The sequence below is a fragment of the Hymenobacter caeli genome (assembly GCF_013294115.1).
GTDB lineage: Bacteria > Bacteroidota > Bacteroidia > Cytophagales > Hymenobacteraceae > Hymenobacter > Hymenobacter caeli.
Genome location: NZ_JABSNP010000021.1, coordinates 1 through 56,233, shown reverse-complemented (window position 1 = coordinate 56,233; position 56,233 = coordinate 1). Strand labels below are relative to the sequence as shown.

Here is a 56,233-nt window from a genome sequence, read left to right as displayed (position 1 = left end):
GCCCTCGTGCTGCATGAACTGCTGGTAGAACTCATCCACCCGCGCCACGCCTTCGGTGGTGAGGCGGAACTGCTCGCCGGCCCCCTGGTTCAGCACCTCGCACAGCACGTACACCTCAATGGGCAGGCTGGTTGCGAGGGCGGTGCTGCGCAAGTCGAGGCCCGCGGCCAAGGCGTCGAGGATGATGCGCAGGTTGCGCTCAAATTGCTGGTAGTAGGCTTGGTCTTCCATTTTTTTAGCAAGGAAAAAGGCGGTCATGCTGAGCGCAACGAAGTGGAGCCGAAGCATCTCTACGGCGCAAGTAGTCCAATCGATTGGGTTAGCCACGCGGGAGAGATGCTTCGACTACGCTCAGCATGACGGCCTGATGGACTACAATAACTCCTTAATAATTTGCTCCACCGTCACGCCTTCGGCTTCGGCTTTGAAGTTGCGCACCAGGCGGTGGCGTAGAATGGGCAGGGCCACGGCCCGCACGTCTTCGATGTCGGGCGAGTACTTGCCGCTGATGAGGGCGTTGCACTTGGCAGCCACCACCAGGTACTGCGAGGCGCGGGGCCCCGCGCCCCACTCCAGCAGCTGCTGGGCGCGGGGCGCGGCCCGCTCGCCCTGGGGGCGCGTTTTGTGCACGAGGCCCACGGCGTACTCCACCACGTTGTCGGCCACGGGTACGCGGCGCACCAGGGCCTGGTAGGCCTGGATTTCGGGGGCCGTGAGCACCTTGCCCACGGTGGTCTGGCGGTCGGTGGTGGTGTTCTTGACGATGTTCAGCTCCTCGGCGTAGCTGGGGTAGCCCAGCTGCACGTTGAACATGAAGCGGTCGAGCTGGGCCTCGGGCAGCGGGTAGGTGCCTTCCTGCTCGATGGGGTTTTGGGTGGCCAGCACGAAGAACGGGCGGGCCAGCGGGTAGCGCTGCCCGGCCACGGTCACGGCGTATTCCTGCATGCTTTCGAGCAGGGCGGCCTGGGTTTTGGGCGGCGTGCGGTTGATTTCGTCGGCCAGCACGAGGTTGGCGAAGATGGGGCCCTTCACGAACTGAAACTCGCGCTGCTGGGTCAGCGTCTCCGAGCCCACGATGTCGCTCGGCATCAGGTCGGGCGTGAACTGGATGCGGTTGAAGGAGAGGTCCAGCGCGTCGGCAATGGTCTGGATGAGCAGGGTTTTGGCCAGGCCGGGCACGCCCACCAGCAGGCAGTGGCCCTGGGCAAACACGGCCGTGAGCACCAGCCGCACCACCTCGTCCTGCCCCACGATGACCTTACCGATTTCGCGGCGCAGCGCCTGGTAGTGGGCCGCGAGGGCATCGGCGGCTTCTTTGTCGTCCATTTGTCTTTAGCTTTTAGCTTTTAGCTGCTAGCTATTAGCTTTTTTACGGCCAATAGATAGGCCGCTGAATAGATTACGTGCCCCGCAAAAAAGCTAATAGCTAACGGCTAAAAGCTAACAGCTAAGTTCAAAGCTGTACGTCCAGCACCTTGCACTGCGCGTACTCCGGGGCCACTTCCAGGTACACCGTGCCGCGGTTTTTCACGAACCACTCGTCCAGCACCTTGCTCTTCTTCTCGCCGAGGGCGGCGGCGGCAATCTTCTGGTAGTCGTCGTTGAGGTTGGCCTGGTGGGGCGGGGTGTTCGATTTCAGGTAGAGGATGCGCATGGCGTCCTTGCCGTCGTCGGTGCGGTAGGGCAGGGGCGGGGTGATGTGGCCCACCTTCATGGTGTCGATGGTGAAGAACACGGCCGGGTCGAGCTTGTCGAGGGGAATGCGCGAGCCGCCGTCCTGGCGGTTGGCCAGCAGGCCGCCGTTGGTGCTGGAGGCCTTGTCGCTGGAGTTGTCCTTGGCGGCTTTCGCGAAGCTGATGCTGTCCGACAAAATCTGGGTGCGCAGGCGGGCCAGCTTCTTGGCCGAGGCGCTGGCATCGGCCGTGCCCGTGGCGGGCTTCAGCAGGATGTGGCGCGTGGAGTAGCTGTCGCCTTTGCGCTCAATGAACTGAATAAGGTGGAAGCCGAACTGCGACTGCACCACCGGCGACATCTGCCCCGGCTCCAGCTTGCGCGCCGCGGCCTCGTACTCCGGCACCAGCTCGCCGCGCTTGAAGAAGCCCAGCAGGCCCCCTTGCACGGCCGAGCCCGGGTCTTCCGAGTACTTCTTGGCCAGCTCCTCAAACGAGGCCCCGGCCAGTACCTGGGCCCGCAGGTCGTTGAGCTTGGCAATCGCGGCCTGCTTGGCGGCCTCGTTCACTTGGGCAGGCATCACAATCTGGCCCACTTCCACCTCGGTGGAGTAATAGGGCAGGCTGTCTTTAGGAATCTTGTTGAAGTACGTGTTCACCTCGCGGGGCGTGACGGCCAGCTTGCCGGTGATTTTTTCCTGCATCTCCTGCTGCACCAGCTGCTCCTTCACCTGGGGCCGCAGGTCGTCTTTCAGCGATTTCGCCGACTTGTTGTACAGTTCTTCGAGCTTCTTTTCCGAGCCCACCTGCTGCACGAAGTAGGCCATGCGGCGGTCCAGCTCGCCGTTCACCCGGGCGTCGGTCACGGTCACGGAGTCCACGTCGGCGCGGGCCAGCATGAGCTTGTTCAGCACCAAGCTCTGCAAAATCTTGCAGCGCAGGTCGGGCGGCAGGGCCTTGCCTTCGGCGCGGGCCACCTCCTGGGCGTAAATGGTTTCCACGTCGGAGCGCAGCACAATCTGGTTGTCCACCTTCACGATGATGCCGTCGATCAGCTCCTGGCCCTTGGGGCGGCCCACGCCCAGCTGGGCCTGCGCCGCGGGCGCGGCTCCCAGCAGCAAGGCCAGGGCGCACACGCCCGCCGCCAATGCCCGATTTAATTGCTTGCGCATAATCACTTATCTATTTTCAGAATAACGGTTGACACCGGACCACAAAGCTACCGCCGCCCGCGTTGCCCGAGCCCGCAACGCCAGTACCGGCCCGTAAATTTCGCCACAAATCGGCCCGCGGCAACAAAAGGAGCCCGCCGCCGCCGCCGGGGTTGCAACCCACCCGCCAGCAGAAAGCCCCGGCCCGCGGGCCAGGGCTCAAAGAAGCACCGCAGCCACCCTGGCTAACCCGCTCGCGCTAAAGCTGTTACTTGGTAATTAGCTTGTCCACCTCGGCTTGGTTTACCTGCACGGGGTTTTGCTGGCGGAGCTGGGCAATCCATTCTTTTTCCAGGAAATTCTGGTAGTCGCTGGTGGCCTGGCCCCGGGCGTCGGCCAGCGCCTTGGGGCCGGCGGGCAGCGTGCGGGCCACGGTGATGGCGTAGTAGCGGCCGTCTTTCTGCACGGGGTAGGTACCGGGGCCCCGGCCCAGCACGTCGTCTACGGCCTTGTTGTCGCCTTTCTGGAACACGCGCTGCGTGATTTGCACGCCCAGCGGGTTGCCTTCGTTCAGGGCCGTTTCCACGGCGGCGGGGTTGGTGGTGGCCAGGGCCAGCAGGGCGTCGCCGCCGCCGCTGGCGGCCGGGCGCGAAATTATTTTCACCCGGCCGGCGGGCAGGCCCTTGCCGCGCAGGTAGGCCAGCAGCGCGGCGGTGCGCTGGGCGCTCAGCCTGGCGGACTCGCCCTTGCGGGGCCGGAGCGTGGCGGTGGCCGTAGCGGCCGTATCGGCGGCCGCGGCGCGGGCCAGCTTGTCGAGGGCCAGGGCCCCGGCCTTGGTGGGCGTGGCCGTGCCGGGGGCGAAGGCCACGGGCCCGAAGGGGCCCTTCACCGGGTAGTGGCCGGTTTTCAGCGCGGCCTGGGCGCGGGCCAGCAGCGCCGGCGTGGCGGCGCTCACCACCGTGGCCTGCACGCGGGGGCCCCACTGGTAATTGGCCTGGTTGGCGGCGAAGAACTTCTTCAGGCCCGCGGTGTCCTCAATGGCCTTGCTCCACACCTTTTCGTCCATCAGCTGGAACAGCAGGATGCCGTCGCGGTACTCCTTGGCCAGCATCCGGTAGTCCTCGTACTTGGCGTCGAGCGAGTTCTTCTCGAAGTCGGTCAGGCGCTGGTCGGCGTACTGGTCGTAGAGCTGCTCCATCACGAAGGCCGGCTGGGCCCCCGGGCGCGGGCGCTGGTTCTGGGCCACGTATTGCAGGAAATCCTTCACGTAGTACGGCTGCTGTTTGATGGTGAACAGCACCGTATTGTCCGACGCAGCGGTGGCCTTGCCCTTCTTCGGGCCGGCCTTTTGGCCGGCGGCGGCGGTCGCGGGGGCCTCGTAGCGGAAGCGGCCCTTCACCAACGACGTATCGGCCCGCGCCAGCACCAGCGCCTTGGCCGCCGGCATCTCCAGGAACTGGTCTTCCTGGCGGATGCGCTTGAGGAAGGCCGTGCGGTTCAGCTCGGAGCGCGAGTCTTTGGCCACCTTGCTTTTCAGCGTCGGCTCCAACGTGGCGAACGTGGGCACGGGCTGCTTCTCCAGCAGCTTGATGATGTGCCAGCCGTAGGGCGTCTGCACGGGCGGGGCAATGTCGCCGGGCTTTTGCAGCTTAAACGCCACGGCCTCGAACGAGGGAATCATGCGGCCCGTGCCGAAGGGCGGCAGCTCGCCGCCGTTGGCGGCCGAGCCGGCGTCCTCCGAGAACTGGGCCACAAGCTTGTCCCAGGCCTCGCCCTTGCGCAGGCGGGCGTACAGCTCGTCAATCTTTTTCTTGGCCGTGAGCGAGTCGGCGGCCGGGGCGTGGGCGTTCACGCGCACCATCAGGTGGGCCACCTTGATTTCGCCCTGCGCCGCCCGCCGGTCGTTCACCTTGATGAGGTGGTAGCCGAAGCGCGTGCGGACGGGCAGCGACACCTGGCCCACCGGCGTCTTGTAGGCCGCCGTCTCGAACGGGTACACCATCTGCATGGCCGTGAAGTAGCCCAGGCTGCCGCCGTTTTCCTTGGCCGAGGGGTCTTCGCTCTGCTGCCGGGCCAGGGTGCCGAAGTCGGCCCCGCCCAGCACCTGCTGGCGCAGGGCCATTATTTTTTGGTAGGCGGCCAGCGTGTCGGCCGGAGCCGCGTCGGGGGCCACCCGCACCAGGATGTGGGCGGCGCTCACCTCCTGGCCCATGCGGTCGTAGGCCTCGCGCACGAGCTGGTCGGTCACGCTTTTCTCCGTGAGGTAGGGCTGGGCCAGCTGCTGGCGGTAGCCGTCCAGCTCGCGGTGGAAGGCCTGGGTGGTGTCGAGGCCCCGGCGCTCGGCTTCCAGCACCTTTAGCCGGAAGTTGGTGTACAGGTCCAGGTACTCGGCCACGCTCGGGCGGGTGCCGTAGTCGGGGGCCGTGCCGTTGTTTTTGCGGTACACGTAGGCAAACTCGCCGGCCGGTACCGCCACGGGGCCCAGGGTTTCGATGGCCGGCCCGGCCCCGGCCGGCCCCGGCCCTACCGGGCCGGTGGCTTGGGGTTTGGTGGCCTGGCAGCCCGCCAGGAGCAGCACGGCGGCCGCGCCAACGTGCAAAAAGCGTGTGTGCATGGAAAGGGGAAAAGGAACGGGCCGGGGCCGCCCGGCCGGCGCAGCGCCGGCTGCCAGGGCGGCCCCGGCCGGCGAAATTAACTAATTTCCAGTCGATGCCGGCCCCGCGCCGGCCCCCGGGGCCCTCACGCCAGGTGCTTGCTCAGGTGGCACACGGTGTGCTGGTCGCGGGTGAAAAACTCTACCCGGTCCATCAGGCGGTTCACCAGGGCCATGCCCATGCCGCCCTTGCGGCCCTGGCGGATGTACTCGGCCAGGTTGGGGGCCACGTGGGGCGGGGGCAGGTAAATGGAGCCGCCGTGGTCGGCTATTTCCACGTTCAGGTAGTGGTTTTCCACCACCAATTGCAGCTCAATTACCTGGTGCGCATCTTCGCCGTTGGCGTGGATGATGAAGTTGGCCACCACCTCGTCCACGGCCAGCACCACCTGGTTCACCAGCAGCTCGGGCAGGTCGCGGCGGTGCAAAAAAGCCCGCACAAAGTCGCGCACCTGTTGCAGGTTGTGGCGCGAGCATTCGATGCGGAGCACGTCTTTCATGAGGGATGCCACGGCGCGGCCAGTTGTTCAGGCCCCTGCCGGATGTCGGGTGTGGGGGCCCGGCGCAACCGCCGGGCCAAAAGGGTGCCGGCCTACGCCGCCGTGGCCTCGGCCTGGGTGGGCACGATGGTCATGAGCGAGTCGAGCCCGAGGATTTCAAAGACGTTGAACACTTTTTCCTGCATGTTGAAAAATACCAGCTTCACGTTGTGGTCTTGCAGCCGCTGCAAGTGGGAAATGAAAACGCCCAGGCCCGCCGACGAAATGTAGCTGAGCTTGGCGCAGTCGATGAGCACCTTGCGGTAGTCGAGCAGCCCGGGTTTGACCAGCTCGGAATCAAGCAATACGGCCGAGCTAGCGTCCAGCTCGCCGTCGAGGACGAGCAACAGGGAATCGGCGGAGGGGTGAGCAGTTACTTTCATGATGGGGCAGATACGTCAGGCGGCCGGTTCCGGTTGAACGGCTTTGAATTTAATGACGAGCAGGGTCTGGTCGTCGTGGATGGGCTGGCCGGTGGTGAAGGCATTCAAGTCGTTCAGAATGAACTGCTTGATGGCGTCGGCCTCTTGGTAATAACATTCTTCGAGGCGCAGCTTGAGGCGGTCCTCGCCGTATTCTTCCTGCCCGGCCCCGCGGGCCTCCACGATGCCGTCGGTGTAAACCACCATTACGTCGCCGGGTCCGTAGTCGTAAAACTGGTTGTTGATGTGCTTCTCGTAGCCTTCGTTGCGGATGATGCCCAGCCCCAGGCCCGCCGATTGGAAGTAGAACACCTCCTCGCGCAGGGCGTGGTAGTAGAGCGTGTGGCAGTGCCCGGCGCGGGCAAACATGAAGCCGCCCTGCTCGTAGTCGATGATGTAGAGCGAGGACGTGATGAACGAGGAGCGCTCCAGGCAGTGGGCGAGGGCCGCATTGGCCTGCGCCATGAAGCGGCTGGGCAGCGGAAACCGGTCGCGCTCGTTTTTGGCCAGCGGGTTGCCCTGCATCAGGGCGTGGAAGATGCCCTTCATCTGGGCCATGTGGAAGGCGGCCGTCACGCCCTTGCCGCTCACGTCGCCGATGAGCACGGCCAGCCGCCGGCCCGGCAGCACCAGGAAATCGTAGAAATCGCCGCCCACCTCCTTGGCCGCCAGCGAGTGGGTGCTGATTTCGAACCAGTCGTCGGTGGGCAGGTTCTTGGGAATGAGGCTGTCCTGCACTTCGGACGCAATTTTCAGCTCTTCCTGGGTGCGCTGGTTGTGCAGGGCCAGGGTGGCCAGCGTGAGGTTTTCGAGGCTGAGCACCGTTTGGTCCGTGAAGCTGCGCAGTACGCTCACCTCTTCGGGGTCGAAGCCGTAGGGGATGCGCTTGAGCAGGTACAGGGTGCCGTAGCGGTGCTGGGTGCCGTGCAGCGGCAGCAGCACCAGCGACCGGTAGTGGGGGGCTACCGCGGCCAGGGCCGGCTTTTCCGCCAGGTTGTTGTTGACGAAGTTGACGCCGCTGAGGCGGTAGTGCGCCAAGGCGTCGCGCAGGAGCGTGGCCTCGGCCGGACTGACTTTGTAGTAGTACTCCGTGGCGGCGGTGGTTTTGCCGGCCGGGTTTTCGGCCGGTACGTCGAGCCAGGCCGCGTCGGCCTGGGCCGTGTCGGCGGCCGCGTCGAGCAGGGTTTGATAAATTTCGGCTTCCGACTGCCCGCGCTGAATGATTTGGGTGAGGCGCTGGAGGCTGAGCACTTCGGCCCGGCGCTGCTCGTGCACCCGGGCCGTGGGCAGGTTGAAAAAGGTGACGAGCAGGCCCGTCACCGAATAAAACGCCGCGAAAAAAGCCGTCAGCACCAGAAACGCGCCCTGGGGCTCGGGGGCCAGCAGCAGCGGGTCGAACCGCGTGGCGCGGAAGTACTGCACGAACACCAGCAGCCCCAGCAGCAGCAGCAGCTCGTAGGCCACGGCCTGCCACTTTTGCCGCCGCGAGAGGTACGCGACCCATTTCTGGTTGGTGCCCAGGTAGGCCCCAAACAAGGCCAGCGCCGTGAATACAACGGTGTTGACGGTGGCGGGCGGGTGCCAGCTCAGCAGCCGCAGCAGCAGCGTGGCCCCCAGCAGCACCTCAAACAAGGCCCACTCGGTGCGCAGGCGCACCGTGGACCGGAACAGGATGAGCGACCGCCAGGCGTAGTTGGTGCGGGCCAAAAACACCACGAATAGCCCCAGGTTGACGGTGTACACCACGGCCAGGAGCGCCGGGCCCCCGGCCGGCAGCCTGGCCACCGCGGCCGCGCGCTCCAGCAAGCCCAGGGCCAGCGCCACGGCGGCTATCAGGCCGGGGCCCCGCACCAGGCGCCGCAGCAGGCCCACGAAGTCGTAGCCCTGGAGCGGGTCGGGCCGGCCCCGCTGGTAGAGGAACACGAACAGCACGAAAACGGCCTGGGCCAGGATGATGCCCCAGCGCGGCCACCCGGCCAGCCCCGGCACCGCGTGGGCCCGCCCCAAGGTGCCCAGCAGCAGCAGCCCCCAGCTGAGGACGGCCAGGACAAGGGAACAAAAAGATAAGCGTTGGCGCACTGGAAAGGAAAAGATTGGAAGGGCCCGTACCGCCCGCACGAGTGCGCCCCGGGGCCCCACTGCCCGGCAAGTTACCCACAACGGCCGAATCTACTTCCCCGAACCGCGCCGGGTTTGGGGCGGGCCGGCGGGCGTAAAAGCCGAGGGCGAAGGGCCAAAAACCAACCGCTGGTTCTTGGCCCTTCACCCTCAGCTCATCCCCTGGCTACGGTGGCGCTAGCGGCTGCTGTAGTTGGGGGCCTCGCGGGTAATCTGCACGTCGTGGGGGTGGCTCTCGCGCAGGCCGGCCCCGGTGATGCGCACGAACCGGGCCGCTTGCAGCGCGGGCAGGTCGGGGGCCCCCACGTAGCCCATGCCGGCGCGCAGGCCGCCCGCCATCTGGTAGATAATCTCGCTCACGGGGCCCTTGAACGGCACGCGCCCCACGATGCCCTCGGGCACGAGCTTCTTCACGTCGTCCTCGGCGGCCTGGAAGTAGCGGTCCTTGCTGCCGTCTTCCATCGCTTCCACCGAGCCCATGCCGCGGTAGTTCTTGTACTTGCGGCCTTCGTAAATGATGAGCTGCCCGGGCGACTCCTCGGTGCCGGCCAGCAGCGAGCCCACCATCACGGCGGCCGCCCCCCCGGCCAGGGCCTTCACGATGTCGCCCGAAAACTTGATGCCCCCGTCGGCCACCAGCGGGATGCCGGTGCCTTCGAGGCCCCGGGCCGCTTCCAGCACCGCCGAGAGCTGCGGCACCCCAATGCCGGCGATGATGCGCGTGGTGCAGATGGAGCCGGGGCCCACGCCCACCTTCACGCAGTCGGCCCCGGCGTCGGCCAGGGCGCGGGCCCCTTCGGCGGTGGCCACGTTGCCGGCCATCACGTCGAGGTCGGGGTAGGCGGCCTTGATGGCGCGCACGGCGTCCATCACGCCCTTCGAGTGGCCGTGGGCGGTGTCGAGGCTCACCAGGTCCACGCCGGCCTCCACGAGGGCGGCCACGCGCTGGAGCAGGTCGGGCGTCACGCCCACGGCGGCCCCCACGCGCAGGCGGCCCTGGCCGTCTTTGCTGGCCTGGGGCGAGCGGCGGCGCTTGCGGATGTCCTTGTAGGTCATCAAGCCGGCCAGGCGGCCCTCGGTGTCCACCAGCGGCAGCTTGTCCACTTTGCTGTCCTGGAGCAGCTCCTCGGCCGCGGCCTGGTCGATGCCGGCGGGGGCCGTTACGAGGCGGGCCAGGGGCACCATCACGGTGGTCACGGGCAGGGTCAGGTCGCGCTCGAAGCGCAGGTCGCGGCTGGTGAGGATGCCTTGCAGGCGCCGCTCCCCGTCAATCACCGGGATGCCGCCGATGCTGTGGTGGCGCATCAGGTGGCGGGCGTCGGCGAGGGTGGCGGTGGGCAGCAGCGTGAACGGGTCCTGGATCAGGGCCGACTCGCTGCGCTTGACGCGCCGCACCTGCTCGGCCTGCTTGCCGATGCTCATGTTTTTGTGGATGATGCCCAGGCCGCCTTCCTGGGCCAGGGCGATGGCCATGTCGGCCTCCGTCACGGTGTCCATGGCCGCCGAAATCAGCGGAATTTGCAGGCGGATGCGGGCGGTGAGCTGGGTGCCGGGGTCGCAGTCGCGGGGCAAAACCTCGGAGTACGCCGGCAGCAGCAGTACGTCGTCGTAGGTGAGGGCCTCGAAGGCAATCTTGGTGGCGAGGGCGGCGGGGTCGGCCATGAGCAAAAGGAGTTAGGGAAAACCTATTGCCGGGCAAATTTACGTCGGGAAGTTGGGATGGGCCGGAAAAAGAAACGCCCCGCCGGGCGGGCGGGGCGGGGCGTTGGGGGCCGTTGGAATCTGGCGAGCTTACCGGCGGCCGAAGCGGTAGCGCAGGCCTATTGGGGTGCTGTACGAATAGGAAGACAAGCCGCTGTGTTCGGGCGGGTTGATATAAAAATTAACTATAAAATCGCCCGTTAAGTCCAAGCGCTGGGTTAACCGGTAGCGCACACCCGTGCCAAGGTTCAGGTACCAGCTGGTGGAGGCGTAGTGGCCATCGTAGTTGGATACGACGTTCTGAAGGCTATCAACGGAGGTGCTGGAGCCTTTGGTCATGAACCGCGCCACGGTGAAGCCGCCCAATAAATCGACTTGAAAACGTTTTTCCGGGCGGTTGGTGAGGGCGTACCGCGCCAGCACGGGCACCACCAGCCTGCGTTGCCGAATGCTGCCGTAGGTGTTGCCCTGGTGCGGCCCACCGTTGAAGTAAGCGCTTGGGTAGGCGTAAGGGCCTTCGGACTGGGCGTACAGGGCGCTGGCCTGCACCGCCAGCCGGGGTTGCAGCTGCACGCCCACCGTAAGGGAAGGCAGGGCGGGACGATCATAAAAACGAGCCGGCGACTGTAGCGAGCCGACGGACGCGCCCAGGCCCACAAAAACGTGGGGCTTGAAATCGGCGGGAGTCTTAGTCTGGGCAAAGCCTGCCAAGGGCAGGGCCCCGGCCAGCAGGCCGGGTAAAAGGAAGCGGTGCAGCTGCATGGGTAGAAAAGGAAGTGGAAAGTGGAGGTATGCCAAGTAGAGCCCCATTGCGTGTACCAAGTTGCACGTGAAAAGGCCGACCAGGATTTTCTTCTAAAAGACAACCATTTGCGGGCTAGCATCCTGCTTTTTAAACAAGGCCTTTGGGTAGGCTACCGCAAACAATTTGCCCCCACTAGCCGTCTTACGCACCTGGTATTTTCACCACTTATAGAAACGACTCATGCCCAATTCCCCTAAAAACTGGTTCATTACCGGCGCCTCGTCCGGCTTCGGCGAGGCCCTGGCCGAGCTGCTGCTGGCCAAAGGCGACAAAGTAGCCGCCACTTTCCGCCACCAAAACCAAGCCGACGAGTTCACCCAAAAAGCCGGCGCCAACGGCCGCGGCGTGGTGCTCGACGTGACCGACGCCGCCCGCGTGCCCGGGGCCGTGCAGGAAGCTATTGCCGCCCTCGGCCACCTCGACGTGGTGGTGAACAACGCCGGCTACGGCTCGCTGGGCCCCATCGAAGAAATCGACGAGGACGAAGTGCAGCGGCAGTTCGACGTGAACGTGTTCGGGGCCCTGCGGGTGCTGCGGGCCGTGCTGCCCCACCTGCGCGCGCGCAAGAGCGGCCACATCCTCAACATTACCAGCATCGGCGGGCTGCGTGCTTTTCCGGGCGTGGGCATCTACAACGGCTCCAAGTTTGCGCTGGAGGGTATTGGCGAGGCGCTTTCCAAGGAAGTGGGGCCCCTGGGCATCCGCGTCACCAACATTGAGCCCAGCGGCTTCCGCACCAAATGGGCCGGCGAGTCGGCCACGTTCACGAAGCCCAAAAACGCCGACTACGACGCCACGGCCGGCAAAAACATGGGCGACATCCAGGGCTACAGCGGCAACCAGCCCGGCGACCCGGTGCGCGCCGCCCAGGCCATGTACGACGTGGTGAACCAGGAAAACCCGCCCCTGCACCTGCCCCTGGGCGTGGCCGCCGTGAAGGGCGCCCGCGCCAAAATCAAGGAGCTGAGCGACGAGGTGGAGCAGTACGCCAGCGTGGGCGAAGGTGCGGACTTCCCGGCCGAAAAGTAGGATTATTTGCTTCGAGAAGGGGCCCCCGGCGTATTGCCGGGGGCCCCTTTTTTGTGCCGAATACCACGGGCGGGCTGCCGGCTTTTTCGCCGGCTGCCCGCTAATCGCTGCACGGTGCGGGTGGGCAAAGCGTTGCACTGTGCGGGTGGGCGGCCCCGGCCAAGCGTTGCGGACGTGCGGACTTGCCCTGGGGGCCCTGGCGATTACCGGGCAGCCGGCGAAAAGCCGGCAGCCCGGCGCAGGTGGCCCAGCGGGTCCCGGCGTACCTTCGGGCCATGCCCTATTCCGCCGCCGACCGCATCGCCACTTCCTGGGCCCACTTGCAGGAATTGCTGTTTCAGGACACCTGGGACGGGCGCATCGGGCGGTTTCGCTCGCCGTTTGTGTACCGCGGGCAGCGCTCCAAAAACTACTTGCTCACCACCAGCCTGCAGCGGCTGGGCGGCAATTACTTCGAGCTGGAGCACCACCTGCTGCGCAACTTCCGCAAGTACGCCCGCGACACGGCGGCCTCGCCCGCCGCCACGGCTTCGGTCTGGGATTGGCTGGCCTTGGCCCAGCACCACGGCCTGCCCACCCGCCTGCTCGACTGGACGTACTCGCCCTACGTGGCCCTGCACTTCGCCACCGACGACCTCCAGGCCTACCACCAAGATGGGATTATCTGGGCCCTGAACTACGTGAAGGCCGCCGAGCACCTGCCCGATGCTTTGCGCGACGCCCTGCGCCAGGAAGGTTCCAACGTCTTCACGTCCGAGTTGCTGGCCCCCGTAACGGACAGCCTGCGCAACCTCGAAAGCCTGCAAGCCGAGCCCTTCGTGCTGTTCCTGGAGCCGCCCAGCCTCGATGCGCGCATTGTGCACCAGTACGCCTTGTTTTCGCTGATGAGTAGCAGCCAGAGCGTGCTGCACGAGTGGCTGGCGCATCACCCGGAATTGTACTTTCGCGTCATCGTGCCTGCTCAACTCAAGTGGGAAGTGCGCGACAAGCTCGACCAGGCCAACATCACCGAGCGGGTGCTGCTGCCCGGCCTCGGGGGCCTCTCGCGCTGGCTGCACCGCCACTACTCGCCCCGCGACGGGGGCTCAGACAGCGGGTTCGTAGACGACAGCGACATGCGGTAACGAGCTTGTGGCGTGGGCTCTGTGAGCCCGCGCGTTTCGCTTCGTCCCAGTGGTAATCGTGGGGCTGTAGCGCGAACTACAAAGTTCGCGCTACTGGTTGTCCAACCGCCTCTTGGTCAGTTTGGTTGGGATGTGTTCCATCGGCTTGTCGGGCCAGGGGTGGCGCGGGTAGCGGCCCTTCAAATCCTTGCGCACGTCGAAGTAGCCCTTTTCCCAAAAGCTGCGCAAGTCGCGCGTGACCTGCGCCGGGCGGCCCCCGGGCGAGAGCAGGTGCAGCAGCAGCGGCACCCGGCCCCCGGCCACGGTGGGCGTTTCCGTGAGGCCGAATAGCTCCTGGAGCTTCACGGCCAGCACGGGCGCGGCGGGCTCGGCGTAGTCGAGGGTAACGTGCGAGCCGCTGGGCACCTCCAGGGCGGCGGGGGCGAGGCGGTCGAGGGCCTGGCGCTGGGCCCAGCCGCCGGGCAGGCGGGCCAGCAGCGGCTCCGTCAGGTCGAGGCGCTGCACTTGGTCGAGGCTTTTGAGGCCGGCCAGGTGGGGCCCCAGCCACTGGGGCAGCTCGCGCAGCAGCGTGGCTTCGTCGGAAGCGGGCCAGCTAGTTGTTAGTTGCTCGTTGTCAGTTGTTAGGGCTTGGTCGCCGTCAGCGGCAGTGGGCCCCGGGAAGTGGTGGCGCAGAAACTCCAGCCGCTGCTGCACCTGCCGGGCCCCGGGCGTCCAGTGCAGTTTGCTCAGACCGGCTTCCTGCAAATACGCCGCTAGGGCCCCCGCCACCAGCGCCGCGTCGGGTTGGCCAATGACGGACTCGGCCAGGCGCAGGGCCCCCAGGCGGCGCACCCGGCGGCCGGTTACGCGCTGGGTGGCGGGGTCGTAACGCACCTCGTCGGTGGCCGTAATTTGCCCGGCAAAAGCAGTTTCCAGCTCCTCACGGCTCACGGGGGCGGCCAGGGTGGCGCGGGGCGCGGCGGCCGTGCCCGCCAGGTGGGCCACAGCGAAAAACTCGGCCTGCGGGTCTACGTCCTCGGTGCGCAGCTCCACGCGCTGGCCGGTGGCCAGGCGCAGGCGGCCGTCGGTTTCGCGCTGGGCCACGCGGTCGGGGTAGGCCAGGGCCGTGAGCAGGCCAACCGGTGAATGGGTGAATGATTGAATGGGTGAATGCCCTTTGGGGCCCTGGCGGCTTTGCAGGTGGCGGGCCACGTCGCGCACGCGCTGCAAGGTGGCCGGGTGCAGGGCCAGGCCAGGCAGCGGGGCCCGGCCGCTGGCCAGCGCTTCGAGGCGCAGGCGCAGGTCGGGCGGCAGCGGGCGCGGGTCGTTGGGCGTGGCCCAGCGCAGCAGGTCGCGCTCGGCCAGCAGGGCGGCCAGGGCGGCGGCGGCGGGGCCCTGGCCCAGCTCCTGGCCGCGCACCACGAGGTGGCCCAGGCGCGGCGGCAGCCCCAGCCGGGCCAGCTGCCGGCCGTGGGCGGTAGGCTTTAATTTTAAATTAAAAATTAAAAATTGAGAATTAAGAATTGGGTTTTTCGCGACCGGCTCAACAACGAAACTGGTTGTACTTGCTGGTTCGTTTTTAATTTTTAATTCTTCATTTTTAATTTCCTCCAGGGCCCCCAGGCGCACCAGCAGCTCCTGGGCTTGGGCGTAGGCCGCCGCGGGCGGCGCGTCGAGCCAGCGCAAATCGGCCGGGTTGGCGGTGCCCCACAGGGCCAGCTCCAGGGCCAGGGCGCTGAGGTCGGCGGCCTGGATTTCGGGGGCCCGGTGGGCGGGCAGCTGGTGGTGCTCGGCTTCGGTCCAAAGGCGGTAGCAGGTGCCGGGGGCCAGGCGGCCGGCGCGGCCCCGGCGCTGGTCGGCGGCGGCGCGGGCCACGGGCACGGTTTCGAGGGTGGTGAAGCCGGTGCGCGGCACGAAGCGCGGCACCCGGGCAAAGCCGCCGTCGACCACGATGCGCACGCCCTCGATGGTGAGGCTGGTTTCGGCGATGCTGGTGGCCAGGATGACCTTGCGCCGGCCGGCCCGCGCCGGGCGCAGGGCGGCGTCCTGCACCTCCAGCGGCAGTTCGCCGTGCAGCAGGTGCAGGTCGATGGCATCGGGCAGGTCGCCCAGGGCCCGGGCAACGCGCTGCAAATCGGCCACGCCGGGCAGAAACACCAGCACGTCGCCCTCCGCGTGGGCCCCCAGCGCGGCCCGCACCTGGGCCGGCACCAAGGCCGCCAGCCGCTCGCCGGGCCGGTTGGGCAGGGCGGCGGCCCGGCGCGGGTCGAGGTAGTGCGTGTCAATCGGAAACAAAAAACCGGCCGACGACACCACCGGCGCGGGCAGCCACTGCCCCAGCCGCTGGGCCTCCAGCGTGGCGCTCATGATGAGGATGCGCAGCTCGGGCCGCAGCACGGCCTGCGCATCCAGGGCCAGGGCCAGGCCGAGGTCGGCGTTCAGGCTGCGCTCGTGGAACTCGTCGAATACCACGCAGGCCACGCCCTCCAGGGCCGGGTCGTCTTGCAGCATCCGCGTCAGAATGCCTTCGGTAATGACCTCGACGCACGTGTCTTGGCTCACCTTGCTGTCGAGCCGCACGCGGTAGCCGACGGTGCGGCCCACGGGCTCGCCCAGCAGCTGGGCCAGGCGGGCGGCGGCCCCGCGCACGGCCAGCTGGCGCGGCTCCAGCACCAGGATTTTATCCCGGGGCCCCCGCCACGCGGCGGCCAGCAGCGCCAGCGGCACCACCGTGGTTTTGCCCGCGCCGGGCGGGGCCTCCAGCACCACGCGGGCGTGGGCCGCCAGGGCCTCGCGCAGCGCGGGTAGGGCCGCTACGATGGGCAAGTCGGGCAGCGGGGGCAGGCGGAAATCGTTGGGCATTGCCCCAAAATTACGCCCGCCGCGGGTACCGTTGGCCGCCGTGCCGGGGGCGGGCGGCGGTAACGAAAGGGTCAAATGTGCAGAATTCTGCCGTTCTGCTCGCGGTGCTCCCGGGTCAGGGCGGCGGGGCCGCTGTACTCGATAACGGCCTCATTCACCGATTCGGCGTCCAGCGAGCCGGCCACTGCCAGCCGCACCGCGCTGGCGCTGGCGGCAAACGCCGTGCATTGCCCGGCCTTGAAGCCTGGACTGCGGAAGCCGCTGCCCTCCGTGGCCCGCACGTTGACCACGGCCGCCGTGCCGGTGACGCTGGCGGTGGCGCCGCCCCGCAGCTTGATGTCGAGTGTATTGACCCGTACACTGCCGGCCAGGCGGGCCCCCGAAAGCAGGCGCACGGCCAGCGTGCCGGCGCCGGCCGGGAAGCTTTCCAGCGTTACGGCGGCTCCTTTGGCGGCGGTTAGTGCTTGCAGCTCGTGGGTCGAGACGTATACCTTGAACTCCTCCCGCGAACCCACTAAGCCGTGCCAGGCCGGGTCGCCCGAAGCGTCGAAGTACACTTTCAGGACGTTGCCGGCCACGACGGTTTTTATTTTGTCGCGCAAGCCCTGGGTAGAGGCATCCACTTGCAGGCGAGCAATTTGGCCGTCGCGCACGTAAACCTGAATTCCGTCCGTGACGTCGATGGCATCGAAGGTAGCAACGCTGCGCTCCTGGACGCGAGCCGCCGCGAGGGCGTTTTGGGCCCGGCCGTTGGGGCCCGCGAGCAGCGCCGCCGCCGCGAGGAAGAAAAGCTTTGTCATGGGTTGGTTGCCAGGGTGAAAACGACGCCGCACCGGACCTGCTGGTTCGCTGCCCGGCAGTGCACCAACGGGCCCGCAAAACAGTTATTGCGAGCATCTTAACCAACTGCCTGGGGCATCCCCGCCACACCGGTCTGTCACCGGGAACGTTGCTGGCAGCACTTGCCGACCCACTCAAACGGCCCGGCCCTACTACTGGGCTTGGTACTTCGTTTTTACAAAACGCAGGAAGTCGGGCGCGGCCTCGTCGGGGCCGGTGGCCTGGCGCTTCCACAGCGTCTCGACCAGCAGCAGCAGCAGCTGGGCTTCGAGCACGGGCTCGGCGTAGCCCAGCTGCTGAAAGGCGTGTTGCAGCAGGGCCGGCAGCGGCTGCAAAAACCGCTCGTACTGCTTGCGGGCAAATTCCACGTCCAGCAGCCGCGCCTGGAGCTTCCAGAACTCGGGCTCCTCGCTCACCAGCACCTGGGGCAGGTCAATCATCTTGTGCAGAAACAGGAGCGGATCGGCCTCGGCCAGCCGGCCCTTGATGTGCTCCACCACGCGCTGGTAGCCCGCGGTGATGATGGACGTGAGCAGGTTCTCCTTGGTGCCGAAATGCTTGAAGATGAGGGCTTCTGATACCCCCGCCGCCTTGGCCAGCAGCTGCGTGGACACCTGCTCGTAGCCCTTCTCAGCAAACAGGTGCAGGGCGGTTTGCGCAATAAGCTGCTTGCGGCTAACCAAAGGAGGCGTTTTCATAAACAAAAGCGTGGCGGAGGCACAAAATTAACGCCCGGCCGCCGGGGCACCCCGCCCGGGCCCGCGTTGCGCCCATTACACCCGCTCAATGATGACGGCGTAGCCCTGCCCCACGCCGATGCACATCGTGACGAGGGCGTAGCGCTTGCGCTGGCGGTGCAGCTCCAGGGCGGCGGTGTTCAGCAGGCGGGCCCCGCTCATGCCCAGGGGGTGGCCCAGGGCAATGGCCCCGCCGTTGGGGTTGAGGCGCGGGTCGTCGTCGGCCAGGCCCAGGGCCCGGGTGCAGGCCAGCGCCTGTGCGGCAAAGGCCTCGTTCAGCTCAATCAAGTCGATTTGGTCGAGCGTGAGGCCGGCTCTTTTGAGCGCCATTTGGGTGGCCGGCACGGGCCCGATGCCCATGATGCGGGGCTCGACGCCGGCCACGCCCATGCTCACAAAGCGGGCCCGGGGCGTGAGGCCGTGCTGCTTCAGGCCCTCCTCCGACGCCAGCAGCAGGGCGGCGGCCCCGTCGTTCAGCCCCGAGGCGTTGCCGGCCGTCACGGTGCCGCCGTTTTTGCGGAAGGCGGGGCGCAGCTTGGCCAGGCCCTCCAGGGTGGTGTTGGCTTTGATGAACTCGTCGTGCGCGAACAGCACGGGCTCGCCCTTGCGCTGCGGGATGGCCACGGGCACGATTTCCTGGGCCAGGCGGCCGCTGTCGCGCGCGGCCCCGGCCCGCTGGTGCGAGGCGTAGGCAAAGCGGTCCTGGTCTTCGCGGCTGATGTGGTCGCGGTCGGCCAGGTTTTCGGCGGTTTCGCCCATGGCGTCGGTGCCGTACAGCTCCTCCATCTTCGGGTTCACGAAGCGCCAGCCGAAGCTGGAATCGGCCATCTGCGAATCGCGCCCAAAGGCGGCGCTGGCCTTGGAAATTACCAGGGGCCCCCGGGTCATGTTCTCCACGCCGCCGGAAATGAACAGGTCGCCGTCGCCGCTCTGGATACCGCGGGCGGCGGCCATGCTCGCCGAGAGGCCGCTGGCGCAGAGGCGGTTCACGGTTTCGCCGGGCACGGTGTAGGGCAGGCCGGCCAGCAGCAGGGCCATGCGGGCCACGTTGCGGTTGTCTTCGCCGGCCTGGTTGGCGCAGCCCATAACCACGTCGGCCACGGCGGCCGGGTCGGCCGAGGGGTTGCGGGCCAGCAACTCGCGCAGCACCAGGGCCGCCAGGTCGTCGGGCCGCACGGTGGCCAGGGTGCCGCCAAAGTTGCCAATCGGCGTGCGAATGCCGTCCACGATAAATGCGTCTTTCATTGGGGTCAGTTAGTTAAGTAAGCTATTAGCCATTAGCTGTTAGCCATTTAGCTTTCAGTCCGTAAATCAGGCAATCACACAGCAATGATGCATAATTGATTTCGAGCAACTATTCGAGCAACTACTTGCAAGCTAGCGCAGTTTCTGGGTCAGTGTACCGATTGGCCGCTGTCGGTCCGCCGGCTTTTTCAGCCGGCCGACCGATTGCCGTCAGCAAGCCCCTACGCAATCGGTCGGCCGGCTGAAAAAGCCGGCGGACCGGGCCATATGCGGAGCTGAAAACTGCGCTAAAGAAGGCTATTGCAGGAGCCAGCCGGGTGTGGAGGCGCATCCTTGCGTCTCCATTGCGGAACGATGTCCGGGTGGGTCGTTCGATCCTGAAAAGCAAAGATGCGTCTCTACGGCATTTACGGGGCTTCTTCAGGCGCAGGCGCCGCGGCCGCGGGTGGGGCCCCGCCTTTCAGCCGCTTCATAAACTCGCCGAAGGCGGGCCGCAGCTCCGCGAACAGCGGGTGCTCGCGGTTCTTGAGCATCACTTCGCCGAACAGCTTCAGGCCGATGGCAAACTCCGTGGCCTGGCCCGGCGCGGTGAAAAGCTGCCGTGCTTCGAGCCGGTCGGCGATGTGGAGGATGTCGTCGTGGTTGTCGAAGTCCAGCTCCACGGGCGGGTGCGTGGGCTGGTCGGGGGCGGCGGGGGCCAAATGCTCGAGGCGCAGGCGGTACCGGTGGGCGCGTTTGGCCATTGGGGTATTTTTGGTCAATTAGAAAGTTAGAACGTCATATAGGTCCTTTACTTTTAAGCCTCCACTCCAACCACCTCCCCCAGCTTCTCCACAAACGGCGCGGCCGTTTTGGCCCGCACTTCCTCCAGGGTTGCACCGGGCATCAGCTCGATGAGCGTGAGCTGGCCGCCTTCGTAATTAAATACCGCTAAGTCGGTGATAATCAAATCGACTACGCCGTGGGCGGTGAAGGGCAGGGTGCAATCGGGGACGATTTTGCTGGTGCCGTCGGGGTCGGCGTGGGTGAGGGTGATGATGAGCTTGCGGGCCCCGGCGGCCAGGTCCATGGCGCCGCCCACGCCCAGCAGGGGCTTGCCGGGCACGGCCCAGTTGGCGAGGTTGGCGTGGCTGTCCACTTCGAGGCCGCCCATGATGGCCACGTCCACGTGCCCGCCCCGAATCATGCCGAACGAGTCGGCGCTGTCGAAATACGAGCTGCCGGGCAGGGCCGTGACGGGCATTTTGCCGGCGTTCACGGGGTAGTCGAGGGCCCCGCCGCCGTCGGTGGGCGCGGGGCCCACGCCCAGCATCCCGTTTTCGGTGTGCAGGATGATGCCGTCTTCGGGCCGGATGAGGTCGGCCACCAGCGTGGGAATGCCGATACCCAGGTTCACCACGTCGCCCTTTTGCAGCTCGGCAAAGGCGCGGGCGGCCATGTGCAGGCGGCCGGGGCTGGGGGCCCTACCCCCCCCGGTGCTGGCCGAGGTGCCCAGGTCGGCGAGCGTGACGGTGGCCTGCACCAGGAAATCGACGTAGCAGCCGGGGGTGTGGATGTGGTTGGGGTCGAGGGTGCCCACGGGCACGATTTCCTCCACTTCGGCCACCACCAAATCGGCGGCCGTAGCCATGGCGCGGTTGAAGTTTTGCTCGGTGAGGCGGTAGGTGAGGTTGCCGGCCGTATCGGCCCGCCAGGCCCGCACAAACGCCACGTTGCCCCGAATGCCTTCGATGAACACCTGCTCCTGACCTTTAAGCACCATCGTGGGCCGGCCTTCGGCGATGAGCGTGCCCGCTGAAGTGGGCGTGTAGAAGCCGCCGATGCCCGCGCCGCCGGCCCGCAGGGCCTCGGCCAGGGTGCCCTGGGGCAGCAGCTCATATTCCACCTGCCCGCTTTGGGCGGCCTTCACGGCATCGGGGTTGCTGGTGAAAAACGAGCCGACCATCTTGCGCAGCTGGCCGTTGCGGAGCAGCCGGCCGCCGCCCAGGCCCGGCTCGCCCACGTTGTTGCCCACGAAGGTGAGGCCCGTGGTGCCGGTTTCGGCCAGCGCGTTGAGCAGGTGCACGGGGTTGCCGGTCATGCCGAAGCCGCCGCCGAGCAGCACGTCGCCGTCTTTTACTTTGGCCGCGGCTTCGGCGGCCGTTATCTGGGGTACTTGCTTCATACAATGTGCGAAATAGGCTGCGGTTGGGGAGCGGCGGCGGCGCGCTGGGCGGCGAGGCCTACGTAGTTTTCGGCCACGACTTGCGAGGCCGCCGCGCTGGTAGTGAGCAGGTTGAAGCGCGAATCCTGCAAGTGCTGGTCGAAGGCCGACTTCTCGGGGTTGAGGTGCAGCAGCTCGGTCATGTAGTTTGAGAATTCCTGCACCCGCCACACCCGGCGCACGCAGGCGGCGGAGTAGTCGCGCAGGCCGGCCGCGTCGCCGGCCTGGTACCAGTCGCGCAGGGCCTCAAACAGCGTTTTAGTGTCGGCTACGGCCATGTTGAGGCCCTTGCCGCCGGTGGGGGGCACGATGTGGGCCGCGTCGCCGGCCAGAAACAGGCGCTCGTACTGCATGGGCTCGGTCACGAAAGAGCGCATGGGCGTGATGGTTTTTTCCAGAATCGGGCCTTCGTGCAGCGTCCAGCCGGGGGTGCCCAGGCGCAGGTGCAGCTCCTCCCAGATGCGGGCATCGGGCCAGTCTTCCAGGGTGTCGGTCACGGCGCACTGCACATAGAGGCGGCTGCGGGTGGGGCTGCGCATGGAATGGAGCGCAAAACCCCGCTCGTGGAAGGCGTAAATCAGCTCGTCGGTGCTGGGCGGCACCTCCGCGATGATGCCCAGCCAGCAGTAGGGGTACACCTTGTCGTAGGTTTTGAAGAAGCCCGCCGGGGCCGCCTGCCGGGCCACCCCGTGGAAGCCGTCGCAGCCGGCCACGAAGTCGCAGGCCAGCGTGCGGGCCGCGCCCTGGTGGGTGTAGTGGATGAGAGGGGCCCCGGTGTCCAGGCTGTCGATGGCGGTGACCTCGGCCTCGAACAGCAGCGGCAATTCCTGCTCCAGGCGCTGGGCGATGAGGTCTTTCACGACCTCGGTCTGGGCGTAAATCGTGATGCAGGCCCCGCCCGTGAGCTCGGCCAGGGCCACGCGGTGGCGGCGGCCGTTATAGTTCAGCAGCACCCCGTCGTGGATGAGGCCCTCGTGGTCGAGGCGGTCGGTGGCCCCGGCCTGGCGCAGCAGGTCCACGGTGCCTTGCTCCAGCAGGCCAGCCCGCTGGCGGGCCTCCACGCGGGCGCGGGGTCGGCTCTCGAACACCACGGCTTCGATGCCCTGGCGGTGCAGCAGCTGGGCCAGCAGCAGCCCGGCCGGCCCCCCGCCCACAATGCCCACCTGGGTGCGGACCGGAATTTCCTGGTTGTTATTCATAACGCAATCAGGGCTTATCGTTCAGGGAAGCAAAGACTTGCGCAGCGGCGTGGTAGGCCGCATTAGCCGCCGGCAGGCCGCAGTAGATGCCGCTTTGCAGCAGCACTTCCTTGATTTCGTCCACCGTCACGCCGTTATTGAGGGCGGCCCGCACGTGCATTTTGAACTCGTCTTCGCGGTTCAGGGCCACCAGCATGGCCAGGGTGATGAGGCTGCGCTCGCGGCGGGCCAGGCCCGGCCGGGTCCACACCTCGCCCCAGGCGTAGCGGGTGATGAAGTGCTGGAAGTCGCCGTTGAAGTCGGTGACGCCGGCCGTGGCGCGGTCCACGTGGGCATCGCCGAGCACCTGGCGGCGGACTGTCATGCCGGCGTCGTAGGTTTCGTCTGGGGTCATGGGTGGGATTTGTTAGTTTAGCAGATTAATCATTAGGCTGTCATGCTGAGCGCAACGAAGTGAAGTCGAACCATCTCTACTGCTTCGTTGCAAAGGCATTGTTTACTGCTGCGGTAGAGATGCTTCGGCTCCACTTCGTTGCGCTCAGCATGACGACCTTTGTATTTGTTTAATTAACTGGCTATCAATGCATAAAAAACCGCAGCAGGGCCCCGGTGAACATGGGCGCGGCCTCCACGTTGGCCAGGTGGGCGGCGGGTAGGGGCAGCATATGGGCGCGGGGGATGTGGGTTTCCAGGAATTCGCCGTCGGCCACGGTGGTTACGGCGTCTTCGGTGCCGGCCAGCACGTAAGTGGGCACCGCGATGCGGCGCACGTCCTGCCAGAAATCGGCGTCGCGCACGGCGGCGCAGCACGCCGCGTAGCCAGTTGGGGGCGTCGCTTTGAATGCATCGAGGATGCGCTGCACGGCCGCGGGCTGCGCCTGCCGGAACTTCGGCGTGAACCAGCGGCTGGCCGTGGCGTCGGTTAGGGGCCCTACCCCCTCCTTTTCCACCTGCGCGATGCGGGCATTCCAGCCCTCGGCGGTGCCAATTTTGGCGGCCGTGTTGCTGAGCACCAGCTTGATGAGTCGCTCCGGGGCGTTGGCCCCCAGCCACTGGCCCACCAACCCGCCCAGCGAGAGGCCGCAGAAATGGGCCTGCCCGATGCCCAGCCCGTCGAGCAGCGCCAGCACGTCGCGGCCCAGCAGCTCCACTGAGTACGGCCCCGGTGTAACGGCGCTTTGGCCGTGGCCCCGGCCATCGTAGCGCAGCACCCGGAAGTGCTGGCTGAGGGCCGGCACCTGCGCATCCCACAGCGTATGGTCGGTGCCCAGCGAGTTGGACAGCACGAGCACCGGCGCAGCTTCGGGGCCGTCCAGGGTATAGAATAAAGGACCGTCGGGCAGGGGGAGCAGGGGCATCTGAAAGCGTTAAATAGAAGCGGCGGAAGCGTGAAAACGGGCCAGCACCTGGTCGGTAAAATACTGGCTGAGGCCGGTAGCGTGGGCCGGGTCGAAGAGGACCGACAGCGCCATATTGTTCAGGTGTTGAGTTACTTGCGGCTGTTGGCGGAGGTAGGCTTGCAGGGCCAGGCCCTGGCGCGGGGCCTCGCGGCTGGCGGTTTCGATGAGCTGGTGGGCGGCCGTTTTGCCCAGATGCGGCATGAGGGCGGCCGTGACGTCTTCGGCGAAAATCAGGCCCTGGGTCAGGTCCAGGTTGTGGCGCATCCGGTCGGCATCCACTTCCAGCCCTCTTACCAGGTCGGTGGCGTGCGTGAGGGCGGCGGCCACCAGGCTGCACAGCGCGGGCAGGGTGTCCCATTCGGCGTGCCAGGCCCCGGCGGCCCGCTCATGCTCGTGCTGGGGCAAGGCCGCCAGCAGCTGGCCCACCAGCGCCGGCGTGCGCCCCGCAATGGCCACCAAAAAGGTGGCCGCCACCGGGTTGCGCTTGTGCGGCATGGCCGACGAGCCGCCCTTGCCGGCGGCCGCCGACTCGCGCACCTCGCCCACCTCGGTTTGCATGAGCAGCACCACGTCGTGGCCCAGCTTGCCCAAGGTGCCGGCCACGATGCCCAGCGCGGCAGCCAGCTCCACCAGCCGGTCGCGCTGCCCATGCCAGGGCACTAGCGGCGCGGCGAGCTGCAGCTCGCTGGCCAGGTGAGCGGCCACGGCCGGGCCCTGCTCACCCAAGGTTGCCAGCGTGCCCACCGCCCCGCCAAATTGCAGCACCAGCGCCTCGGCCCGCAGCCGGGCCAGCCGCTCGCGTGCCCGCAGCAGCGCGTCGAGCCAGCCGGCCACTTTGTAGCCGAAGGTGATGGGCCGGGCCTGTTGCAGCAGGGTGCGGCCCATCATCAGGGTATCGCGGTGGGCGGTGGCCAGCGTGGCCAGGGCCCCCAGCAACTCGTTCAGTTGGCCGTCGATAAAGGCCAGAGCGCTTTGCAGTTGCAGCATCAGCGCGGTATCAAGCACGTCCTGGCTGGTGGCCCCGAAGTGGACGTATTTGGCCGCTTCGGCATCGTGCTGCGCCACGCGTTGCGTAAGCATCTTTACCAGCGGAATGGCCGGGTTGCCGGCCAATAGCGTTTGCCGGGCCAGGGCTGCCACGTCCCAATCCGGCTGCTGGCATTCGGCGGCAATGACCGCCGCCGCCGCCGCTGGCAGCAGGCCCACCGCCGCCTCGGCCTGCGCCAATGCTTGCTCAAACCGCAGCATGGCCCGCACCTGCGCCTCAGCCGTGAACAGGCCTTCTATGGTGGCGTTGGTGAAGAGGAGGTGGGAAAGTCCAGGCATGGGTGGATGGGATAATCGGCCTAGCGGGAACCTCACCCCCTAGCCCCCTCTCCAAAAAAGAGGGGGGACTAATTTTTTAGCCTTAGTTTTTAGAATTAGGGCTAGTTCCCCCCTCTTTTTTGGAGAGGGGGCTAGGGGGTGAGGTTGACGTGGAGGTCGTTACTATTTACAAATCAAAAAACACGGTTTCGCCTTCGCCCTGCAACCGAATATCAAAATGATAGCTGGGCCGGCTGAGGCCCGCTACAGCCTGCGCCAGCAGCGTTTCGCGGCGCTCGGGCGGCACGGCGTTCAGCAGCTCGTCGTGGGCGTTGGCGGCGGTTTCATCCGAGAAATAAAGCCGCGTGTGCAGGGCCCGCAGCGAGCCGCGCATGAACAGCGTCACGTTGATGTGCGGGGCCTGCCCGGCGGCCGGGGCCCCCGGCTTGATGGTTTCGAACTGGAACCGGGCCCCCGCCTGGGTGCCCGTGCCTACCCGGCCAAAGCCCGTGAACTCGCTGCCGTCGTCGTCTTTCGGGCTGAGGGGCGCGGTGCGGTAGTGGCCCTGCGCATCGGCCTGCCACAGCTCCACCACGGCATCGGGCACGGGCGTGCCCTGGCCATCCAGCACGCGGCCGGTGAGGAGGATGTGCTCGCCGGGCGTGGCGGGGCCGAGCAGGGCGTGGTGCACGATGCTGTCGTAGGGGTAGCCGTACTGCGCGGCCGTGAGGCTGTAGGCGAAGAAGGGCCCCACGGTTTGCGAGGGGGTTTGGCGGAGGCGCTCCATTATTCGAACGGGGTTTGGTGGCGGCCGCTCAGCACGATGTCGAACTGGTAGGCCAGGGCAAATTCGGCCTCCGTCCAGTCCATGCGGAACTTGGCAATGAGCAACTCGCGGGCGTGCCGGGGCACCGATTGGAAGATGGGGTCGAACTCGAACAGCGGGTCGCCGGGGAAGTACATCTGCGTCACCAAGCGCTGCTGCAGCTGGTGGCCCAGCACCGAAAAGTGGATGTGGTTGGGCCGCCAGGCGTTGTAGTGGTTGCCCCAGGGGTAGGCCCCCGGCTTGATGGTGTAGAACGAATACCGCCCTTCCTTATCGGTGAGCACGCGCCCGCCGCCCAGAAAATTGGGGTCGAGCGGCGCATCGTGGATTTCGGCGCGGTGCACGTAGCGCCCGGCGGCGTTGGCCTGCCAGATTTCGAGCAGCACGTTGGGCAGCGGCCGGCCGCTCTCGTCCAGCACCCGCCCCATCACCTTGATGCGCTCGCCGATGGGCTCGCCGTTCACGCGGGCGTTCTTGGTCAGGTCGTTATCATACTTTTGCAGCACCGACTCGCCGAATACTGGCAGGCTCAGGTCCTTTATCAGCTCGCGCACCGGCATTAGCGGCCGGGTAGGGCTGCGCAAAATGGTCGACTTGTACTCTGGGTACAGGTGCGGGGGCTGGGTGTCAAAATTCAGGGGTTCCATGGCAGCCTTACGTTGTTAGCACCTGTGGGACGGTGCGCAGCAAAAGTAGCCGCCATCGATTGCGGAGGCCTTAGAGATATTCGCCAAGTTGTTGGATAAATCAAACCTATCTTCGTCTGCTCGCCGGGGAGTAGCGCGGGCCTCGCGCCGACAACGCTGCTCCGCTCATTGCCGGGGAGTTGCTTGCGCCGCCCCCCGCTGCCGCCCGCCCGCTGTCATCCCATTTGCCCCATGCCCACCATCCTCAACTTCAACGGCCTGTACGGCGACAGCGGCCCGGCCGTGCTGCCCGACTTCGTGCACTGCGAGTCGCTCGAAATCCGTAGCCAGCAGTACGATTGGGCCATTCCGACGCACGTGCACGCCTATTTGTTTCAGGTGTTTTGCATTGAGGAAGGGGCGGGACAGCTGCTGGTGGAGCAGCGGAAAATGGCCTTCACCGGGCCGTGCTTTTTGGTCATTCCCGAAAATACCTTACACGGGTTTGCCTTCGCGGCCGGGGCGCAGGGCACCGTCCTCACCCTGTCCGCGTCCTACGTTGAAAAGCTGTTCGGCACGTCGTCGCCCGTTCGGCGCGAGTTGGACAGTTTGCACATCCTGCCCGCCGCCAACGACCCAGTCCTGTTCGCCGACGGCCTGCAAGCCGTCGACAAAATTCGGGCGGAGCTGTTCGGGGGCCTACCCGAGCGCGAGGCAATGGTGCAGGCGCTGTTTACCGTGCTCTTCACCACGGTTTTCCGCTTGGCCTACCAGCACAGCGCGCACGGCCTGGTGCAGCAGCACCGCAGCCTGGCCCTGTTCCAGGCGTTTCTGAAGCGCATCCGGGAAGCCCGCCGGCCCCAGAAAACCATCGCCGCCTACGCCGCCGAGCTGAGCATCACGCCCGTGCACCTGAACCGGGTGTGCCAGGCGGTGGCCCAAAAAACGGCGGTGCGGGTGGTGCAGGGCTACTTCGTGGCCGAGGCCCAAAACTACCTGGCGCACACCTCGCTCAGCATTTCGGAAGTGGCCTACGCGCTCAATTTCGAAGACCCCGCCTACTTTTCCCGGCTTTTCCGGCAGCACACCGGCCAGGCCCCCACGCAGTTTCGGCAGGCGCGCGGGGCCGCGCCGGTCGGGTTGCGGTAGTCCTCGCTCACCGGGCTGCTTGGCCGTTTCAAGCAGGGGCTAGGCCACGGCCAGGCCGCCCAGCCGGGCGGCGCGCCGGCTGGCCACCAGCGACGAAAAGAAGCCAACTGCCGCCCCCACCACGGCCGCAATCCCCACCACCAGGCCCCGGCTTAGCTGCGCGTTTTCGGCAGAAAATTGCACGGCCAAAATGCTAATCAGCGCCGGCACGGCGAACAGCAGGCCTATCCCTACCCCCTCGCCCAGGGCCCTGGCGAACCAGCGCGTGGCGGGGGGTAGGGGCGGCAACAGCAAGCCGGCCTTGCGCTGGGCCGTCATCACGCCGAACGTGACGAGGGTGGTTATCAGCGCCGACATGAACACGCCCGGCACCAGTACCGAGAGCAGGTTGGGCGTGGGGCCCTTGAGGTTGACCAGCGGGCTGCCGAGCAGCAGCGCCCCCGGAATGACCGTGTTGGCCACCAGGTTGCCGATGGTCGACTTCAGGGCGTTGGCCCGGATGAACTGCTTCATAGCAAGAGCGTTGGCCAATTAGCCGATGATAATTTTCTCGCGGGTATAGAGGAAAAACGACTGCGAGAAGTCGATGAGCGGGGCTTCGCCGCCGGCCTGCTGCATCAATGCGGCCTCGTAGGCGCGGAAATGCGGCAGCGCGGCTTCGTCGTCAAGCCAGAGGCTGGCGATGCCCTCGTAGCTCAGGCTGGCGCCGGCTCCGAAGTGCTGGGTAGCGGGCCCCGGCAGCGGCAGCGCCCGGCTTTGCACGTAGCGGCGCAGGGCCCCGGCCACGGCTGGCTCGGCCGCCAGCACGGCGGCGTGGGCGGCGGCCCAGCGCGCGTGGAAGTCGTCGTCGCTGATGCCCTCGGCTTTTTTGAGGTAGTGCAGTACCTTCACCTGGCCCGCGCCGGGACTGGGCACGGGCAGTTCGGTTTCCACCGTTAGCAGGTTGAGGATGACGCTGGGAAAGTCGTTGAAATTCCGGCCATCCGGCCGCACCACGTTCTTCACGTAGTCCGATTCGCCGTTGGCCTTCATGGCCTGGGGCGAGTCGAAGTACAATTCCGTTACGAAGTCGCGCCCGAAATTCTGCTGGTACGCCGGGTCGGTTTTGGTGCCAAAGGCGGCGTCAAATACGTGGCTTTGCACGTAGCGGGACACGCCGGGCGGGCCCTGGCGAGCAATATCGCCGTGCACATGCTCCACGTAGTCGAGGCATTCCTGGTGGGTTTGGCCGGGGCGGCGGCGCACGGCCACCATTTGCTTTATCATAGGGGAAGGTGTTTTTAATTGATTAAATTCTCAAGAACGTCATGCTGAGCTTGTCGAAGCATCTCTACCGCTTCGTTGCCTCGATTGGATTACTGCTGCGAGCGAGATGCTTCGACAAGCTCAGCATGACGTTCTTTTTACGCCGACACCGCCGCTTCCTCTGGGGCGCGGGCGGCTACTAGTTTCAGGGCGTTTTCGCCGGCGATGCGGCCGGTGTTCACCGCGAAGCCCATCGAGTTGCCGGGCATGATGAATACGTAGCTGTCGCCGTAGATGGCGCAGGCGTCGGTGCCGGCCGCAAACAGGCCCGGAATCGGCCGCCAGTCGGTGCCGATGACCTCGGTTTTGTGGTTGATTTTGATGCCGCCTGTGCTGCCGTAGGCGCTGGGGTAGTGGCGGGCCGCATAATATTTGGGGCCCTCGATGGGCCGCAGGTAGGCGTGGTCTTTGTTGAACAGCTCGTCGTAGCCGCGGGCGCAGCTGGCGTTGTAAACCGCCACCGTGTCGCGCAGCCCGGCGGGGTCGATGCCGGTTTGGGCCGCCAAGTCTTCGAGCGAGTCGGCCACGAAAAAGTGGGGGTAGTCCTTGGCCAGCAGGCCGGCAATGGCCGCCTCGGGGTTGTCGAGCTTCGTGACCGGGAACACCCGGTTGCGGAAGTCGAAATCCACGGCCATTTGGGCCAGAATAGCCGAGTCGAAAATCAGCAGCCCGGTCCGGTCCTTTTGCCGAGCTAGGGCGTTGGCCGTGAAGGTGACGTTGGGCATAATGGCTTCATTCACAAACCGTTCGCCCAGGAGGTTTACGAACAAATGCGGTTGGCGGCAGGCCTCGTGCAGCGGCGGCGGAATGCTCAGGTTGTCGGGCATGCCGTAAATCATTTCCATGCTCATCTCGGTGGCGGCCGCGCCGGCCTCCCAGGCCATGCGGATGCCGTCGCCGGTGATGCCGGGGATGCGGAACGGGAACATGTCTTGGCCCAGGGTGTAGCCGGCGTATTCCTGCACCATGGCCGGGCTGTTGCCGAAGCCGCCGGTGGCGATGATGACGGCCGCCGCGTGGGCCTCAATGTCTTCGCCGTCTTTGTTTTGAGCCAATACGCCCACCACCCGCTCGCCGTCTTTTACGATGCGGCGCACGGGCGTTTCGAGCAGGATTTGCACGCCCAGGGCCCGCGCCTGCTCGGCCAGGATGCCCGTCATGGTGCCCGCCGCGCCGGGGCCCGCCACGCCGGAGGGCGGCTTCACCAGGTGCCAGGTGGGGTAGGCGCTCGGGAAGTACGAGGCCGGCTCCAGAAACTCCACGCCCAGCGCCTCCAGCCAGTGAATGGTGTCGCCCGATTTGTTGAGGTAGGCCCGCACCAGCTGCGCATCGACCCGCCAGTGGGTGTAGTCCATGAACACCTCAAAGGCCTTGTCCTTAGTAGGTTGGAACTGCCGTAGCCGGGTGTGGCGGCTCTCGATGCCCAGGGGCCCCATGCCCCGGTTGGCCGTGCCGCCGGTGATGGCTTCCTTCTCAAAAACCAGCACCGAGGCCCCGCCCTGCGCCGCCGCGATGGCCGCGCACAGGCCCGCCGCGCCGCCGGCAATGACAATTACGTCTGCTTGGAGAGTTTGCATAGGGGTAGATGAATTTATGAGCATTCTGGCCGGGAAAGCGGCGCTTACGCAGCGCCTCACCCCTAGCCCCTCTCCGAAAAGGAGAGGGGAACTAGCTTCTAGTTATAGTTTGTAAAAAATTGGAAATCACTAAACTAGAATTAGAACTAAAAGCTAGTCCCCCTCTCCTTTTCGGAGAGGGGCTAGGGGTGAGGCGCACGCCAGGGCAGCTACCTAAAACTTATACACCGCCGACAAAAAGTACGCCCGCGGCTGAATGGGCACGATGCTGTGCACGGCATTCGGGTTGGCCTGCACCTGCGCTTTGGTCAGGTTTTGGGGGCTGAACGACTCCAGGATGCTGCCCGGCGACGACGAGCCCATGATGCCCAGCACGTCGAAGATGTTGTTGACGTTCAGGGCCATCGAGATTTTTTTGGTGAAGCTGTAGCCGGCCGCGGCGTCGAACTGGCTGAAGGCGGGCAGGTAGTAGGCGTTGCCCTGGTTGGCCTGGCGGTCGCCGAGGTATTTCCACTGCACCAAGGCGTAGAACTTGCCTACCGAGTAGGTGGGGGTCAGGGTGATGATGACGCTGGGGTTGTTTTCGGCCTTGTTGCCGCTGTAGTCCACCACCACGTCGTCGGCGCGGCCGTTACCGCCCACGTTGTAGGTTTTCCAGGTCGGGTACTTGGCGCTCTGCACCGTCACGGCACCCCGAATATTGAGGCTGCGGAAGGGCGTGTAGTCGCCTTCCAGCTCTACCCCAAAGGTTTGCACCTTGTTGTAGAAAATGGGCGTGTAGTAGAGCTGGTTGTTCTCGTCGTTGGCCAGCGTGGTAGTGCCCACGTTGCTGAGCAGGCTGTAGAAGGGCGTCAGGGCCAGGCTCAACGCGTTGGTTTTCACCTTATAGCCCAGCTCCACCTGGTTGATGTTCTGGTTTTGCGGGTCGTTGCCGTTGGCGATGTCGCCGGTCTGGTAGGTTTGGTAGAACGACAAATCCGGCGACTTCTGCCCGCGGGTGTAGCGCACGTACACGGCGTTGCGGTCGTTGATTTTGTAGTTCAGGCCCGCCGAGTACGAGAAGGTGTTCAGCTGCTTGTTGAAGGCCACGTTGTTCTGGCCCAGCACCCCGTAGTAGTTGTCGTAGATGGTGAGCGGGTTGCCGTCAATGCCCCCAAAATTCGGGTCGCCGGTGGGGTTGGCCGGCACGGTGCGGAAGTTGGTGCCCTTGAGGCTGATGTGCTCGAAGCGCACGCCGTAGTCGAGGCTCAGCTGCTCGCCGAAGTTGAGCGTGTTGCCCAGGAAGCCGGCAATTTGGTTGTTCTGGTAGTCGTAGTTGCCGTAGCCAAACGAGCCGCCCAGCTTGAGGTAGCCCGTGCCCGGCTGCGACACCTGGTACACGGGGCCTACCCCCGGCCCCGGCCCGCCCATCGGCCCGCCCGTGTGCTGAAACGTCACGTCCACCAAATCGGCGCGGCTACCAATTTGAGAAAGGCCCAGCACCGCGCCCAGCATCTCGGGGGCGCCCACGATGTGGCTGCTGCTGAAGAAGATGCCCCCGTTGATGCTGCCGTTGGCCAGGCGCTTGCTCAGCGTGAGCTGGTCCACGAACTCGTCGAGCTTGGTCTGGCTCTTCAGCGAGCCGCTGTAGCGCAGGGCGTTAGGCACGGGTCCGTTCAGGGTCGAGTTCAGCACCGTGCTCGTGGGCATCAGCGTGCCGGCCGGGGCCCCCGGTACCTGCGCAAATCCCTGCTGCACCTGGGCCAGCACTGCGCCGGTGCTGCGGTCGCGGTAGGTCACCAGGCCCGGCCCCAGGTTCAGCGAGCCCGTAAACACGCCCGTCACGAAGTCGTTGAGGTAGGTGAAATTGGTGGCGATGTTGGTGTCGATGTCCAGGTTTTTGCGGCTGTACTTGCCGTTATTGGTCAGCGTCCAGGTGTCGCTCAGGTCGTAGTTAAAGCTCAGGCCGGCCGTGAAGTCGCGGGAGTGCGCCAGGTTAGTGGGGTCGAAGGTGATGAGGTTGGTGGCCGAGCCGTTGGGTATCTGGGTGCTCACGCCGTTGAGCAGGTAGGAGTCGGTTTTTTCCACGCCGGGGGCCAGCCGGATGTCGTTGTTGAAGCCCTGGCCCACCAGTGGCACCGTCACGCCGTTGTGGTCGTCCAGGTACTTGGCGTAGAAGCGGATGGAGCCCTTTTCGGAGGCCTTGGTAATATTAAATTTGAATTGGCCGCCCTCGTTGAAGGGGTAGCCCGCGTAGCGCGCCCCGTTGGCGTAGCGGTAGAAGCCGCCTACGTTGTAGCTCAGGCCCTTATCGCCGATTTTGTCGCCGTAGTTCACGTCGGCGCGGTAGTAGGGCTGCTTGCCGTTGCCCTCCAGGCCGTAGCGCAGGCGCACCTCGTTCTGGCCCTCGGTCACGCCGGTCTTGGTCAAAAAGTTGAAGATGCCGCCCGGCGCGTTGGCGCTCGTAATGCTGGAGGTGCCGCCCCGCACCGCCTCCAGGCGCTGAATGGTGGCGTCGTTGCGAAAGAAGTAGTCGGACGAAATCGTGCCGCTCGACACCGCTGTCACCGGCAGGCCGTCTTCTTGCAGCGACACGTAGTAGTAGCCGTTGGTGGGGTCGGCCAGCGAGCCCACCGAGTTGGCCGACACCCCGCGCGAGTACACCACGTTGTGCACCTCGCCGGCCGACGTGTTCACGTACACGCCCGGCACGTTCTTGAGCAGGTCGGCCGCGCTCTGGGGCACCAGCCGGTCTATCTGCTTGGCGTTCAGGGTCGAAATGGCCACCGACGATTCCATGCGCGTCCGCTTGTCGAACACGCCGGTCACGATAACCTCGTCCAGGCTCTTGGTGTCTTCCTGGAGCGTCATGGCCACGTTTTCGGCCCCCGGCACCGTTACGCGCTTGGTTTGCGACAAGGCCCCCACGTAGGACACGCGCAGCGTGTAGCTGCCGTTGGGCACGTTGTTAATCAAAAACGTGCCGTCGGCGTTGGTCGATGCCCCGGCCTTGGTTTCTTCCACCACCACCGTGGCCCCGATTTGGGGGCCGCCTTTGGTGTCGGTTATTTTGCCCGCAATCCGGCCGGATTGGGCGAAGGCCAGCGGCGCGGCCAGCCCCAGTAGCACCAGCGTGGCAAAGAGGTGGCGCACGAAAATTCGTAGGTGGGAGTTCATGGGCTTAAGGAATTAGGATGGGAAAAAGCGGGGCCGGGTAGTGGTTGGTTAGTAGACGGGGAAGGCTGAGTTTATTATCAAAATATTGATTGTCAGTATTTTATAATTAAACTAAGGCAGAGCGTTGGCCCTAAACAGTCGTTGTTCAATTTTCACGCAAAGGCCCCGCCGTCCACCGCCAGCGCGTGGCCGGTAATGAAAGAGGATTGCTCGGAGCACAGCCACAGGGCCACGTCGGCCACCTCTTCGGGCCGGCCGAGGCGCTTGAGGGCGGCTTGGCCCGAGAACTTGGCCAGGGCCTCGGGATTATTGCGCAGGTTGAGGCGGCCGTCCATAATCATGGGCGTTTCGATGCCGGTGGGGCACAGCGCATTCACCCGGATGCCACGGGTGGCGTATTCCAAAGCCGCCGTTTTGGTGAGGCCTACCACGCCGTGCTTCGAGGCGGCGTACGACACGTTATTGGGGTGCCCGTGCAGGCCCGCGGCCGAGGCCACGTTCACGATGGTGCCGCTGCCCTGCGGAAGCATTGCGGCCAGCTCTTCCTGCACGCAGTACCAGGTGCCGGTCAGGTTCACGGCCAGCACTTTCGTCCACGCCTCCTCAGGGTAGTCGCCGGTCGGCGCGTTCACGCCGCCCGTGATGCCGGCGTTGTTCACCGCGCAATCGAGGCGACCAAACTGGCTCACGGCCAGGGCTACCATTGCCTTCACATCGGCCCGGCTGGCGATGTCGGTGCGGATGAAAACCGCCTCGCCGCCGCCGGCTTCAATCTGCTTCACCGTTTCCTGGCCGCCGGCTTCGTCCACATCGGCCACCACTACCTGCCCGCCCTCGCTGGCGAAGGCCAGCGCCGTGGCCCGGCCGATGCCCGAGCCCGCCCCCGTTACGGCGCACACCTTGCCGGCGAAGCGGCGGGGCAACAGGGGGGTAGGGACTTGACTAGTCATAAAAATTAGAAAAAAAGCGGAAGGCAGGTTGAATAAAATATTGATTATCAGCAGGGAGAAAGTCGTTAGTCGAGGTAGGCTACGGCGCGGGTCCAGCCGCCGCTGCCACCGGTTATTTTAATGGGAAAAGCGCTGATTTTAAAGCCGAAAGGTGGTAATTGGTCCAGGTTGGCGAGCTTCTCAATCTGGCAGTATTCGCGCTCGCGGCCCACGAAGTGCGCGGCCCACACCACGCCGGGCCGGGGGTTGGCGTGGTAGTCAGCCGACTGCACGTGCAGCGGCGTGTCCCAGCCCCAGCCATCGGTACCCATCACCTTGATGCCCTGGTCGATGAGCCAGCGCGTGGCCTCCACCGAAGCGCCCACGTGGATTTTGGCAAACTCCGGCTCAAACATCTTCTTGTCGGCATCGCAGCGCACCAGCACGATGTCGAACGGCTTAAGGGTGTAGCCAAGAGCCGCTAATTTCTCCTGCAAGTCAGCCACCGAAAACTCGTAGCCGGCCGGCTTATCGGTAAAATTCAGCACCACCGCGTCGCCGTAAAACCACTCCAGCGGCAGCTGGTCGATGGTGCGGGCCGGCCGGCCTTCCGAAGTCGGCCCGTAGTGCCAGGGCGCGTCCACATGGGTACCGGCGTGGCTGTTGAGCGTCAGCGTTTCACCGGCCAGCGCCAGCCCGTCGGGGAAGGCCGAGCTGGGCACGCCAAACAGGCGCGGCCCCACCACGTTGGCCCCCTCCTCGTGCGACGACCACGCAATGGACAGCGGCAAGGGGTCTTGCACGCGGTTGTCAATTGGGCAGCTCAAGTCGATGATTTTCATGGAAATACCGGCTAAACAATCGTGTTGGTGAGCTTGCCCAGGCCGGTGATTTCCAGCTCCACCACGTCGCCGGGCTCCAGCCAGCGGTGGGTTTCGGGGCCCAGCTCCAGCAGGCAGCCCCAGCCCACGGTGCCCGAGCCCAGGATGGCCCCCGGCCGCAGCGTCACGCCCTTGGAGGCGCGCTCCAGCATCTGGCCGAAGGTGTAGTGCACCGTCTGGTAGTTGCCGTCGGAGAGCAGGCGGCCGTTCACGGTGGCCGTCATGCGCAGGTCGAAGCGGTGGTTGTGGGTGGCAAAAGCGGCCAGCTCGTCCTTGGTCACGAGCCAGGGCCCCAGCGAGGTGGCAAAGTCCTTGCCCTTGGCGGGGCCCAGGTGCACCTTCATCTCGGGCATCTGGATGTCGCGGGCGCTCCAGTCGTTCAGCACGGCGTAGCCGAAAATGTACTCGTCCGCGTCCTCCGCCTTTACATCGCGGGCCGTTTTGCCGATGATGCAGGCCAGCTCCAGCTCGTAATCCAGTCGCTGGCAGCCTTTGGGCCGGGCCACCTCGTCGCCGGGCCCGTGGATGCTTTCGTGGTTGGAGAAGTAGAAAATTGGCATCTGGTACCACTCCTCGGCCAGGGTGTGGCCGGCCCGGCTGGTGGCGTTGATGAGGTGCCGCTCGAAGGCTACGTAGTCGCGGAAGCTGCTGGGGTTGGGCAGCGGGGCCAGCAGCCGCACATCGGCCAGCTGGTGGGTAGGAGCGGCTTCCGTCAGCTTCAGCTCGGCCAGCAGGGGTAGGAACTTGTCCTGGCCTTCGATGAAGCCGCGCATGTCGGCCGGCAGCTGGCCCTGGCTGGCCTGGTGCAGGTCCACGATGCCCCGGTCGAGCAGCAGGCCGGCCCGGCTTTCGTGTTCAGCGCTTTGGAAGGTGACGAATTTCATTTTTAAGCTGTTAGCTAATAGCTGCTAGCCGTTAGCTTTTTTGAGGTGAAAGCAATGGAAACGATGGAGAGCTAACAGCCAACAGCCAGTAGCTAACAGCTTCTTATAAAGGCTGGGCCAGCGCCTGCTGCGCCTCCGCGGTGAGCTTATTCCGGTCGCCCATGGTGCCGGCCATTTCCCATTCGCCGATTTGGTCGGCCACGTCGCACACCATCTTGCAGCGGGCGTAGCGGCGGGTCATGAAGTTGTCGAGGCTGGTTTGCAGCGGCTGGTCTTTCACCAGCTCCTCGCCCAGCACCAGGGCGTCTTCCACCGAAATGCCGGCCCCCTGCCCGATGTGGGGCGAGGTCGAGTGGGCCGCGTCGCCGATGAGCACTACCCGGCCCTTGTACCACTTTTCGGGCACGAATACTACTTCCATGGGCCGGTACACCACGCCTTTGTTTTCGGTAATCTGGTCGCGCAGCTCGGCGATGATGCCGCCGGTGTGGCCCTTGAGGCGGTCGCGCATCTGGGCGGCGAGGTCCTCGTCGGCAATGCGGGGCTTGGTCGGCTCGTTCGAGGTGCAGTACATGTACATCAGGTCCTCGGCCAGCGGGCAGAGGCCGGCGGCCAGCCCATCGCGGCCGATGTAGTTGGCCAGATGGTCTACCGAGCGCGGAAAATTATAGCGCCACACGGCCTGGCCCGTAAAGCGGGGCTTCACCTCCGGGAAAATCATTTCCCGCACCTTCGAGTAAGTGCCGTCGGCCCCCACAATGAGGTCGTAGGTACCGGTGCTGCCATCAGTGAAGGTGGCGGTGATGTTGTGCTCGGTTTCGGTGTAGCTGGCCAGCGTCACGCCCAGGCGCACGTTGGTACCGGTTTCCAATGCCGTGCTGGTCAGTACTTTGTGCAGGGCCGGGCGCGACACGCCGCAGTTGGGCGGGTACTGGGGGCCGGCCAGGCGGTGGCCGGGCATCACCATTTCGCCCCGCGGCGACTCCACCGTCACCACCTCAAAGGGGTAAGCCCGGTCCATGAACTTGTCGAGCACGCCCAACTCGTTGAACGCCCGCATCACATTCGATTGAATGATGATGCCCACGCCGTACACCGTCCATTCCTTTTTCAGCTCCACGATGTCCACCGCCACGCCGCTTTTGCGCAGGCTGATGGCCAGCGAAAGTCCGGCGATGCCGCCGCCAACTACGAGTACCTTGTTTTCTGTCAACATCAGATGGGAATTTAATAACTTGGTTAAGTTTTGTAAATCAATCAGTTGCCGTCGCTTATCACGGTGCCGCCGTCCACCACCAGGTTCTGGCCGGTGATGAAGCCGCCCGCCTGGCTGGCCAGCAGCACGGCCACGCCGGCTACTTCCTCAGGCTGACCCACCCGGCGCAAGGGGGTAGCGGCCAGGCGTTTGGCCATCACCTCCGGGCTTTCGAGCATGGGCCGGGCAAATGCGGTTTCAATCACGCCCGGCGAGATGGTGTTGGCCCGGATATTCGCCGGCCCGAACTCCACCGCCAGGTTGCGCGCCAGCTGCATCAGCGCGGCCTTCGACACGCCGTAGAGGCCGATGCTGCGGTTACCGCGCACCCCGGCAATGCTGGCCAGGTAAATCAGGGCCCCGTCTTGCCGCGCCACCATTTGCGGCACCAGCAGCTTGGTCAGGTACATGGCGCTCTGCAGGTTGAGGGCCATCGTGCGTTCGAAATCGTTTGCGTCGAGGTCCAAAACGGAGCCCACTGGGGCCACGCCCACGCACGATACCAGCACATCGACCCGGCCGAACTGCGCCAGGGCCGTGTCGGCCAGCTGCTGCACCTGGGCTGGGTCGCCCATGTCGCAGGACACCGCCAGGGTCGTAATGCCTTGGCCAGCAAAGTCCTGCACCGTAGCCGCGCAGGCTGCCGCGTCGTTGCCCGACACTACCACCGTGGCCCCGTGCTGGCCCATAGCCAGGGCAATGGCCTGGCCCATGCCGCTGCTGGCCCCCGTTACGAGGGCTACTTTGCCGGTCAGGTCGAAGAGGTTGCTGGTCATGGCTTTACCAATGAATCATGGGTTGGCCTGCCACCGGGCTGCGGAAATACGGCACCCGCGTGCCGCGCAAACTACCCAGGTACACGGTGCGCATATCGGGCCCGCCAAACGTGAGGCTCGACAGCCACGGGGCCACCGTGCCGTGCGTGGCGCCCATAATCTCAGGCGTCAGCGTGCCGGCGTGGAAGTGGTCGAACAGGCGCTTTTTGGTCGCTGGGTTGCTGTCGTCGAGCAAGGTCAGGATTTCGCCGTCAGGCGTTAGCGCAATCAGCTCGTCGGTGAAAATGAGCGTAATCCACAGATTACCAAAGGTATCGAAAGCAAAGCCATCGGGGAAGCCACCCAGCGACGCGGGGCCGTACACCTCGCGGTCGGTGAGCGAGCCGTCGGGCTGCACCCGCAGGCGCGAGATTTTCCAGCCCGTGCTTTCCACCACGTACAGCCATTCCTCGCGCGGGTCGAAGCGGATTTCGTTCGTCCCGCAAAAGCCCTCGGCCACGATGCGGATGCCATTTTCGTCAATCAGCCCGATGTAGCCATCGGCGGTTTTGGTGTTGAGCTGCCCGGTCCAGGGCTGCTCCCGAGTGGTGACGGTGAAGTAGATACGCCCCTTCGAGTCGCGCAGCGGGAAGTTGGCCTTGCCCAGCGGCTGCCCGTCGATGGCGGTATAGAGCGTCCGCAAATGCCCCTCGCGGGTCATGGTTTCGATGGCATCGGTGCCCCAGTTGGCGATGACGAAATCGCCGTTTTCCGCAAAACAAACGCCGTTGGGTAGCGAGCCGACCGACTGCACGTAGCGCGTTTCAAACGAGTTGCCGCCCGCCGGGGGGGTAGGGTTTTCTACGAACGGCGTCACCAATTGCTGGGTGCCGTCGGGGTCGAGGCGCATCATGCCGCCGCGGGCGTCGGCGGTCCACACGGTGCCGTCGCGCTCGGCCAGCACGCACTCCGGCCGCTGCAAATCGTGGCCGAGATACTGGATGTCGGCCCGGTTTACCTGCCAGTTCTTCAGCGGGTTAAGGGTGGGGGAAGGAGCAGTGGCGAGCATGTGGCTTACAGCGTTTTCTGAATCCAGTCGTACATCGGGAAGGTGCGCGTGAAGCCGTCAATCTGGCAGTGCGCCGAGCCGGGCGAGCTGGCGGGCACCACGTTGAGGGTGCGCGGGCAGGTGAGGTCGTTGAAGGTGCGGTAGGCGTGGCTCACCGGGTTCTGGCGGTCGTCTTCGCCGTGCAGGATGTAGGTGGGCATCGAGATTTTCTCGGCCACGCCGCGCAGGTTGTAGTGCGAGAGCTTCTCCCGCGCATCCTTCATATTGTCCACGCCCACAATGTGTTGCAGGATGGTGGCCAGCGGGTGGGTATCGGGCCGGTTGGCCCAGATTTCGTGGTAGTCGTACACCGCGCCCCAGATGGCGCACACCTTGAAGCGCGGCTCAAACGCCGCAATGCGGGCCGCCATGTAGCCGCCCATGCTCACGGCCATAATGCCGATGCGCTGGGGGTCCATGGGCAGGTTGGCCAAGGCCCAGTCGAGCGCCGCCGTGCCAGCCACCTCGTAGTCGAAGCGGTGGTGGAGGTGGTGGAGGCGCAGGGCCCCGCCCTGGCCCGGCCCGTCCAGCATCAGCAGCGAAATGCCGCGCTCGTTCAGCAGCTGGGCCGGCCCGAAGAAGAACTCCTCCGCCGTCGAGTCGAGGCCGCCAAACAGTATCATAAGCGGGCCGCCCGCGCCGCCGGGGGCCTCCGCGTAGTAGCCGGGCAGCGTCGAGCCTTCAAACGGCACTTCCACCCGCCGGGGCGGAGTAGGCAGCAGCGCCGCGCCCTTCTGGAAGGCGGCCACGCTGCTCTGATAGGTCGGAAACTTGCGGCCATCGGTGGGCAGCAAAAAAAACTCGGAGGTGCGCAGGTAGTTGGCCGCCCGCAAAAAAGCCGCCCGCGCCGAAATGGTGCGCCCCTCGTCCAGCGCCTGGTTGGCTTCGGACAGCGAGCGGCGGCCCTGGGCCAGCCACTCCTTATGGAAGCTCTCCAGGTTGCCTACCTCGATTTTGCTGGCCGTGTCCAGCACCTCGTTGGTTTCGCCGCCGCCGTAGAGGCTCTGCGTCAGCGCGCGCTGCACCTGGTACGAGAACATGTAGTTCTCCGGAAAAAAATGCCACATTTTTCTTTTAAGCTGTTAGCTACTAGCTGATAGCTATTAGCTTTTGAACTAGTGATGCAGAAGACAGAGAATTAGGTTTTCGATGGGTGAAAAGCCAATAGCTAAAAGCCAATAACTAACAGCTCAACGCAAAGGCTACTCTACTTCCAATTCCTTCTGCACCAAGTCTTTCTTCTGGTACTTGCTGTCCTGGCCTTCCTTCAGGCTGCCGTCTTTGGTCCAGGGGCTGGTGATGCCCCAGGCGTCGTTGGGGTTGTCTTTCAAATAATGCACATCCGGCCCGTGGTCGGGGGCGAAGATGAGGCGGGCCGCGGCGTAGAACTCGAAGCGGTTGCCGCCCGGCTCGATGACGTAGATGAAGAAGCCTTCGTCGGCCTTGTGGCGGGTGGGGGCCCCCATTTCCAGCTGGTAGCCGTTCTCAATCACCCAGTCGCAGGCCAGCAGCACTTCCTCCCGGCTGTCGAAGTTGAAGGCTACGTGGTTGAACGAACCCTGGCCGGGCACGCCCTTGGGGTCGGAAAACACGGCAATGTCGTGCGACAAATTGCCGATGGTGAACAGGCCGCCCACGGCCGGCATCTCGTCGGTGATGCGCACCTCGTCGGGGTTCTTCATGCCCAGGGCCTTGTAGAACTCGCGGTCGGCCACGTAGTTGGTCGTGAACAGCGTCACGTGGTCGAAGCGGCGCGGCGACATGCCGCGGCGGCGGTTGCTGGCGTAGCGGTCGGCAAACACGCTGCCGCGCTGGCCCGTTTCGCGCAGCCACACCACGTCCCAGAAGATTTCGTGCACGTGCCCGTCGGGCGAGTGGAAGCGGTAGGCGCGGCCGTGGCCCAAGTCGCCTTCTACCCAGCCAATGCCGGCCCCCGTGCTCTCCAGGTGCTGCACGGCATCTTCGAGCGCCTCGGGCGAGTCGGCGCGCCAGGCCAAGTGGGCCATGCCGGGCTGGTCGCGGTGCGTAATTTTGAGCGTGTGGTGGAAGTAGTCGCCCCAGGCCCGCAGGTACACCGAGGTTTCGTCGCGGCCGGTTTCGTCCAGGCCGGCAATATCGGTCAGGAATTTAACCGTTTCCTCGACTTTGGGGCTGTAGAGCTCGATGTGGGCGAGCTGGGAAATGAAGTGGGGGTTCTTGGCCATGTCGGAGCGCTAATTTTTGGATGAGGTGCAGGGCTGGCAATGTGGCGGAGCGGGCCAACGTTGCTGTTTTTGTAGCGTCAAATTGTTCTTAACCAGTAATGAATCTTAACCAGTGATGAATGCAGCCTTCGCAATGCCCGGCGGACCAAGCTGTGCAGGTTGTGCCTGATGGATTCCGGTAGCCACCCTTGGTTAAAAAGTGCGTGATTACTTACTGCTACAAAGGGACTGCTTATCAAGCCCCGATCAAGAATATTATTCGCTACTTGACTAGGACAATCTGAAAACTTTACTGCCCCGGCCTTCAAAAAGCTTGGGTGGGTACCCGGTTTTTGAGCGAAATATCTCTGAGTCTGCTGGCTTACTATTTCGTTCTTTTCGAATACAATGGCCCGTTAGAACCTGATTTTGCTTAAATCATAACAGGCCTTTGCAGAAGTGGTTAGGTACAAAAATGCCCTGGGCGGGTATGAAGGTGAGCATGCACTCACGTTCATACCCGCCCAGGGCATTTTTGCAGAATGCTTTCGCTTAAATACTCATGAGGAAGTGCGCGCGAGGATCTTTTCCCGGAAAGCTTCGGGGGTGATGCCGGTTTGCTTTTTAAAAAACCGACTGAAGTAGGCTTGCTCGTTGAAACCCAGGTCGAAGGCAATTTCTTTAAAGCTCCTCTCACACAAGCTGATGCTGCGTTTAGCTTCCAGTATCAATTGGTTGTGAATGGCTTGGGTGATGGTATAGCCCCATTTCTCCTTCAGTAGCTCGTTCACCCGTTGGGGCGTCAGCCCCAGGTGGTCGGCGTAGAAATCGGTTTTCCGCTCTTCCCGGTAATGCTGCTGGATGAGGGCCGACAGCGTGACCAAGCGCTTGTCGCTGAACTGGGCCACGGCGGGGTTGGTCTCGCGGGTGGCTTGGTAAATGTGAAGCAAAAAGGCCTTGACGTAAGATTGCACCACCAGCGGGTGCTGCCCACCGGCTTGCTCCAGTTGCAGCAGGCGCACCAGCAGCTCCAGCGGCGGCAGCTGCTCGTCGATCAATTGGATGCCCTCGTTCACCGACAGGTTGAAAAGGTGCTTGAGGTACGCTTCGGGGATGCCGTTCACAAACTCGGGGGCCAGCGCGATGACGAAGCCCGTGGGCCGGGGCCCCGGCATGGCGTGGACCTGGCCGGGGGCCAGGAAATAAACCAAGTTTTTACAAACGGGATAATCTTCAAAGTCAACGCTGTGGTCTTGCCCGTTTGAGGTAAACCACAGGATTTCGTAAAACTGGTGGCGGTGGTGCACGCCGAAACGCACCGAGTCCGCCTTTTCAATCTGGCCGATCAGAAAATAATTCGCGTGCAGGTCGTGTAGCGGGATAAGAGCCTTCGTTTTCATTGCAATGGTAAACCGCTAGCGGCCCGCAAAGCGGGTCCCTTTGGTAATTGAGCCATTAAATTAAGCCATTAACGCCGGGAGTTGCCCACGCCGCCGGGGGCCGGCCGGGCCTTGCCTACCCTCATACCCGTTGCAGCCACCACAGCTCCACGGCCAGGGGGCCTCCGGCGTACAGCACCGGGGCCCCGGCGGGCGTGGGCAGGCCGTGCGCTTCGATTAAGTTCGAGTCGAATTCCAGCAGCTCAGCTCCGCGCAACGGCCAGGCCTCGTGGTGGATGCGGCCGCGGTAGAGGCGGGGGCCCCAGGCGGCGTACAGGCAGTAGCGCTCGGTGAGGAAAAAGGCCAGCGAGCCGGGCGCGGTGGCCGCGGGCGGCAGCGGTGCGCCCACGCGCCAGGTGGCGGCGAAGTGCGCGGCCGGGGCCCCGCCGTGGGTGCGGCGGGCGGTGTAGCGCACCTGGTTGGGGGCGGGGCGGGCCAGCGCCATGCGGGCGCGCAGGTAGGGCAGGTGAAAAACCGTGCGCGCCGCCCACACGGCCAGGGCGTTGGTGGCGTCGAGCGACAAAAACCACACGCCGGGCACGCCGTCGAGGTGCACGTAGGTGCGCACGTTCAGCTCCAGGAACTGGTTGGCTCCGGGGATGGGCGGCGTGAAGCGGGTGCGCACGTCCCACATCCGAAACGGCACAATGGCCAGCCAGGCGTGGCCGTCGTGCAGGTCGAGGGCCAGGCGCGGGGGCAGGTAGGGGGCCAGCACCGCCGGCGGCACCGGCCAGTGCATGAAGAGGAGGTCGCCCCAGCTTTGGCGCATCAGGGGCGGGCCGGCGGGGGGCTGGCGCAGGGCCAGGCGGCCGGCCAGGGTGGGAGTGGGCATGAAAGCGGTTGTCGGTGAGCAGCGGGCCATGAACAAGCGGCAGGGGAAAAGGGCCCTGGGTGGGGCCTCCGCGCCCGTCAACTGTGCACTGGCAACGGCTGGTTGCCCGCCGGCAACGGCCCTAGTACTTGGGCAGGGTGGGGTCCACCTCGCGGCTCCAGGCGTCGATGCCGCCGCGCAGGTTCAGCAGGTTGTGGCGGCCGTGGCGCTGCTGCAAGTAGCTGATGGCCTGGGCCGAGCGCACGCCGTGGTGGCACACGAGCACCACCTCGCCGTTGGCGGGCACGTCGGCGGTGCGCTGGGGCAACTCGTCGAGCGGCACCAGCACGCTGCCGGGCAGGTGGCAGTAGTCGAACTCAATCGGGTCGCGCACGTCGATCAGGTGCAGGAACTCGCCGGCCGCGAGCCGGGCCGCCAATTGAACAGGACTGATAGCGGCGATAACCATAAAACTAACAACTGGTAGAAAAGACAAAGATACGTTCCCCGACGACTCGGCGAGGCCTTAAATTTGCCCTGAATGGCATTATGACAAGCTTTACTTGCCGTATAGTAGTTGTTCAAATTGTTATTTGTGTTTTCCGGGGGTGCGGCTTGGCAGGAAAGTGCGGGCCGCCCGCACCTTTGCCCGGGGTAGCCCTTCCCGGTTCCTTCTTTTTCTCATGAGTATCCGCTGCTACCCATGCTCCGCATCGCGCTGACCGGCCCGGAATCGACGGGCAAATCGACGCTGTGCCAGCAGCTGGCCGCCCACTACCACGCGCCCTGCGCGCCCGAGTACGCCCGCGCCTACCTGGCCGGCCGCCGGCCGCCCTACGCGCTGGCCGACCTCGAAGCCATTGCCCGGGGCCAGCTGGCGGCCGAAGCGCAGGCGGCGGCCGCCACCGGCCGCGTCGTGTTTTGCGACACCGATTTGCTGGTGATAAAAATCTGGGCCGAGCACGCCTTTGGCCGCTGCCCCGACTGGATTGCCCGGCGCGTGGCGCAGCAGCGCTACGACCTCGTGCTGCTCATGGGCGTGGACATGCCTTGGGAGCCCGACCCGCTGCGCGAGCACCCCGAGCCCCACTTGCGCCAGCACTTCTACCGCCTCTACCAGCGCGAGCTGGCGGGCGGCGCGGCCAACTTCGCCGAAATCTGGGGGGCCCCGGCGCAGCGCTTTGCCACGGCCCGGCGGCTGGTGGATGCGCTGTTGCGCGCAGGGCCGCGGCCGTAGCTTAGGGGCGCTAACCGTTTGCCTTGCTCCGCCCCATGCCCGACCTCATCCTTGCCAACGACCACTGCCGGGCCGCTTTTGCCGCCCACGGGGCCGAGCTGACTAGCTTCGCGGCCGCCGGCCGGGAATACGTGTGGGCCGCCGACCCCGCCGTGTGGGGCCGCCACGCGCCGGTGCTCTTTCCCATCGTGGGCCGCCTGCCCGGCGATACCTACCTGCACCAGGGCCAAGCTTACACGCTGGGCCAGCACGGCTTCGCCCGCGACCAGGCCTTTGCCGTGCTGCGCCATTCCGCCACCGAGCTGGCCTTTCGCCTGACGGACTCGGCCGACACCCGCGCCAACTACCCGTTTGCCTTCGCGCTGGACATCACCTACACCTTGCGCGGCACCGCCCTGGCCGTGCGCTGGGACGTGCGCAACCCCGCCGGGGCCCCCGAAGAATTGCTGTTCAGCATCGGGGCCCACCCGGCTTTTTGCTGCCCGTTGCGCCCCGGGCAGGAGCAATTCGAAGACTATTACTTTGAGTTTGACCACCCCGTGACGCTCCGCCGCCAGCTGCTGCGCGGGGGCCTGCGCACCGGCGAAACCGCGCCCGTGCTGCACCAGCAAACCGCCCTGCCGCTCACCTATGCCCTATTTGCCGACGACGCGCTGGTGCTGGCGCACTACGACTTTACGCGCCTGGCGCTGCGCGCCCACGGCTCGCCGCACTTCGTGCGCCTGCGCTTCGACGGCTTTCCCTACCTGGGCCTGTGGACCAAGGGGCCCGGGGCGGCGTTCGTGTGCATCGAGCCGTGGCACGGGGTGGCCAGCCCCGTGGGGCCCCCGCAGGAGCTGCGCGACAAAGAGGGCATCCTCACGCTGGGGCCCGGCCAGGGCTTCGCGGCCACCTACGAAATCGAAATCGGCTGAGCCCGCCGAAACCTCCGGCGGGATTTCGTTGTCTGAGCAGGGCATTAAGCCCGCGGCCGCGAAAGCAGTCTGAACCGGAAGCTGCGCCTTTGCTCCGTTACTCTTTTGCTGCTGAACCTCCTGCCATGCCCCTCCGCGTAAGGTATTGCTTGTTGCTGGGCGGGCTGCTGCTGGCCGCGGGGGCAGTGGCCGCGCCCGCGCCGGCCGACAGCCTGCGCCGCCCCGCGCCCCGGCCCCGGCCGGCCCCGGCCGACGTCGTGGACCTGGCCAACGCCGCGGTGCCGCGCCTGCGCCTGGTGCCGCACGACTCGCTGGCCCTGGCGCGGGGCGGCAAGTTTGTGGCGCTGCTGCCGGCGGTGGGCTACTCGCAGCAAACCGGCGGGCTGGTGGAAGTGGCCACCAACGTGGCGTTCCAGGCCCCCCGGGCCAACCTTTCCACCATTCTCGGGGCCCTCATCTACACGGCCCACGCGCAGGCCATCTTCACGGCCACGTCGTCGCTGTGGGCGGCCGGCAACCGCTGGAACTTCGTCGGTGACTGGCGCATCATGCACTACCCGCAAAGCACCTACGGCCTGGGCATGCACACCACCACCGAGCAAGTGGTGACGATGGACTACGACTACCTGCGGCTGTACCAGAGCGTGCTGCGCCGCTTGGCCCCCAACTTCTACGCCGGGCTGGGCGTGGCCTTCGACGACCACTGGAACATCGTGAGCCGCAACGGCCAGCGTCAGGTCCGCGCCATTTCGCGCTACCGCGACGGGGTGTCGGGCCGCTCCCAGTCGCTGGGCCCCGTGCTGAGCCTGCTCTACGACAGCCGCACCAACGCCACCAATGCCGCGCACGGGGCCTACCTCAGCGCGGTGTACCGGCCCAACCGCCAAAGCGAAAGCAGCGGCGGCCCCGGCAACGGCGGCAAGTATCAGTCGCTGCTGCTCGAAGGCCGGGCGTACCTGCGCCCCAGCCGCCGCTCGGCCAACGTGCTGGCCTTCTGGTCGTACAACGCCCTCACGCTGAGCGGCGAGCCGCCGTTTCTGGACCTGCCCAGCACCGGCTGGGACATGTACAGCAACCTGGGCCGCGGCTACATCCAGGGCCGGTTCCGGGGCAAAAACCTGCTGTACCTCGAAAGCGAGTACCGCTTCGGCATCACCCGCAACCGCTTGCTGGGCGGGGTGGTGTTCGCCAACGCCCAGTCCGTGTCGGAAGACGCCCAGGTAGTCGACGAGCCCATCGCCAAGCGCTACGACAAAGTGGCCCCCGCCGTGGGCGCGGGCCTGCGCCTAAGCCTCAACAAGGTGTCGCGCACCAACTTGGGCGTGGACTACGCCCGGGGCATCCAGGGTTCCAGCAGCCTGTCGTTCAACGTGGGCGAAGTATTTTAAAAGAACGCGAAAAAGGTGGGGGAAGTGAGCATGGGGAAATGAATAATCTCCCCATGCTCACTTCCCCCACCTTTTTCACATTTATAAGAAGCTACGCGCCCACGCGGGGGCGGTTGTAGTCGGGTTCCCAGTCGTTGATGGGCCGCGAGATGCCCGGCGGCAGGTCCAGGTCGGGCAGGCCGGGGTCGTGGGGCTCGCCGCCGTCGTCGTCGTTGTCGGGCGGGGGCGGGGGCGGGCCCACCCGGCGGCGCGGCACCGTTAGCACAAACAACAGCACGGCACAAAGCGCAACGGCGTAGATAAGCTGGTACATGGCAGGCGAACGGAAAAAGGGCGGCGGGGCAACAACGCACGGAAGGCCCCTTGCGTTGCGCCCGCCCGGCCCCCTAAATTAACTGATTTTCGGCAAAAGGTTTTCAACCGGAACATAAAATCCGGGGCCCGGGCCCCGGCGGCACGCGCGGGGCCTATCTTTGCGCCCTGTTTAGGGGTGCTGGCGTTGTGCACGACGCCGGCTGAGATGATACCCATCGAACCTGAACCGGGTAATGCCGGCGAAGGGAAATAAACAATCCGCGGACGTTTCCGCCTCGGCTCCGACCCCTGGGGCCCGGGTGCGTTCTACCTTTTTCGTTACTTTTTTGAAAATTCTACCCTTTGCGGGGGCCGCGCTGCTGGCGCTGGCTGCCGCGCCTGTCTGGGCGCAAGGCCCCGTGTCCGGCACCCTCACCGATGCCCGGGGCGCGGCCCTGCCCGGGGCCACCATTACCCTGCCCGATGTGCCCGGCCTGGGCGCTACCACCGACGCCGCCGGCCGCTTTGCGCTGCCCGCCGTGCCCGCCGGCCCCCACACGCTGCGGGCCAGCTACGTGGGCTTCGAAGCCCAAACACTGCCGCTGCAAGGCCAGCCCGAACCCCAGCAGCTGCCCCCAATGGCCCTGCAAGCGGCCCGCAACCTCACGCCCGAGGCCGTGGTCACGGCCACCCGCGCCAACGAGCGCACCGGTACGGCCTACCAAAACGTGGGCCGCGAGCAGCTCCAGGCCCGCAACTTCGGCCAGGACATTCCCTACCTGCTCGACCAGACGCCGAGCGTGGTCACGACCTCCGACGCGGGTACCGGCGTGGGCTACACCGGCCTGCGCATCCGCGGCACCGACGGCACCCGCATCAACGTGACGCTGAACGGGGTGCCGGTGAACGAGGCCGAGAGCCACGGCGTATTTTTTGTTGATTTGCCCGACCTGGCCTCGTCGGTGCAGAGCATCCAGGTGCAGCGCGGGGCGGGGCCCAGCACCAACGGCGCGGGGGCCTTCGGGGCCAGCCTGAACGTGGAAACCCTGGGCCTGCGCACCCAGCCCTACGCCGAAATCAACAACTCGGCCGGCTCGTTTGGCACCTGGAAATCGACTATCATGGCCGGCACGGGCCTGATGAACGGCCACTTCGCGCTCGATGCCCGCGCCTCGCGGGTGCAGAGCGACGGCTACGTGGAGCGCGGCGCGGCGCGGCTGAAGTCGCTGTACTTGGCCGGTACCTATTCCGACGCCAAGACGCTGGTCCGGGCCTTGGTGCTCACTGGCTACGAAACCACCTACCAAAGCTGGTACGGCCTGGCCGACTCGCTGCTCACCAAAAACCGCCGCTACAACGAGGCCGGCACCGACGCCGGCCAGCACCTGCCGGCCTATAAAAACCAAACCGACAACTACCAGCAGGACTACTACCAGCTCCTGGTCTCGCGGCAGCTCACGCCCACCCTCAACCTGAGCGTGACGCCCTTCTGGACGCGCGGAGGCGGCTACTACGAAGAGTACAAGGCCAACCAGGATTTTGCCCAGTACGGCATCTCGGGGCCCGTGTACCAGCCCCGCGCCGGGGGCGGCGGCTTCGACACCCTGACGACGACCGACGTGATTCGCCGGCGCTGGCTGAAAACCGACCTCTACGGGGCCACCTACGCCCTGCAATTGCAGCCCCAGAACACGCAGTCACTCATTCAATCATTCACCCTGGGCGGGGCCCTGGTGAACTACCGCGGCCAGCATTTCGACGAGCTGACCTGGGCCCAGCGGGGCAATAACATTCCCGAAACCGGCACGCCCTACTACCAGGAGCCCAACGCCCACAAGCTCGACCTGAACACCTACGCCCGCGCCACGCTGGCCCTGGGCGAGCGGCTGTCCGCTTTTGGGGATGTGCAGTACCGCTACGTGAACTACGAGCTGTTTGCGCCCGACGGCAGCCCCAACGGCGGCAAGAGCCAGCAAACCATCAAGTTCAGCTTCCTGAACCCCAAGGCCGGCCTCACCTATCAGGTGAAGGACGGGCTGGCGGCCTACGCCTCCTACGCCCTGGCCCAGCGCGAGCCCACCCGCACCGACTACACCGACACGCCCGCCGAGCGCCGCCCCACCGCCGAGATGCTCAACAACTTCGAGGCCGGCCTGCGCCGCACCACGGGGCCCTTTCAGTGGTCGGCCAACTACTACCTGATGCTGTACCGCGACCAGCTGGTGCTGAGCGGGCACCTCGACGACGTGGGCAACCCCATCCACGCCAACGTGCGCGACTCGTACCGCACCGGCGTGGAGCTGCAAGCGGCGGCGCGGCTGGCCCGGGGCCTCACCTTCAGCCCCACGGCCACGTTCAGCCGCAACAAAATCAACAACTACACCGATTACCTGACCAACTACGACAGCGGCGGCGAGCAGGGCACCGCGTTCCGGCAAACCAACATCTCGTTCTCGCCCAGCGTCACCTTCGCCTACACCCTGGAGTACGAGCCGCTGCCCGGCCTGCGCCTGGCCACGCTGGCCCGCTACGCCGGCCGCCAGTACCTGGATAATACCAGTACTGAGAGCCGCAGCATCGCGCCCTACTACGTGCAGGACGTGCGCGTGCGCTACCTCTGGCACCCCTCAACGCTGGGGTTCCGCGAAATAGAAATTGCGGGCCTGCTCAACAACGTGCTGGGGGCCAAGTACGTGAACAACGGCTACACCTACGGCTACATCAGCGGCGGCCAGCCGCAGTACTACAGCTACTACTACCCGCAGGCCTTCACCAACTTCCTGGCCTCGGTGAATTTGCGCTGGTAGAACCTAGTGGCTTACCGGAAGCCGCCAGGTAGCCGGTGCGCGGGGCCTGGGGTCCGCGCTACGAGCGCAGTATCTTTACGGATATAACCATAGGGCCACCCGGTAGTTATCGGGTGGCCTTTACCGTAATCGCCGTGCTCCGCTTTTTATCCCTGTTTTGCCTGCTGCTGGCCGCCGGGGGCCCCGCCCTGGCCGCGCCCGCGCCGGGCCCCCCGGCCGTCACCATCGCCGCCGCCGCCGATTTGCAATACGTGCTCGATTCGCTGGTGACCATCTTCAAAAGCCAGCACCCCGCCGCCCAGGTGAGCGTGGTGTACGGCTCGTCGGGCAAGTTCTACGAGCAGCTCAGCCACGGGGCCCCGTTCGATGTCTTTTTCTCGGCCGACAGCGACTACCCGCGCCGCTTGCAGGCGCAGGGCCTCACGCTGGGGGCCCCGTGCCCCTACGCGCTGGGCCGCCTGGTGCTTTGGAGCAAAAAGCTCGACCCCGCCGCCAAGGGCATGAACACCTTGCTCGACCCGCGGGTGCGGCACGTGGCCATCGCCAACCCCGCCCACGCACCCTACGGCCGGAAAGCCGAGGAAATCCTGCGCCACTACCAGCTCTACGACCGGGTGCAGCCGCGCCTGGTGCTGGGCGAAAACATCGGCCAGGCCGCCCAGTACGCCGCCACGGGGGCCGCCGACGTGGGCATCCTGGCGTACTCGCTGGCCCTCAGCCCCGAGCTGCGGCGGGCGGGCCGCTTCTACCTCGTCCCCGCCACCGCCCACACGCCCCTGCGCCAGAGCTTCGTGCTGCTGAAGCAGGCCCAGGGCAACGCCACTGCCGCGGCGTTTGCGGCCTTTATGGGCGGCCCGGCTACCCGGCAAGCCTTGCGCAAGTACGGGTTCGGGCTGTGACGCTCAGGCTGCCCAGCAACGTGAGTGACTTTACCTGTTACTGGCTACCCTTTTTTCCTGCCCGATGATTATCGTAGAAAATCCAGATGGTTTCGGCCGCACCATCCTAGCCGAGGGCTGCGATGCAGACTTTCTGGAAAAACTTCCGGCTCACCTGGCATTCAGTAAGGGCCTGCTCCTTGCCCACGGCCTGGAAGTAAATGGCACCCTGGAACAGCTGGCGGAAATCGAAAAACTCATCGCAGCTCATCGGGAAGCGGCCGGCTGGCACACCCGCGATTTTTTTCAGGGGTTGGTTGCTTACTGCGGCGAGCTGCTACGGTCCAGAATAGCCGGTAGCTGGGGCATGGAAGAAAGCGGGCCGTGCCACGACTACCCAAAGTCCCGATACTTCCCGGTCATTATTGGCCCGAAAAATCAAACCTATGATTTTTCGGCCGACATCGAATCGGAATTATCTTATCTTCTAGAGCCAGGGTTAAACTGGGATAAAATGGATGGTTTATACTACGCAATGAAGTACCGATTCCGACGACCTGGTTTGCCACCCGGCAAATCTGACGAACTGCCACTCCCATTTTAAACGAAAAAAGTGCCCCCCGACTACTGGCAAACCCTGCGCCTGACCCTGGGCCTGGCCGCTTGCACCACGGTGCTGCTGCTGGCGCTGGGCGTGCCGTTGGCCTACGGCCTGGCCCACGGGCGCTACCGCCTCAAGCCGCTGGTGGAGGCCGTGGTGAGCCTGCCGCTGGTGCTGCCGCCCACCGTCATCGGGTTTTACCTGCTGCTGGCCTTTAGCGACGGCACGGCGCTGGGGCGGTTTTTGATTAACACGCTGGGGCTGAGCTTGAACTTCACGTTTGCCGGCATTCTAGTGGGGTCGCTGGTGTACAGCCTGCCGTTCATGGTGCAGCCGTTGCAGGCGGGGTTCCAGCAGGTGCCCCGCTCGCTCAGTGAGGCGGCCTACACGCTGGGCAAGTCGCGCCTGACGACCCTGTGGCGGGTGCTGCTGCCCAACATGCGGCCGGCGCTGCTCAGCGGCGCAGTGCTCACCTTCGCCCACACGCTGGGCGAGTTCGGGGTGGTGCTGATGATTGGCGGCAACCTGCCTGGCCGCACCCGGGTGGCCTCCATCGCCATCTACGATGAGCAGCAGGCCCTGCACTACGCCCAGGCCAACGCCTACGCCCTCACGCTGCTCGTCGTGGCTTTCGCCATTTTGGTGACCCTGTTTTACCTGACCAAGAAAGATGCCGGCCGCCGCCTGCTGTGAACTTCCCGCGCCGCCCGTGATTGACTTCCACCTCCGCAAAGCCTTGCATACCGCCGCCGGCCCCCGCACCCTCGACGTGGCCCTGGCCCTGGCCCCCGGCGAGCTGGTGGCCGTCAGCGGGCCCTCGGGCGCGGGCAAAACCACGCTGCTACGCCTGCTGGCCGGCCTCGACCGGCCCGATGGTGGCTTCGTGCGGGTCGAAAAACAGGTCTGGTACGAGCAGGAAACGCGCCGTTGGCTGCCGCCCCAGCGGCGGCCGCTGGGCTTCGTGTTTCAGGACTACGCCCTGTTTCCGCACCTGACAGTGCGCGAAAACCTGGCCTTCGCCGCCGCCGGGCAGCCCGGCGCGGGGCCCTTGGTGACTGAGCTGCTGGACGCGTTTGAGCTGGCCGAGCTGGCCCCGCGCCGCCCGGGGGCCTTGTCCGGGGGCCAGCAGCAGCGGGTGGCCCTGGCCCGCGCCCTGGCCCGCCGCCCGCGCCTGCTGCTGCTCGACGAGCCCCTGGCCGCCCTCGACCTGCCCACCCGCCAGCGCCTCCAGCAGGTGCTGGCCGACGTGCACCAACGGTTTGGCCTCACCACGCTGCTCGTCAGCCACGACCCGGCCGAAATTGCCCGCCTCGCCCACCGCGTGGTGGAGCTGGACCTGGGCCAGGTGCGCCGCGTGGGCCCCCCGGCGCTGCCCGCCCCCGCCCTGGCCGGCCGGGTAGTGGCGCTGCTGCCCGGCGGCCTGCTGCGGGTGCAGCTGGCCGGCGGCCCCGCCCTGGTGGATGTGCCCGCCCCGCCCGGCCGCGCCTACGCCCCCGGCGACGCGCTGGTGCTGACGGTGGGCGTGCAGTAGGCTGAACCGCGCCCCGGCCCGCCCTGTTACCTTTGCCTAAACCCATTCCTGCCCGCCATGTCCTCCATTGCCGACGTCCTCGCCCCCGAAGCCAAAGCCCACACCGCCCAGGGCGGCAGCACCAACGCCAACGGCTTCACCGATTATTTCGACCTCGACGGCCTGCTCACCGAGGAGCACATCCTCGTGCGCCAGAGCATCCGCGACTTCGTAAAAAAGGAGATTTCGCCTAACATTGAAAAGTGGGCCCAGCAGGCACATTTCCCCTCCGAAATCGTGCGCAAATTCGGCGACGTGGGGGCCTTCGGGCCCACCGTCCCCACCGAGTACGGCGGCGGCGGGATGGACTACATCAGCTACGGCCTGATTATGCAGGAAATCGAGCGCGGCGACTCCGGCATGCGCTCCACGGCCTCGGTGCAGGGCTCCTTGGTGATGTTTCCCATCTACCAGTACGGCTCGGAGGCGCAGCGGCGCAAGTTCCTGCCCAAGCTGGCCAGCGGCGAGTGGCTGGGCTGCTTCGGCCTCACCGAGCCCGACCACGGCTCGAACCCCGGCGGCATGACCACCAACATCAAGGACGCCGGCGACCACTACGTGCTGAACGGCGCGAAGCTCTGGATATCCAACTCGCCCGAGTGCCAGGTGGCCGTGGTTTGGGCCAAAAACGAGCAGGGCCGCATCAAGGGCGTCATCGTGGAGCGCGGCATGGAAGGCTTCACCACCCCCGAAATCCACAACAAGTGGAGCCTGCGGGCCAGCACTACCGGCGAGCTGGTGTTCGACAACGTGAAGATTCCCAAGGAGAACATCCTGCCCAACATCGAGGGCCTCCGGGGCCCCCTCAGCTGCCTCGACTCGGCCCGCTTCGGCATTGCCTGGGGCGCCATCGGCGCGGCCATCGACTGTTACGAGTCGGCCCTGAAATACAGCCTCCAGCGCGAGCAGTTCGGCAAGCCCATTGCCGCCTTCCAGCTCCAGCAGCGCAAGCTGGCCGAGATGATTACCGAAATCACCAAGGCCCAGCTCATGGCCTGGCGCTTAGGGGTTTTGAAGAACGAAGGCAAGGCCACCAGCGCCCAAATCAGCATGGCCAAGCGCAACTCCGTGGACATGGCCCTGCACGTGGCCCGCGAGGCCCGCCAAATCCACGGCGGCATGGGCATCACGGGCGAGTACCCCATCATGCGCCACATGATGAACCTCGAATCGGTCATCACCTACGAGGGCACCCACGACATCCACCTGCTCATCACCGGGGCCGATATTACGGGTATTCAGGCGTTTAAGTAAAAATAAGGTCGTGGGGGCACATCTTGAATTCCAAAAAATAAGCCCCAATGAAGCTTATAATTTTGTGGTCAATTCCGAGGAATTTATAACTTATTACCTAACACCAAAATCAGTCGAGTACTCTACTTATACTTTAGGTTATAGTCCTGTTGTTATTGCAGAAGTCTTTGCTGATTATTACAACATCAGACAGACGATAATAAGAAAAGGACATGAAATTCAAGGAAATTGGGAGAATGGTCTTAGTGGTAGATTAAGTTTATTTAATCCGGAAGAAACAAGAGCGTTCAGCGACTTATTGACTCCATTAAATCCGCTTGATGTAGCAAACTCAAACGCTGATAGATGCGAGTTATCGACTAATTCAAATGAGCGAAGGGATTATCTTGAGCATTGCGTAAGCGTAATAACCGAAATCCAAGAATTTTTAGGGTCTGCGGCTGCTTCAAACCAAGCCTTAGTTATCTACTTTGGGCATTAGTAATCCTTGCTTTCATGTCAGCCACCGATTCCTTTCAATACCTCACCGATGCCGCCGGCAAGCCTAAGGCTGTGGTGTTGCCGATGGCCGATTGGCTGGAGTTGAAGCAGTATTATCAGCAGTTGCACGGCCGCGCGTTGGTGCTGAGCGGCATTGGCGAGGCGTTGCGCGAGGTGCCGGAAATTCTGGCCGGCCGCCAGCCGGAAATCAGCTTAGATGATTTTTTAGCTTCGCTGTGAAGGCCCCGAGCGGGCCGCCCGTTGCCTCCGTTGTTACCACGGCTAATTTCCGCCGCGAAGCCAAGCCGCTGCTGAAAAAATACCGTTCGCTGAAACAGGAATTGGGCCAGTTGGCCGGGGCCCTCCGCCAGGATTCTGCGCAGGGCGAGCCGTTGGGGCAGGACTGCTACAAAATTCGCATTGCCATCGCCAGCAAGAGCCGTGGCAAAAGCGGCGGGGCCCGCGTTATCACCTACCGCCGGGTGATTGACACCAAAAACCAGGTGGTGAAGCTGTTCTTGTTGTCGATTTACGACAAAGCCGAAGTAGCTTCGATTGGCAAAGACGAAATAGCCCAGCTAATACAAGAAATAACCGAAGAGTAAGCAAGGCCACCAACACGCAAATCAGCATGGCCTGCACGTGGCCCGCGAGGCCCGCCAAATCCACGGCGGCATGGGCATCACGGGCGAGTACCCCATCATGCGCCACATGATGAACCTCGAATCGGTCATCACCTACGAGGGCACCCACGACATCCACCTGCTCATCACCGGGGCCGATATCACGGGTATACAGGCGTTTAAGTAATAATTTAAAATAAGTGACACCTGTAAAAAGCGGCTGCCTTGAGGTGGTCTAGTCAAGGCGCACAGAAGCAGGACGTATATTTCCTGAGTCATGAGTGCAGAAAAGACCAAGAAGACGCCGGATAAACGGCGTAA

General features: G+C 65.2%; 52 protein-coding genes, 1 pseudogene and 1 riboswitch (1 of these 54 cut by a window edge). Of the genes and pseudogenes, 16 read left to right on the top strand and 37 right to left on the bottom strand.

Translation table 11 applies throughout. The annotated features are described in order from the left end of the window. From HNP98_RS18225 to HNP98_RS18185, 9 genes are all read right to left on the bottom strand, one after another. Positions 1-231, bottom strand: the 5' portion of a protein-coding gene (locus HNP98_RS18225; RefSeq protein ID WP_173811613.1) for a hypothetical protein. Its footprint begins 189 nt before the window's first position; only the first 231 of its 420 coding nucleotides appear in the window; the start codon lies at positions 229-231; its stop codon lies beyond the left edge, outside the window. A gap of 141 nt (positions 232-372) precedes the next feature. After that, positions 373-1,326, bottom strand: coding sequence for an AAA family ATPase (locus HNP98_RS18220; protein ID WP_173811612.1), 954 nt, complete (start codon positions 1,324-1,326; stop codon positions 373-375). Between the two features lie 127 nt (positions 1,327-1,453). Further along, positions 1,454-2,842, bottom strand: coding sequence for a peptidylprolyl isomerase (locus tag HNP98_RS18215; protein WP_246275207.1), 1,389 nt, complete (start codon positions 2,840-2,842; stop codon positions 1,454-1,456). A gap of 247 nt (positions 2,843-3,089) precedes the next feature. Then, positions 3,090-5,435 carry a peptidylprolyl isomerase gene (locus HNP98_RS18210; RefSeq protein WP_173811611.1) on the bottom strand — a complete coding sequence of 782 codons (2,346 nt, stop codon included), beginning with the start codon at positions 5,433-5,435 and terminating at the stop codon, positions 3,090-3,092. Positions 5,436-5,560: 125 nt separating this feature from the next. Next, positions 5,561-5,974 carry an ATP-binding protein gene (locus HNP98_RS18205; protein ID WP_173811610.1) on the bottom strand — a complete coding sequence of 138 codons (414 nt, stop codon included), beginning with the start codon at positions 5,972-5,974 and terminating at the stop codon, positions 5,561-5,563. A 92-nt stretch (positions 5,975-6,066) separates the two neighbouring features. Beyond that, positions 6,067-6,396: an STAS domain-containing protein gene (locus HNP98_RS18200; RefSeq protein WP_173811609.1), complete on the bottom strand. Its 330-nt coding sequence runs from the start codon at positions 6,394-6,396 to the stop codon at positions 6,067-6,069. Positions 6,397-6,411: 15 nt separating this feature from the next. Next, positions 6,412-8,514 carry a PP2C family protein-serine/threonine phosphatase gene (locus tag HNP98_RS18195; protein WP_173811608.1) on the bottom strand — a complete coding sequence of 701 codons (2,103 nt, stop codon included), beginning with the start codon at positions 8,512-8,514 and terminating at the stop codon, positions 6,412-6,414. 216 nt (positions 8,515-8,730) lie between these two features. Next, positions 8,731-10,215 carry an IMP dehydrogenase gene (guaB, locus tag HNP98_RS18190; protein WP_173811607.1) on the bottom strand — a complete coding sequence of 495 codons (1,485 nt, stop codon included), beginning with the start codon at positions 10,213-10,215 and terminating at the stop codon, positions 8,731-8,733. Between the two features lie 129 nt (positions 10,216-10,344). After that, positions 10,345-11,016, bottom strand: a complete 672-nt coding sequence (locus HNP98_RS18185) for an outer membrane beta-barrel protein (RefSeq protein ID WP_173811606.1) — start codon at positions 11,014-11,016, stop codon at positions 10,345-10,347. Between the two features lie 223 nt (positions 11,017-11,239). Between HNP98_RS18185 and HNP98_RS18180 the strand changes: the two genes are divergently transcribed. Beyond that, positions 11,240-12,088: an oxidoreductase gene (locus tag HNP98_RS18180; RefSeq protein ID WP_173811605.1), complete on the top strand. Its 849-nt coding sequence runs from the start codon at positions 11,240-11,242 to the stop codon at positions 12,086-12,088. Positions 12,089-12,363: 275 nt separating this feature from the next. Further along, positions 12,364-13,212, top strand: a complete 849-nt coding sequence (locus HNP98_RS18175; protein ID WP_173811604.1) for an FRG domain-containing protein — start codon at positions 12,364-12,366, stop codon at positions 13,210-13,212. A gap of 90 nt (positions 13,213-13,302) precedes the next feature. Here HNP98_RS18175 and hrpB read toward each other — a convergent pair whose 3' ends face one another. The 12 genes from hrpB to pcaH all read right to left on the bottom strand — a co-directional run bounded on the left by hrpB (position 13,303) and on the right by pcaH (position 26,455). Continuing rightward, positions 13,303-16,053 (bottom strand): ATP-dependent helicase HrpB, encoded by a 2,751-nt coding sequence (gene hrpB, locus HNP98_RS22050; protein ID WP_173811603.1) that lies wholly within the window; start codon positions 16,051-16,053, stop codon positions 13,303-13,305. A gap of 71 nt (positions 16,054-16,124) precedes the next feature. Next, the gene (locus HNP98_RS18165) at positions 16,125-16,853 is read right to left on the bottom strand and encodes a GIN domain-containing protein (protein WP_173811602.1); all 729 of its coding nucleotides are present in this window, start codon (positions 16,851-16,853) and stop codon (positions 16,125-16,127) included. A gap of 192 nt (positions 16,854-17,045) precedes the next feature. Continuing rightward, the gene (locus HNP98_RS18160) at positions 17,046-17,591 is read right to left on the bottom strand and encodes a TetR/AcrR family transcriptional regulator (RefSeq protein WP_173811601.1); all 546 of its coding nucleotides are present in this window, start codon (positions 17,589-17,591) and stop codon (positions 17,046-17,048) included. Between the two features lie 75 nt (positions 17,592-17,666). Further along, positions 17,667-18,875: a 3-oxoadipyl-CoA thiolase gene (gene pcaF / locus HNP98_RS18155; RefSeq protein WP_173811600.1), complete on the bottom strand. Its 1,209-nt coding sequence runs from the start codon at positions 18,873-18,875 to the stop codon at positions 17,667-17,669. Positions 18,876-19,282: 407 nt separating this feature from the next. Then, complete coding sequence (locus HNP98_RS18150; protein ID WP_173811599.1) at positions 19,283-19,618, bottom strand: DUF3861 domain-containing protein; 336 nt, start codon at positions 19,616-19,618, stop codon at positions 19,283-19,285. A 53-nt stretch (positions 19,619-19,671) separates the two neighbouring features. Further along, positions 19,672-21,039, bottom strand: a complete 1,368-nt coding sequence (locus HNP98_RS18145; protein WP_173811598.1) for a 3-oxoacid CoA-transferase — start codon at positions 21,037-21,039, stop codon at positions 19,672-19,674. After that, complete coding sequence (locus tag HNP98_RS18140; protein WP_173811597.1) at positions 21,036-22,277, bottom strand: 4-hydroxybenzoate 3-monooxygenase; 1,242 nt, start codon at positions 22,275-22,277, stop codon at positions 21,036-21,038. The genes HNP98_RS18145 and HNP98_RS18140 overlap by 4 nt, the downstream gene beginning before the upstream one ends. Before the next feature lie 7 nt (positions 22,278-22,284). Continuing rightward, positions 22,285-22,671, bottom strand: a complete 387-nt coding sequence (gene pcaC, locus HNP98_RS18135; RefSeq protein WP_173811596.1) for a 4-carboxymuconolactone decarboxylase — start codon at positions 22,669-22,671, stop codon at positions 22,285-22,287. Between the two features lie 184 nt (positions 22,672-22,855). Beyond that, positions 22,856-23,635, bottom strand: coding sequence for a 3-oxoadipate enol-lactonase (gene pcaD / locus HNP98_RS18130; RefSeq protein WP_173811595.1), 780 nt, complete (start codon positions 23,633-23,635; stop codon positions 22,856-22,858). 9 nt (positions 23,636-23,644) lie between these two features. Then, a complete protein-coding gene (gene pcaB, locus HNP98_RS18125) occupies positions 23,645-25,003 on the bottom strand; it encodes a 3-carboxy-cis,cis-muconate cycloisomerase (protein ID WP_173811594.1) in 1,359 nt (452 codons plus the stop codon). A gap of 166 nt (positions 25,004-25,169) precedes the next feature. Then, positions 25,170-25,769: a protocatechuate 3,4-dioxygenase subunit alpha gene (gene pcaG, locus HNP98_RS18120; RefSeq protein ID WP_173811593.1), complete on the bottom strand. Its 600-nt coding sequence runs from the start codon at positions 25,767-25,769 to the stop codon at positions 25,170-25,172. Continuing rightward, positions 25,769-26,455 (bottom strand): protocatechuate 3,4-dioxygenase subunit beta, encoded by a 687-nt coding sequence (pcaH, locus tag HNP98_RS18115; RefSeq protein WP_173811592.1) that lies wholly within the window; start codon positions 26,453-26,455, stop codon positions 25,769-25,771. Before pcaH ends, pcaG begins: the two co-directional genes overlap by 1 nt. Before the next feature lie 231 nt (positions 26,456-26,686). Between pcaH and HNP98_RS18110 the strand changes: the two genes are divergently transcribed. Beyond that, positions 26,687-27,583: a helix-turn-helix domain-containing protein gene (locus HNP98_RS18110; RefSeq protein WP_173811591.1), complete on the top strand. Its 897-nt coding sequence runs from the start codon at positions 26,687-26,689 to the stop codon at positions 27,581-27,583. Between the two features lie 39 nt (positions 27,584-27,622). Here the strand turns inward: HNP98_RS18110 and HNP98_RS18105 are convergent, their stop codons facing one another. The 15 genes from HNP98_RS18105 to HNP98_RS18035 form a co-directional block, all read right to left on the bottom strand. Then, the gene (locus HNP98_RS18105) at positions 27,623-28,096 is read right to left on the bottom strand and encodes a hypothetical protein (RefSeq protein WP_173811590.1); all 474 of its coding nucleotides are present in this window, start codon (positions 28,094-28,096) and stop codon (positions 27,623-27,625) included. Between the two features lie 18 nt (positions 28,097-28,114). After that, positions 28,115-28,849 carry an EthD domain-containing protein gene (locus HNP98_RS18100; protein ID WP_173811589.1) on the bottom strand — a complete coding sequence of 245 codons (735 nt, stop codon included), beginning with the start codon at positions 28,847-28,849 and terminating at the stop codon, positions 28,115-28,117. Between the two features lie 137 nt (positions 28,850-28,986). Then, complete coding sequence (locus HNP98_RS18095) at positions 28,987-30,465, bottom strand: FAD-dependent oxidoreductase (RefSeq protein ID WP_173811588.1); 1,479 nt, start codon at positions 30,463-30,465, stop codon at positions 28,987-28,989. 213 nt (positions 30,466-30,678) lie between these two features. Further along, a complete protein-coding gene (locus tag HNP98_RS18090; protein WP_173811587.1) occupies positions 30,679-33,621 on the bottom strand; it encodes a TonB-dependent receptor in 2,943 nt (980 codons plus the stop codon). A 152-nt stretch (positions 33,622-33,773) separates the two neighbouring features. Then, positions 33,774-34,571: an SDR family NAD(P)-dependent oxidoreductase gene (locus HNP98_RS18085; protein ID WP_173811586.1), complete on the bottom strand. Its 798-nt coding sequence runs from the start codon at positions 34,569-34,571 to the stop codon at positions 33,774-33,776. A 65-nt stretch (positions 34,572-34,636) separates the two neighbouring features. Further along, complete coding sequence (locus HNP98_RS18080) at positions 34,637-35,392, bottom strand: cyclase family protein (RefSeq protein WP_173811585.1); 756 nt, start codon at positions 35,390-35,392, stop codon at positions 34,637-34,639. Positions 35,393-35,403: 11 nt separating this feature from the next. Then, a complete protein-coding gene (locus HNP98_RS18075; RefSeq protein WP_173811584.1) occupies positions 35,404-36,315 on the bottom strand; it encodes a fumarylacetoacetate hydrolase family protein in 912 nt (303 codons plus the stop codon). Between the two features lie 103 nt (positions 36,316-36,418). Continuing rightward, positions 36,419-37,531, bottom strand: a complete 1,113-nt coding sequence (locus HNP98_RS18070; protein ID WP_173811583.1) for an FAD-dependent oxidoreductase — start codon at positions 37,529-37,531, stop codon at positions 36,419-36,421. A 41-nt stretch (positions 37,532-37,572) separates the two neighbouring features. Continuing rightward, entirely contained in the window at positions 37,573-38,346 is a 774-nt protein-coding gene (locus HNP98_RS18065) for an SDR family NAD(P)-dependent oxidoreductase (protein ID WP_173811582.1), read from the bottom strand. A 4-nt stretch (positions 38,347-38,350) separates the two neighbouring features. Beyond that, positions 38,351-39,394 (bottom strand): SMP-30/gluconolactonase/LRE family protein, encoded by a 1,044-nt coding sequence (locus tag HNP98_RS18060; protein WP_173811581.1) that lies wholly within the window; start codon positions 39,392-39,394, stop codon positions 38,351-38,353. A gap of 5 nt (positions 39,395-39,399) precedes the next feature. Further along, complete coding sequence (locus tag HNP98_RS18055; RefSeq protein ID WP_173811580.1) at positions 39,400-40,500, bottom strand: alpha/beta hydrolase family protein; 1,101 nt, start codon at positions 40,498-40,500, stop codon at positions 39,400-39,402. Between the two features lie 135 nt (positions 40,501-40,635). Then, complete coding sequence (locus tag HNP98_RS18050; protein ID WP_173811579.1) at positions 40,636-41,637, bottom strand: VOC family protein; 1,002 nt, start codon at positions 41,635-41,637, stop codon at positions 40,636-40,638. A gap of 539 nt (positions 41,638-42,176) precedes the next feature. Next, positions 42,177-43,016 carry a helix-turn-helix domain-containing protein gene (locus tag HNP98_RS18045; protein ID WP_173811578.1) on the bottom strand — a complete coding sequence of 280 codons (840 nt, stop codon included), beginning with the start codon at positions 43,014-43,016 and terminating at the stop codon, positions 42,177-42,179. Between the two features lie 121 nt (positions 43,017-43,137). After that, complete coding sequence (locus HNP98_RS18040) at positions 43,138-43,887, bottom strand: YqjF family protein (RefSeq protein ID WP_173811577.1); 750 nt, start codon at positions 43,885-43,887, stop codon at positions 43,138-43,140. Between the two features lie 121 nt (positions 43,888-44,008). Then, positions 44,009-44,335 carry a rhodanese-like domain-containing protein gene (locus HNP98_RS18035; RefSeq protein WP_173811576.1) on the bottom strand — a complete coding sequence of 109 codons (327 nt, stop codon included), beginning with the start codon at positions 44,333-44,335 and terminating at the stop codon, positions 44,009-44,011. 234 nt (positions 44,336-44,569) lie between these two features. On the opposite strand from HNP98_RS18035, the gene HNP98_RS18030 reads away from it, so the two are divergent. The 3 genes from HNP98_RS18030 to HNP98_RS18020 all read left to right on the top strand — a co-directional run bounded on the left by HNP98_RS18030 (position 44,570) and on the right by HNP98_RS18020 (position 47,405). Then, positions 44,570-45,103 (top strand): AAA family ATPase, encoded by a 534-nt coding sequence (locus HNP98_RS18030; RefSeq protein ID WP_173811575.1) that lies wholly within the window; start codon positions 44,570-44,572, stop codon positions 45,101-45,103. Between the two features lie 35 nt (positions 45,104-45,138). Then, on the top strand, positions 45,139-46,017 hold the full coding sequence (locus HNP98_RS18025) for an aldose 1-epimerase family protein (protein WP_173811574.1): 879 nt from the start codon (positions 45,139-45,141) through the stop codon (positions 46,015-46,017). 125 nt (positions 46,018-46,142) lie between these two features. After that, positions 46,143-47,405 (top strand): BamA/TamA family outer membrane protein, encoded by a 1,263-nt coding sequence (locus HNP98_RS18020; RefSeq protein WP_173811573.1) that lies wholly within the window; start codon positions 46,143-46,145, stop codon positions 47,403-47,405. 91 nt (positions 47,406-47,496) lie between these two features. Here HNP98_RS18020 and HNP98_RS18015 read toward each other — a convergent pair whose 3' ends face one another. Continuing rightward, positions 47,497-47,718: a hypothetical protein gene (locus HNP98_RS18015; protein ID WP_173811572.1), complete on the bottom strand. Its 222-nt coding sequence runs from the start codon at positions 47,716-47,718 to the stop codon at positions 47,497-47,499. Positions 47,719-47,881: 163 nt separating this feature from the next. After that, positions 47,882-47,985: riboswitch (TPP riboswitch) on the top strand. Positions 47,986-48,046: 61 nt separating this feature from the next. Between HNP98_RS18015 and HNP98_RS18010 the strand changes: the two genes are divergently transcribed. The 10 genes and pseudogenes from HNP98_RS18010 to HNP98_RS17965 all read left to right on the top strand — a co-directional run. Continuing rightward, complete coding sequence (locus tag HNP98_RS18010; RefSeq protein ID WP_173811571.1) at positions 48,047-50,506, top strand: TonB-dependent receptor; 2,460 nt, start codon at positions 48,047-48,049, stop codon at positions 50,504-50,506. A gap of 134 nt (positions 50,507-50,640) precedes the next feature. After that, positions 50,641-51,405 carry a molybdate ABC transporter substrate-binding protein gene (gene modA, locus HNP98_RS18005; RefSeq protein WP_217425829.1) on the top strand — a complete coding sequence of 255 codons (765 nt, stop codon included), beginning with the start codon at positions 50,641-50,643 and terminating at the stop codon, positions 51,403-51,405. A 64-nt stretch (positions 51,406-51,469) separates the two neighbouring features. Continuing rightward, positions 51,470-51,988 carry a hypothetical protein gene (locus HNP98_RS18000; RefSeq protein ID WP_173811569.1) on the top strand — a complete coding sequence of 173 codons (519 nt, stop codon included), beginning with the start codon at positions 51,470-51,472 and terminating at the stop codon, positions 51,986-51,988. A 9-nt stretch (positions 51,989-51,997) separates the two neighbouring features. Further along, a complete protein-coding gene (gene modB / locus HNP98_RS17995) occupies positions 51,998-52,678 on the top strand; it encodes a molybdate ABC transporter permease subunit (protein WP_173811568.1) in 681 nt (226 codons plus the stop codon). Between the two features lie 16 nt (positions 52,679-52,694). Then, positions 52,695-53,516 (top strand): ATP-binding cassette domain-containing protein, encoded by an 822-nt coding sequence (locus HNP98_RS17990; protein WP_173811567.1) that lies wholly within the window; start codon positions 52,695-52,697, stop codon positions 53,514-53,516. Positions 53,517-53,573: 57 nt separating this feature from the next. Next, the gene (locus HNP98_RS17985) at positions 53,574-54,809 is read left to right on the top strand and encodes an acyl-CoA dehydrogenase family protein (RefSeq protein ID WP_246275206.1); all 1,236 of its coding nucleotides are present in this window, start codon (positions 53,574-53,576) and stop codon (positions 54,807-54,809) included. Between the two features lie 64 nt (positions 54,810-54,873). Beyond that, positions 54,874-55,290: a hypothetical protein gene (locus HNP98_RS17980; protein ID WP_173811566.1), complete on the top strand. Its 417-nt coding sequence runs from the start codon at positions 54,874-54,876 to the stop codon at positions 55,288-55,290. Positions 55,291-55,304: 14 nt separating this feature from the next. Continuing rightward, on the top strand, positions 55,305-55,529 hold the full coding sequence (locus tag HNP98_RS17975; protein ID WP_173811565.1) for a hypothetical protein: 225 nt from the start codon (positions 55,305-55,307) through the stop codon (positions 55,527-55,529). Next, complete coding sequence (locus HNP98_RS17970; protein ID WP_173811564.1) at positions 55,526-55,894, top strand: hypothetical protein; 369 nt, start codon at positions 55,526-55,528, stop codon at positions 55,892-55,894. Before HNP98_RS17975 ends, HNP98_RS17970 begins: the two co-directional genes overlap by 4 nt. Before the next feature lie 31 nt (positions 55,895-55,925). Next, positions 55,926-56,099: pseudogene (locus HNP98_RS17965) on the top strand (acyl-CoA dehydrogenase family protein); the annotation flags it as partial. Positions 56,100-56,233 lie beyond the last annotated feature (134 nt).

Excerpts from the sequence above, each read along its gene's own strand:
- HNP98_RS18220 (WP_173811612.1), bottom strand. The coding sequence starts at position 1,326 with ATGGACGACAAAGAAGCCGCCGATGCCCTCGCGGCCCACTACCAGGCG.
- HNP98_RS18215 (WP_246275207.1), bottom strand. The coding sequence starts at position 2,842 with ATGCGCAAGCAATTAAATCGGGCATTGGCGGCGGGCGTGTGCGCCCTG.
- HNP98_RS18210 (WP_173811611.1), bottom strand. The coding sequence starts at position 5,435 with ATGCACACACGCTTTTTGCACGTTGGCGCGGCCGCCGTGCTGCTCCTG.
- HNP98_RS18205 (WP_173811610.1), bottom strand. The coding sequence starts at position 5,974 with ATGAAAGACGTGCTCCGCATCGAATGCTCGCGCCACAACCTGCAACAG.
- HNP98_RS18200 (WP_173811609.1), bottom strand. The coding sequence starts at position 6,396 with ATGAAAGTAACTGCTCACCCCTCCGCCGATTCCCTGTTGCTCGTCCTC.
- guaB (WP_173811607.1), bottom strand. The coding sequence starts at position 10,215 with ATGGCCGACCCCGCCGCCCTCGCCACCAAGATTGCCTTCGAGGCCCTC.
- HNP98_RS18185 (WP_173811606.1), bottom strand. The coding sequence starts at position 11,016 with ATGCAGCTGCACCGCTTCCTTTTACCCGGCCTGCTGGCCGGGGCCCTG.
- HNP98_RS18180 (WP_173811605.1), top strand. The coding sequence starts at position 11,240 with ATGCCCAATTCCCCTAAAAACTGGTTCATTACCGGCGCCTCGTCCGGC.
- HNP98_RS18175 (WP_173811604.1), top strand. The coding sequence starts at position 12,364 with ATGCCCTATTCCGCCGCCGACCGCATCGCCACTTCCTGGGCCCACTTG.
- hrpB (WP_173811603.1), bottom strand. The coding sequence starts at position 16,053 with ATGCCCAACGATTTCCGCCTGCCCCCGCTGCCCGACTTGCCCATCGTA.
- HNP98_RS18165 (WP_173811602.1), bottom strand. The coding sequence starts at position 16,853 with ATGACAAAGCTTTTCTTCCTCGCGGCGGCGGCGCTGCTCGCGGGCCCC.
- HNP98_RS18160 (WP_173811601.1), bottom strand. The coding sequence starts at position 17,591 with ATGAAAACGCCTCCTTTGGTTAGCCGCAAGCAGCTTATTGCGCAAACC.
- pcaF (WP_173811600.1), bottom strand. The coding sequence starts at position 18,875 with ATGAAAGACGCATTTATCGTGGACGGCATTCGCACGCCGATTGGCAAC.
- HNP98_RS18150 (WP_173811599.1), bottom strand. The coding sequence starts at position 19,618 with ATGGCCAAACGCGCCCACCGGTACCGCCTGCGCCTCGAGCATTTGGCC.
- HNP98_RS18145 (WP_173811598.1), bottom strand. The coding sequence starts at position 21,039 with ATGAAGCAAGTACCCCAGATAACGGCCGCCGAAGCCGCGGCCAAAGTA.
- HNP98_RS18140 (WP_173811597.1), bottom strand. The coding sequence starts at position 22,277 with ATGAATAACAACCAGGAAATTCCGGTCCGCACCCAGGTGGGCATTGTG.
- pcaC (WP_173811596.1), bottom strand. The coding sequence starts at position 22,671 with ATGACCCCAGACGAAACCTACGACGCCGGCATGACAGTCCGCCGCCAG.
- pcaD (WP_173811595.1), bottom strand. The coding sequence starts at position 23,635 with ATGCCCCTGCTCCCCCTGCCCGACGGTCCTTTATTCTATACCCTGGAC.
- pcaB (WP_173811594.1), bottom strand. The coding sequence starts at position 25,003 with ATGCCTGGACTTTCCCACCTCCTCTTCACCAACGCCACCATAGAAGGC.
- pcaG (WP_173811593.1), bottom strand. The coding sequence starts at position 25,769 with ATGGAGCGCCTCCGCCAAACCCCCTCGCAAACCGTGGGGCCCTTCTTC.
- pcaH (WP_173811592.1), bottom strand. The coding sequence starts at position 26,455 with ATGGAACCCCTGAATTTTGACACCCAGCCCCCGCACCTGTACCCAGAG.
- HNP98_RS18110 (WP_173811591.1), top strand. The coding sequence starts at position 26,687 with ATGCCCACCATCCTCAACTTCAACGGCCTGTACGGCGACAGCGGCCCG.
- HNP98_RS18105 (WP_173811590.1), bottom strand. The coding sequence starts at position 28,096 with ATGAAGCAGTTCATCCGGGCCAACGCCCTGAAGTCGACCATCGGCAAC.
- HNP98_RS18100 (WP_173811589.1), bottom strand. The coding sequence starts at position 28,849 with ATGATAAAGCAAATGGTGGCCGTGCGCCGCCGCCCCGGCCAAACCCAC.
- HNP98_RS18095 (WP_173811588.1), bottom strand. The coding sequence starts at position 30,465 with ATGCAAACTCTCCAAGCAGACGTAATTGTCATTGCCGGCGGCGCGGCG.
- HNP98_RS18090 (WP_173811587.1), bottom strand. The coding sequence starts at position 33,621 with ATGAACTCCCACCTACGAATTTTCGTGCGCCACCTCTTTGCCACGCTG.
- HNP98_RS18085 (WP_173811586.1), bottom strand. The coding sequence starts at position 34,571 with ATGACTAGTCAAGTCCCTACCCCCCTGTTGCCCCGCCGCTTCGCCGGC.
- HNP98_RS18080 (WP_173811585.1), bottom strand. The coding sequence starts at position 35,392 with ATGAAAATCATCGACTTGAGCTGCCCAATTGACAACCGCGTGCAAGAC.
- HNP98_RS18075 (WP_173811584.1), bottom strand. The coding sequence starts at position 36,315 with ATGAAATTCGTCACCTTCCAAAGCGCTGAACACGAAAGCCGGGCCGGC.
- HNP98_RS18070 (WP_173811583.1), bottom strand. The coding sequence starts at position 37,531 with ATGTTGACAGAAAACAAGGTACTCGTAGTTGGCGGCGGCATCGCCGGA.
- HNP98_RS18065 (WP_173811582.1), bottom strand. The coding sequence starts at position 38,346 with ATGACCAGCAACCTCTTCGACCTGACCGGCAAAGTAGCCCTCGTAACG.
- HNP98_RS18060 (WP_173811581.1), bottom strand. The coding sequence starts at position 39,394 with ATGCTCGCCACTGCTCCTTCCCCCACCCTTAACCCGCTGAAGAACTGG.
- HNP98_RS18055 (WP_173811580.1), bottom strand. The coding sequence starts at position 40,500 with ATGTGGCATTTTTTTCCGGAGAACTACATGTTCTCGTACCAGGTGCAG.
- HNP98_RS18050 (WP_173811579.1), bottom strand. The coding sequence starts at position 41,637 with ATGGCCAAGAACCCCCACTTCATTTCCCAGCTCGCCCACATCGAGCTC.
- HNP98_RS18045 (WP_173811578.1), bottom strand. The coding sequence starts at position 43,016 with ATGAAAACGAAGGCTCTTATCCCGCTACACGACCTGCACGCGAATTAT.
- HNP98_RS18040 (WP_173811577.1), bottom strand. The coding sequence starts at position 43,887 with ATGCCCACTCCCACCCTGGCCGGCCGCCTGGCCCTGCGCCAGCCCCCC.
- HNP98_RS18035 (WP_173811576.1), bottom strand. The coding sequence starts at position 44,335 with ATGGTTATCGCCGCTATCAGTCCTGTTCAATTGGCGGCCCGGCTCGCG.
- HNP98_RS18030 (WP_173811575.1), top strand. The coding sequence starts at position 44,570 with ATGCTCCGCATCGCGCTGACCGGCCCGGAATCGACGGGCAAATCGACG.
- HNP98_RS18025 (WP_173811574.1), top strand. The coding sequence starts at position 45,139 with ATGCCCGACCTCATCCTTGCCAACGACCACTGCCGGGCCGCTTTTGCC.
- HNP98_RS18020 (WP_173811573.1), top strand. The coding sequence starts at position 46,143 with ATGCCCCTCCGCGTAAGGTATTGCTTGTTGCTGGGCGGGCTGCTGCTG.
- HNP98_RS18015 (WP_173811572.1), bottom strand. The coding sequence starts at position 47,718 with ATGTACCAGCTTATCTACGCCGTTGCGCTTTGTGCCGTGCTGTTGTTT.
- HNP98_RS18000 (WP_173811569.1), top strand. The coding sequence starts at position 51,470 with ATGATTATCGTAGAAAATCCAGATGGTTTCGGCCGCACCATCCTAGCC.
- HNP98_RS17985 (WP_246275206.1), top strand. The coding sequence starts at position 53,574 with ATGTCCTCCATTGCCGACGTCCTCGCCCCCGAAGCCAAAGCCCACACC.
- HNP98_RS17975 (WP_173811565.1), top strand. The coding sequence starts at position 55,305 with ATGTCAGCCACCGATTCCTTTCAATACCTCACCGATGCCGCCGGCAAG.